The 57,671-nt window shown below is 59.5% G+C and carries 51 protein-coding genes, 1 pseudogene and 1 riboswitch (1 of these 53 only partly in view); of the genes and pseudogenes, 24 read left to right on the top strand and 28 right to left on the bottom strand.

All coding sequences use genetic code 11. From position 1 onward, the window contains the following. Positions 1–105: 105 nt before the first annotated feature. From L904_RS24785 to L904_RS24770, 4 genes are read right to left on the bottom strand one after another with little or no spacing between them, the layout of a single operon-like run. Complete coding sequence (locus L904_RS24785; RefSeq protein WP_031234556.1) at positions 106–879, bottom strand: rhomboid family intramembrane serine protease; 774 nt, start codon at positions 877–879, stop codon at positions 106–108. A 32-nt stretch (positions 880–911) separates the two neighbouring features. Next, positions 912–1,490, bottom strand: a complete 579-nt coding sequence (locus tag L904_RS24780; protein WP_020813416.1) for a cob(I)yrinic acid a,c-diamide adenosyltransferase — start codon at positions 1,488–1,490, stop codon at positions 912–914. A gap of 1 nt (position 1,491) precedes the next feature. Next, positions 1,492–1,689, bottom strand: a complete 198-nt coding sequence (locus L904_RS24775; RefSeq protein ID WP_003520830.1) for a twin transmembrane helix small protein — start codon at positions 1,687–1,689, stop codon at positions 1,492–1,494. Between the two features lie 16 nt (positions 1,690–1,705). Next, positions 1,706–2,539 (bottom strand): SDR family oxidoreductase, encoded by an 834-nt coding sequence (locus tag L904_RS24770; protein WP_035260158.1) that lies wholly within the window; start codon positions 2,537–2,539, stop codon positions 1,706–1,708. 179 nt (positions 2,540–2,718) lie between these two features. Here L904_RS24770 and L904_RS24765 point away from each other — a divergent pair, with 179 nt between their 5' ends. Further along, the gene (locus tag L904_RS24765; protein ID WP_031234557.1) at positions 2,719–3,636 is read left to right on the top strand and encodes a YihY/virulence factor BrkB family protein; all 918 of its coding nucleotides are present in this window, start codon (positions 2,719–2,721) and stop codon (positions 3,634–3,636) included. Here the strand turns inward: L904_RS24765 and gluQRS are convergent. Continuing rightward, positions 3,604–4,503, bottom strand: a complete 900-nt coding sequence (gene gluQRS, locus L904_RS24760; RefSeq protein ID WP_020813419.1) for a tRNA glutamyl-Q(34) synthetase GluQRS — start codon at positions 4,501–4,503, stop codon at positions 3,604–3,606. The genes L904_RS24765 and gluQRS overlap by 33 nt on opposite strands. 38 nt (positions 4,504–4,541) lie before the next feature. On the opposite strand from gluQRS, the gene L904_RS24755 reads away from it, so the two are divergent. Further along, on the top strand, positions 4,542–5,198 hold the full coding sequence (locus tag L904_RS24755; protein ID WP_020813420.1) for a DNA-3-methyladenine glycosylase: 657 nt from the start codon (positions 4,542–4,544) through the stop codon (positions 5,196–5,198). Between the two features lie 6 nt (positions 5,199–5,204). Here the strand turns inward: L904_RS24755 and L904_RS24750 are convergent, their stop codons facing one another. Then, the gene (locus tag L904_RS24750) at positions 5,205–6,623 is read right to left on the bottom strand and encodes a short-chain fatty acyl-CoA regulator family protein (RefSeq protein WP_020813421.1); all 1,419 of its coding nucleotides are present in this window, start codon (positions 6,621–6,623) and stop codon (positions 5,205–5,207) included. Positions 6,624–6,741: 118 nt separating this feature from the next. Here L904_RS24750 and L904_RS24745 point away from each other — a divergent pair, with 118 nt between their 5' ends. The 8 genes from L904_RS24745 (at position 6,742) to L904_RS24710 (ending at position 16,616) form a co-directional block, all read left to right on the top strand. Next, a complete protein-coding gene (locus L904_RS24745; RefSeq protein WP_020813422.1) occupies positions 6,742–8,274 on the top strand; it encodes an acyl-CoA carboxylase subunit beta in 1,533 nt (510 codons plus the stop codon). Positions 8,275–8,366: 92 nt separating this feature from the next. Then, the gene (gene yghU / locus L904_RS24740) at positions 8,367–9,263 is read left to right on the top strand and encodes a glutathione-dependent disulfide-bond oxidoreductase (RefSeq protein ID WP_020813423.1); all 897 of its coding nucleotides are present in this window, start codon (positions 8,367–8,369) and stop codon (positions 9,261–9,263) included. Positions 9,264–9,366: 103 nt separating this feature from the next. Next, on the top strand, positions 9,367–9,744 hold the full coding sequence (locus L904_RS24735) for a hypothetical protein (RefSeq protein WP_003520841.1): 378 nt from the start codon (positions 9,367–9,369) through the stop codon (positions 9,742–9,744). Between the two features lie 40 nt (positions 9,745–9,784). Next, positions 9,785–10,186: a hypothetical protein gene (locus L904_RS24730; RefSeq protein ID WP_020813424.1), complete on the top strand. Its 402-nt coding sequence runs from the start codon at positions 9,785–9,787 to the stop codon at positions 10,184–10,186. Positions 10,187–10,190: 4 nt separating this feature from the next. After that, entirely contained in the window at positions 10,191–12,194 is a 2,004-nt protein-coding gene (locus tag L904_RS24725; RefSeq protein WP_020813425.1) for an acetyl/propionyl/methylcrotonyl-CoA carboxylase subunit alpha, read from the top strand. A 133-nt stretch (positions 12,195–12,327) separates the two neighbouring features. Next, complete coding sequence (gene scpA / locus L904_RS24720; protein WP_020813426.1) at positions 12,328–14,469, top strand: methylmalonyl-CoA mutase; 2,142 nt, start codon at positions 12,328–12,330, stop codon at positions 14,467–14,469. Positions 14,470–14,482: 13 nt separating this feature from the next. Further along, entirely contained in the window at positions 14,483–14,899 is a 417-nt protein-coding gene (gene mce / locus L904_RS24715) for a methylmalonyl-CoA epimerase (RefSeq protein WP_020813427.1), read from the top strand. A 172-nt stretch (positions 14,900–15,071) separates the two neighbouring features. Further along, complete coding sequence (locus tag L904_RS24710; protein ID WP_020813428.1) at positions 15,072–16,616, top strand: glycerol-3-phosphate dehydrogenase; 1,545 nt, start codon at positions 15,072–15,074, stop codon at positions 16,614–16,616. Between the two features lie 19 nt (positions 16,617–16,635). Here the strand turns inward: L904_RS24710 and L904_RS24705 are convergent, their stop codons facing one another. Then, on the bottom strand, positions 16,636–17,868 hold the full coding sequence (locus L904_RS24705) for an ROK family transcriptional regulator (protein WP_020813429.1): 1,233 nt from the start codon (positions 17,866–17,868) through the stop codon (positions 16,636–16,638). Positions 17,869–18,110: 242 nt separating this feature from the next. On the opposite strand from L904_RS24705, the gene xylF reads away from it, so the two are divergent. From xylF to metE, 4 genes are all read left to right on the top strand, one after another. Further along, positions 18,111–19,151, top strand: a complete 1,041-nt coding sequence (gene xylF, locus L904_RS24700; protein WP_020813430.1) for a D-xylose ABC transporter substrate-binding protein — start codon at positions 18,111–18,113, stop codon at positions 19,149–19,151. 243 nt (positions 19,152–19,394) lie between these two features. After that, positions 19,395–20,708, top strand: coding sequence for a sugar ABC transporter permease (locus L904_RS24695; protein WP_020813431.1), 1,314 nt, complete (start codon positions 19,395–19,397; stop codon positions 20,706–20,708). A gap of 18 nt (positions 20,709–20,726) precedes the next feature. Then, positions 20,727–21,509 carry an ATP-binding cassette domain-containing protein gene (locus tag L904_RS24690; RefSeq protein WP_020813432.1) on the top strand — a complete coding sequence of 261 codons (783 nt, stop codon included), beginning with the start codon at positions 20,727–20,729 and terminating at the stop codon, positions 21,507–21,509. A gap of 61 nt (positions 21,510–21,570) precedes the next feature. Further along, positions 21,571–21,783, top strand: a riboswitch (cobalamin riboswitch). Between the two features lie 99 nt (positions 21,784–21,882). Beyond that, entirely contained in the window at positions 21,883–24,231 is a 2,349-nt protein-coding gene (gene metE / locus L904_RS24685; RefSeq protein ID WP_035260703.1) for a 5-methyltetrahydropteroyltriglutamate--homocysteine S-methyltransferase, read from the top strand. 192 nt (positions 24,232–24,423) lie between these two features. On the opposite strand, the gene L904_RS24680 is transcribed toward metE, so the two are convergent. From L904_RS24680 to L904_RS24650, 7 genes are all read right to left on the bottom strand, one after another. Beyond that, entirely contained in the window at positions 24,424–24,657 is a 234-nt protein-coding gene (locus L904_RS24680) for a hypothetical protein (protein ID WP_020811749.1), read from the bottom strand. Between the two features lie 94 nt (positions 24,658–24,751). After that, on the bottom strand, positions 24,752–25,189 hold the full coding sequence (locus tag L904_RS24675) for a helix-turn-helix domain-containing protein (RefSeq protein ID WP_003520859.1): 438 nt from the start codon (positions 25,187–25,189) through the stop codon (positions 24,752–24,754). 125 nt (positions 25,190–25,314) lie between these two features. Next, the gene (locus tag L904_RS24670) at positions 25,315–26,460 is read right to left on the bottom strand and encodes a hypothetical protein (RefSeq protein ID WP_020811750.1); all 1,146 of its coding nucleotides are present in this window, start codon (positions 26,458–26,460) and stop codon (positions 25,315–25,317) included. After that, positions 26,457–27,170 (bottom strand): TfuA-like protein, encoded by a 714-nt coding sequence (locus L904_RS24665; protein ID WP_020811751.1) that lies wholly within the window; start codon positions 27,168–27,170, stop codon positions 26,457–26,459. The genes L904_RS24670 and L904_RS24665 overlap by 4 nt, the downstream gene beginning before the upstream one ends. Continuing rightward, on the bottom strand, positions 27,167–28,363 hold the full coding sequence (locus L904_RS24660; RefSeq protein ID WP_031234173.1) for a YcaO-like family protein: 1,197 nt from the start codon (positions 28,361–28,363) through the stop codon (positions 27,167–27,169). Before L904_RS24660 ends, L904_RS24665 begins: the two co-directional genes overlap by 4 nt. A 37-nt stretch (positions 28,364–28,400) precedes the next feature. Continuing rightward, positions 28,401–28,829, bottom strand: coding sequence for a hypothetical protein (locus tag L904_RS24655; protein ID WP_003520863.1), 429 nt, complete (start codon positions 28,827–28,829; stop codon positions 28,401–28,403). A gap of 8 nt (positions 28,830–28,837) precedes the next feature. Then, complete coding sequence (locus L904_RS24650; RefSeq protein ID WP_035261384.1) at positions 28,838–30,790, bottom strand: BTAD domain-containing putative transcriptional regulator; 1,953 nt, start codon at positions 30,788–30,790, stop codon at positions 28,838–28,840. Between the two features lie 172 nt (positions 30,791–30,962). On the opposite strand from L904_RS24650, the gene L904_RS24645 reads away from it, so the two are divergent. Together L904_RS24645 and L904_RS24640 are read left to right on the top strand one after the other, a co-directional pair. Continuing rightward, the gene (locus L904_RS24645; RefSeq protein WP_035261386.1) at positions 30,963–31,454 is read left to right on the top strand and encodes a hypothetical protein; all 492 of its coding nucleotides are present in this window, start codon (positions 30,963–30,965) and stop codon (positions 31,452–31,454) included. Positions 31,455–31,601: 147 nt separating this feature from the next. Next, positions 31,602–31,925, top strand: a complete 324-nt coding sequence (locus tag L904_RS24640) for a hypothetical protein (protein WP_245285017.1) — start codon at positions 31,602–31,604, stop codon at positions 31,923–31,925. A 240-nt stretch (positions 31,926–32,165) separates the two neighbouring features. On the opposite strand, the gene L904_RS28540 is transcribed toward L904_RS24640, so the two are convergent. Continuing rightward, a complete protein-coding gene (locus L904_RS28540) occupies positions 32,166–32,300 on the bottom strand; it encodes a hypothetical protein (RefSeq protein ID WP_020811756.1) in 135 nt (44 codons plus the stop codon). A gap of 48 nt (positions 32,301–32,348) precedes the next feature. Between L904_RS28540 and L904_RS24635 the strand changes: the two genes are divergently transcribed. After that, positions 32,349–33,263, top strand: coding sequence for a TIM barrel protein (locus tag L904_RS24635; protein WP_020811757.1), 915 nt, complete (start codon positions 32,349–32,351; stop codon positions 33,261–33,263). A 78-nt stretch (positions 33,264–33,341) separates the two neighbouring features. Here L904_RS24635 and L904_RS24630 read toward each other — a convergent pair whose 3' ends face one another. Further along, positions 33,342–34,739 (bottom strand): family 16 glycosylhydrolase, encoded by a 1,398-nt coding sequence (locus L904_RS24630; protein ID WP_020811758.1) that lies wholly within the window; start codon positions 34,737–34,739, stop codon positions 33,342–33,344. 276 nt (positions 34,740–35,015) lie between these two features. Here L904_RS24630 and greA point away from each other — a divergent pair, with 276 nt between their 5' ends. Then, complete coding sequence (gene greA / locus L904_RS24625) at positions 35,016–35,498, top strand: transcription elongation factor GreA (RefSeq protein ID WP_020811759.1); 483 nt, start codon at positions 35,016–35,018, stop codon at positions 35,496–35,498. A 9-nt stretch (positions 35,499–35,507) separates the two neighbouring features. Here the strand turns inward: greA and L904_RS28250 are convergent, their stop codons facing one another. After that, positions 35,508–36,926 (bottom strand): O-antigen ligase family protein, encoded by a 1,419-nt coding sequence (locus tag L904_RS28250; RefSeq protein WP_031234176.1) that lies wholly within the window; start codon positions 36,924–36,926, stop codon positions 35,508–35,510. A gap of 130 nt (positions 36,927–37,056) precedes the next feature. Beyond that, positions 37,057–38,394, bottom strand: coding sequence for a hypothetical protein (locus L904_RS24615; RefSeq protein WP_020811761.1), 1,338 nt, complete (start codon positions 38,392–38,394; stop codon positions 37,057–37,059). 384 nt (positions 38,395–38,778) lie between these two features. On the opposite strand from L904_RS24615, the gene L904_RS24610 reads away from it, so the two are divergent. Together L904_RS24610 and L904_RS24605 are read left to right on the top strand one after the other, a co-directional pair. Further along, complete coding sequence (locus tag L904_RS24610; protein ID WP_020811762.1) at positions 38,779–39,927, top strand: glycosyltransferase family 4 protein; 1,149 nt, start codon at positions 38,779–38,781, stop codon at positions 39,925–39,927. A 55-nt stretch (positions 39,928–39,982) separates the two neighbouring features. Beyond that, positions 39,983–41,083: a glycosyltransferase family 1 protein gene (locus tag L904_RS24605; RefSeq protein ID WP_020811763.1), complete on the top strand. Its 1,101-nt coding sequence runs from the start codon at positions 39,983–39,985 to the stop codon at positions 41,081–41,083. A 21-nt stretch (positions 41,084–41,104) separates the two neighbouring features. On the opposite strand, the gene L904_RS24600 is transcribed toward L904_RS24605, so the two are convergent. From L904_RS24600 to L904_RS24570, 7 genes are all read right to left on the bottom strand, one after another. Next, the gene (locus L904_RS24600; protein WP_020811764.1) at positions 41,105–42,304 is read right to left on the bottom strand and encodes a glycosyltransferase family 4 protein; all 1,200 of its coding nucleotides are present in this window, start codon (positions 42,302–42,304) and stop codon (positions 41,105–41,107) included. Positions 42,305–42,360: 56 nt separating this feature from the next. Further along, the gene (locus tag L904_RS24595; RefSeq protein WP_020811765.1) at positions 42,361–43,932 is read right to left on the bottom strand and encodes an O-antigen ligase family protein; all 1,572 of its coding nucleotides are present in this window, start codon (positions 43,930–43,932) and stop codon (positions 42,361–42,363) included. A gap of 79 nt (positions 43,933–44,011) precedes the next feature. Then, complete coding sequence (locus tag L904_RS24590) at positions 44,012–44,689, bottom strand: hypothetical protein (RefSeq protein WP_020811766.1); 678 nt, start codon at positions 44,687–44,689, stop codon at positions 44,012–44,014. Beyond that, entirely contained in the window at positions 44,676–46,934 is a 2,259-nt protein-coding gene (locus L904_RS24585; protein ID WP_035264338.1) for a polysaccharide biosynthesis tyrosine autokinase, read from the bottom strand. The genes L904_RS24590 and L904_RS24585 overlap by 14 nt, the downstream gene beginning before the upstream one ends. A 130-nt stretch (positions 46,935–47,064) precedes the next feature. Further along, on the bottom strand, positions 47,065–47,916 hold the full coding sequence (locus L904_RS24580; RefSeq protein WP_020811768.1) for a hypothetical protein: 852 nt from the start codon (positions 47,914–47,916) through the stop codon (positions 47,065–47,067). 181 nt (positions 47,917–48,097) lie between these two features. Next, on the bottom strand, positions 48,098–49,210 hold the full coding sequence (locus L904_RS24575) for an acyltransferase (protein WP_031234179.1): 1,113 nt from the start codon (positions 49,208–49,210) through the stop codon (positions 48,098–48,100). A gap of 143 nt (positions 49,211–49,353) precedes the next feature. Beyond that, positions 49,354–50,682, bottom strand: a complete 1,329-nt coding sequence (locus tag L904_RS24570) for a hypothetical protein (protein WP_020811770.1) — start codon at positions 50,680–50,682, stop codon at positions 49,354–49,356. 494 nt (positions 50,683–51,176) lie between these two features. Here L904_RS24570 and L904_RS24565 point away from each other — a divergent pair, with 494 nt between their 5' ends. The 4 genes from L904_RS24565 to L904_RS24550 all read left to right on the top strand — a co-directional run bounded on the left by L904_RS24565 (position 51,177) and on the right by L904_RS24550 (position 56,596). After that, positions 51,177–52,412 carry a glycosyltransferase family 4 protein gene (locus L904_RS24565; protein WP_020811771.1) on the top strand — a complete coding sequence of 412 codons (1,236 nt, stop codon included), beginning with the start codon at positions 51,177–51,179 and terminating at the stop codon, positions 52,410–52,412. Positions 52,413–52,564: 152 nt separating this feature from the next. Continuing rightward, positions 52,565–54,043 (top strand): lipopolysaccharide biosynthesis protein, encoded by a 1,479-nt coding sequence (locus L904_RS24560; protein ID WP_020811772.1) that lies wholly within the window; start codon positions 52,565–52,567, stop codon positions 54,041–54,043. Next, positions 54,036–55,373, top strand: a complete 1,338-nt coding sequence (locus tag L904_RS24555) for a polysaccharide pyruvyl transferase family protein (protein ID WP_020811773.1) — start codon at positions 54,036–54,038, stop codon at positions 55,371–55,373. Before L904_RS24560 ends, L904_RS24555 begins: the two co-directional genes overlap by 8 nt. Continuing rightward, positions 55,370–56,596, top strand: coding sequence for a glycosyltransferase family 4 protein (locus L904_RS24550; RefSeq protein ID WP_035264340.1), 1,227 nt, complete (start codon positions 55,370–55,372; stop codon positions 56,594–56,596). The genes L904_RS24555 and L904_RS24550 overlap by 4 nt, the downstream gene beginning before the upstream one ends. Before the next feature lie 82 nt (positions 56,597–56,678). Here L904_RS24550 and L904_RS24545 read toward each other — a convergent pair whose 3' ends face one another. The 3 genes and pseudogenes from L904_RS24545 to L904_RS24535 form a co-directional block, all read right to left on the bottom strand. Further along, positions 56,679–57,002 carry a BrnA antitoxin family protein gene (locus L904_RS24545; RefSeq protein ID WP_020811774.1) on the bottom strand — a complete coding sequence of 108 codons (324 nt, stop codon included), beginning with the start codon at positions 57,000–57,002 and terminating at the stop codon, positions 56,679–56,681. Further along, positions 56,993–57,247, bottom strand: a complete 255-nt coding sequence (locus L904_RS24540) for a BrnT family toxin (protein WP_020811775.1) — start codon at positions 57,245–57,247, stop codon at positions 56,993–56,995. The genes L904_RS24545 and L904_RS24540 overlap by 10 nt, the downstream gene beginning before the upstream one ends. Before the next feature lie 63 nt (positions 57,248–57,310). Beyond that, positions 57,311–57,671, bottom strand: a pseudogene (locus L904_RS24535) (metallophosphoesterase family protein); it runs 430 nt beyond the window's last position.

The following is a 57,671-nucleotide window of genomic DNA, read 5'->3' as shown; positions in this document are numbered from 1 at the left end:
AGCATTTTTCCCGCAATTACAACGGAGCAATCTTCATTATCACATGCACGTAAGGCATATCTTACGTTGACGTTCACGTAAATACTCTATCTCTTTCGCAAGAGCTCATCTGCTCCCGTCATAGCCCCGTTCGATTTGCGACAACCCCGCCGTTTGCGACGGATTCTTGAACTGTGCCGCCCTCGGCGGAACAATGGTGCGATCAAACAGGGGAACGCCCCGCCTGCGCATGAAAATCACCATGATTGCGCCAGCCATGATGCCACCCACATGCGCGCCCCAGGAAACGTTTTCCTCTAGCCCGAGCGCCAGCATCAGGAACTGTTGGCCGATCCACAGCGCCAGCGGAATGAAGGCGGGCAAAGGAAGCGGAATGCGCATGAGAACCAGCACCCAGACGCGAACCCTGGGATGCAGCAGGAAATAGGCCGCGACGACGCCGGAAACCGCACCCGAAGCGCCGATCAGCGGCCCCTCCGAGGTGGGGGCGACGAAACCGTGAAACAGCGCGCCGGCGATGGCGCAGGCGATGTAGAAAATCAGGAAACGGAAATGGCCGAGCGCATCCTCGACATTGTCGCCGAAGACCCAGAGAAACAGCATGTTGCCGGCCAGATGCCAGAAATCCAGATGCAGGAAAGCATAGGTAACGACGGTCAGGTCATCGGGCACGACTTGCAGGGCGGGTTCCAGATAGGCGTAGTCGAACACCACTGCCGGAATGAAACCGAGGCCGAGGGCTGCGGCATTGGCCTCAGTATCGCTGGCCAGCACCCCGGTAAACAGCCAGACCAGCACATTGACCACGATCAGGCCGATGGTGACATATTGCAGCCGGATATGCTTGAGGGAATTCGCATCGTGCAGCGGTATGAACATCGAACGCCCTTTGGTTGCGTCATTGAAACGCTTTAGCGGTTCTTGCCGGGAACCCACAATATATCGGCCTTGCCGGCATCATTGGCGAAGCGGGCGGCGACGAACAGGAAGTCGGACAGGCGATTGGCATATTTCAGCGCCGCCGGGCTGACGATCTCATTCTCAGTGACGGAAAGTTCCACCATCAGTCTCTCCGCGCGCCGGCAGACGGTGCGCGCCATATGCAGGCTGGCCGCCGCAGCACTGCCGCCCGGCAGCACGAAAGAGGTCAGCGGTTCAAGGGCGGCATTGAGATCGTCGATTTCGTTTTCCAGCCGCGTGACCTGGCTTTCGACGATGCGCAGCGGCTCGTAGGAAAGCGGTTCGCCGCTATCCGGCGTGGCGAGATCGGCGCCGAGATCGAAAAGATCGTTCTGGATGCGGAAAAGCATGGCATCCAGCTTTTCCATCCCACCCGTATGAAGCCGTGCGACGCCGATGGCCGAATTGGTCTCGTCCACCGTGCCATAGGCCTCGACGCGAAGATCGTGCTTCAGGCGGCGCGGGCCGGAAACCAGCGCCGTGGTGCCCTTGTCGCCGGTACGGGTATAGATCTTGTTCAGCTTCACCATGTCAGCGGCCACCGCCGGTGAGCCAGAGGGTGAACATGATCAGCACAATCGCCACAGCCTGCAAAAGCAGGCGAAGCTGCATCAGCTTGTTGGAGCGGTTGGCGTCCTGTCCCTTCAGCATGTTGAAGAGGCCGCGTATCAGCACGATGACGACGAGGCCCATGACGATAAGGGCCAGAACGGTTGTGAAGCCGGACATGCGGTATTACTCCTCCTCAATCGAATCTGCGCAGCAGACGATAGAAAAGTCCGGCAGGCAAGAGCCGTTTCAGCACAAGCCCCTGTTTGGCCGGCACGGTAACGGGATAATGCGGTTTCGGCCTTTTGGCCGTCAGGGCATGTTTCAACACGGCATAAACGGCGTCCGGGCCGAGCTTGTGGCGGTTGACGGGGCCGGAACCATCCATGCGCGCCAGCTGGCGTTTATATTCCGCCGCATGGGCGGAATTTTCGAGATCGATGTGCTCGTTGATATGGGCAAGCGCCGTTGCGGTGAATTTGGAGGTGATCGGCCCCGGTTCGATCAGGCTGACATGGATGCCGCTGCCCTGAAGCTCCATGCGCAGCGTGACGCCCAACCCCTCGAGGGCGAATTTCGATGCGGTGTAAGCGCCGCGATAGCGATAGGGAACGAGACCGAGAATGGAGGAGCAATGCACGATGCGGCCGGCGCCTCGGCTGCGCATGAAGGGAATGACCCGCCGTGTCAGATCGTGCCAGCCGAAGACATTGGTTTCGAACTGTGCCCGCAGCGCTTCGACAGGCAAATCCTCCACCGCGCCCGGCTGGCCATAGGCGCCGTTGTTGAAAAGCGCATCGATGCGGCCGCCGGTCCGGGCTGCGACAGTGTCCACCAGCGCGGCAATCGTCTCCGGCTTGGTATAGTCCATGATCAGGGTCTCGATGCCCTGGTTTTCGAGTGCGGCCATGTCGGCGATGCGCCGCACGGTGGCGAAAACCCGCCAGCCGTCCCGGTGGAGCGCGCCGGCGCAATGGGCGCCGATGCCCGAGGAACATCCGGTGATGATGATGACGGGTTTTTCAGACATTTGCCGCTCCGGGAAACCGACTGTTGCTCTGGCCCGATTGCCCGGCCCGTTAAAATCCTATCGCGCGAAATCCGTGTCCTTCTGGAACCGAAAGGCCAGCTTGCGCGCTGTACAAAGCGAAGCTGATTTCCCATATTCGGCTCGAAGTTACAAATGAAATGCCGATGAATGGAGGTGACATGGTTGCCGCAGTGCGCCTGGCAGGCAAGGTTGCCTTCGATGCCTATTCCCATTTCGCCGAGGATGACGGCTGGGCGATGGCGAGCCATATGGCGCTGTCGATCCTGCTGGCCCTGTTTCCGTTCCTGATCTTCGGTACGGCCCTCGCCGGCTTTCTGGGGGCGGACCAGTTTTCCGAAACGGCGGTGCATCTGATTTTCGACACCTGGCCGGAGGCGATTGCCGGGCCGCTGGCGGCGCAGGTGCAGCAGGTGCTGACCATTCCGCGCGGCGGGCTGCTGACGATTTCGGTGCTGGCGGCCGCCTATTTTGCGTCCAATGGTGTCGAGGCGCTGCGCATTTCATTGAACCGCGCCTATCGTGTCACCGAAACGCGCTGGTGGTATGTCACCCGCCTGCTCAGCCTGCTTTATGTGCTGATCGCCGTCGTGGTCTTTGCCGGCATCAGTATCGTGCTTGTTGCGGTGCCGGTCGCCATGTCCTTTGCGGAGGAGAAGTTTCCGTGGCTGACAGATGTTCTGAACACCGTCTCCAGCCTCGGTCTTTATGGCACCATCGTCGTGCTGACGGCGGGGCTGGTGGCGGCGCATCTGTGGCTTCCGGCCGGCAAGCGCCGCATCTGGGATGTCTGGCCGGGCATTCTCTTGACGATGATCTTCTGGGTCATCGGTGCGGCGATCTTCGCCTATTATCTCTCCACCTTCGCCAATTATGCCGCCACCTATGCCGGTCTCGCCTCGGTGATGGTGGTTCTGGTGTTTCTTTATATGGTGGGCGTCATCTTCATGCTAGGAGCTGAGGTGAATGCCGCGCTGATGAAATACAAGGTCCGGCAGATCATCCGCCGCAATATCGGCGGCGGCAGCGTGCGTCGCGAGCAGGTTCTAGAGGAGCCCGACAAGCCGGCGGATATCTGAGGGTGCAGCACCTTCCGAACGAAGGGCGGAAAGCCCGGTGCTGCCTTCGCTTTTCGAGAGCTTGCGCCCGTCCGCGCCCAAGATCAGCCGGTGATGATGATAGGCCGGCTGCGGCAGGTCCAGCAGGTGTTGCAACAGCCGGTGAATGGCGGTGGCGTGATAGAGATCCATGCCGCGCACCACATGGGTTGTGCCCTGCAGCGCATCGTCCACCACAACGGAAAGATGATAGCTCGAAGGCGCGTCGGAACGCGACAGCACCACATCGCCCCAAAGCGCGGGCAGGGCCTCGATCTGCCCCGTCTCGCCGTCGCCGCTCTCCTGCCAGAACAGGGGGTTGCCGATGGCGCGGATCGCCTTTTCCATGTCGAGCCGCCAGGCGTGCGGACGGCCGGAGGCGAGCAGCGCATCCCGTTCCACCCTTGGCCTCTCCCGGTCTATGGCCGGGTAAAGCGGCGCGCCATCGGGATCGCGGGGCCACAACCCTCCCTCCGCCTCGAAAGTACGAACGATTGCCTTGGTTTTTCCACGGCTCAGAAAGGCAGGGTAAGCAAGTCCTGCCTCGATCAGCCTGTCCAGCGCCACGCGATACTCCTCGAAATGTTCCGATTGCCGCCGCACCGGTTTCTTCCAGTCGAGACCCAGCCAGCCAAGGTCATCATAGATTGCCTGTTCCAGCTCCGGGGTGCAGCGTGTCTGGTCGATATCCTCGATGCGCAGCAGAAAGCGGCCGTCATTGTCTCGCGCCATATCATGGTTCAGGAAGGCGGAAAGCGCGTGGCCGAGATGCAGCAGGCCATTGGGGCTCGGTGCGAAACGGTAAACCGGTTTTTGACGGAGAGGCGAAGGCATGGTTTCTTCTGCCATGTTTTAAAGCGCCTCGCCAGCGGCTGGCGGCATATGGAATGACGGACATGAAAATCATTACCGGGATGGATGACATCAGCGAAGGGCTGGAGCATCTCGCCCACCTCGATCCGGCTCTCGGCCTCGTCATCGAAAAAGCCGGCCCGCTGGAACTGCGCATTCATGAGCCCGGCTTTTCCGGCCTTGCCCATATCGTCGTCTCGCAGATGGTGTCGCGCGCCAGCGCCAATGCCATATGGGCGCGTATCCTTGCCGGCACCGGCGGCGCGGTCACGGCGGAAAATTATCTCGGCGCACCGGCGGAATTGCGCGCCACTTTCGGCCTTTCGCGCGCCAAGGCGACGACGCTGGAAGGGCTGGCGCGTGCCGTCACGGAAGGGCAGATCGATCTTGACGGCGTGGTGCGCAAGGAGGGGCGTGCAGCCCTGTCCGAGCTGGTTGCGCTTCGCGGTATCGGCCCGTGGACGGCGGAGGTCTATCTGATGTTCTGCGGCGGGCACCCGGATATTTTTCCGGTCGGCGATGTGGCGCTGAGATCGGCGGTGGCTCATGCGCTTGCCCTGGAGGTGAGGCCGGAGGCGAAGTGGCTGGCGGAGCGCGCGGCGCTCTGGTCGCCATGGCGCTCCGTGGCCGCGCGGCTTTTCTGGGGCTACTACGCTAACATCATGCGGCGCGCCATGGTGCCGCTGCCCTGAGCGGGGTTAAAAATCGGCGATACTGTAGGGCAGCGCTCCGCGCGAAAGATGATCGAAATGCAGCTTGCGTTTCAGCGGCGGCACGGCGCGTTGCACGCAATCCACCCTCTCACAGACCCGACAGGAAATGCCGATCGGTTTGAAGGAGGCCGCATTGCCGAGATCGAGCGTATCGGCATAAACGAAATTCTGCGCATGGGAAATTTCGCAGCCGAGCGCGATGGCATAACGCGGTCTCTCCGTGTTGAACCCGGCACCGGCCTTTTCGATCTGCGTGGCGATGGAAAGGTAGCGTACGCCGTCAGGCGTTTCGGCGAGCTGCCGCACGATCCTGTCGGAACTTTCGAAGGCCTGATGGATATTCCACAGCGGACAGGCCGCGCCGAAACGGGCAAATTGCAGCCGCGTGGCGCTGTGGCGTTTGGTGATGTTGCCGGCGCGGTCGATCTTGGCGAAAAAGATCGGCACGCCTTTTATGCCCGGCCGTTGCAGGGTACTGAGACGATGGGCCACCTGCTCAAGGCTCGCGCCGAAACGAACGGCGAGAAGCTCGAGATCGTGGCGCAGTTCCTGCGCCGCCCGGTGAAAGCGGCCATAGGGCAGGATGAGGGCTGCGGCGAAATAATTGTGCAGCCCGATACGACAGATTTCCGCGGCTTCCGCATTGCGGAAACCGGCGCCGGCCAGCACCCTGTCCACCGTTGCACCGGCGTGAAGCTGGGCGATCTGCAATGCAAGCTGAAAACAGCGGGTCGGCGCGGCCATGTAGGAACTGAGGGCGAGGGTCTTGCCGGCAGGATCGAAGTGCCGGATCAGACCGCCCGCCGCCTCGGTTCGGGTGATATGGATGCCGTAACGGCTCTTCAGATGCGCCGCCAGAATGCCATAGGTCTCGCCGCCTTCTATCTCCAGTTCTTCCGCCAGCTCCTCGGCCAGAAGATCGATCTCGGCGACGTAATTGTCGACGAAGTGGAAGAAATCGCGCACCTCCTCATAGGGGGTTCTTTCCACCTGCGCGGTGCCACGGCCCAGCCGGTCATCCAGCTGCACCAGCTGCTCGCTGTTCTGGCGATAGGCCTGATGGGCGCGCAGCAGCGCATGGGCAAAACCCGGCGCGTTCTGCGCGATCAGCTTCAACTCCTGAAGTCCCGGCTCGTAATTCAGGAACAGCGGGTCTTTCAGCGCCTCGCGCACGGCGGAAACCAGCCGGTCGCTTTCACCGGTCGCCAGTTCCGCCATGTCGAGCTGGAATTTTTCCACCAGCGTCACCAGAACGCTGGCCGAAACCGGACGCTGATTATTCTCGATCTGGTTAAGGTAGCTCGCGGAAATGCCAAGCCGCTCAGCAAATTGCGCCTGCGTGGCGCGGGCGTTTTCGCGAAGGCCACGAACCTTGCGGCCGATGAAGAGTTTTTCCGTCGCCATGTTGCAACTTTGCAAAATTAAACATTGCAAATATTTATGGCACGCATACGCGCACGATCAAGGCTTCTTGGCGAATGTTTTCTGGGCTATTGATCGTGGCACAACGCATGGAGGAAACATGCCCGGCATTCTGGAGCAATTGGAAACGCGGCGCGCTGAGGCGCGGCTGGGCGGCGGCGTCAAGCGCATCGAGGCGCAGCATGGCAAGGGCAAGCTGACGGCGCGCGAGCGTATCGACGTGCTCCTGGATGAAGGTTCTTTCGAAGAGTATGACATGTACGTCACCCACCGGGCGGTGGATTTCGGCATGGCGGAGCAGAAGGTGGCGGGTGACGGTGTCGTCACCGGATGGGGCACCATCAATGGCCGACAGGTCTATGTGTTTTCGCAGGATTTCACCGTGCTCGGGGGGTCGCTCTCGGAAACCCATGCCCAGAAGATCTGCAAGATCATGGATATGGCGGTGCGCAACGGCGCGCCGGTGATTGGCCTCAACGATTCTGGCGGCGCGCGCATTCAGGAGGGCGTGGCCTCGCTCGGCGGTTATGCCGATGTGTTCAAGCGCAATGTCGTCGCCTCCGGCGTCGTGCCGCAGATATCGGTCATCATGGGGCCCTGTGCGGGCGGTGCCGTCTATTCGCCGGCCATGACCGATTTCATCTTCATGGTGCGCGATACCTCCTACATGTTCGTGACCGGGCCGGATGTGGTCAAAACCGTGACCAACGAAATCGTTACGGCTGAGGAACTGGGCGGAGCCTCCACCCACACGAAAAAATCCTCCGTCGCCGACGGCGCTTATGAAAACGACATCGAGACGCTGGAACATGTGCGGCTGCTGTTCGATTTCCTGCCGCTCAACAACCGCGAAAAGCCGCCGGTGCGCCCGTTCCACGACGATCCGGCGCGGCTGGAAGCACGTCTCGATACGCTGATCCCCGACAGTTCCAACAAGCCCTATGACATGAAGGAACTGATCCACGCGCTGGCCGACGAAGGCGATTTCTTCGAGTTGCAGGAGGCTTTCGCCCGCAACATCATCACCGGCTTCATCCGTCTCGAAGGCCAGACGGTGGGCGTCGTCGCCAACCAGCCGATGGTGCTGGCCGGCTGCCTCGATATCGACAGTTCGCGCAAGGCGGCGCGTTTCGTGCGCTTCTGCGATGCCTTCAACATTCCGCTGCTGACGCTGGTGGATGTGCCGGGTTTCCTGCCGGGAACCGCACAGGAATATGGCGGCGTCATCAAGCACGGCGCGAAACTTCTCTTCGCCTATTCGGAAGCGACGGTGCCGATGGTGACGCTGATCACCCGCAAGGCCTATGGCGGCGCTTACGACGTGATGGCCTCGAAACATATCGGCGCGGATGTGAATTACGCCTGGCCGACGGCGGAAATCGCCGTGATGGGCGCGAAGGGTGCGGCGGAAATTCTCTATCGTTCCGAGCTTTCCGATCCGGAAAAGATCGCCGCGCGCACGAAGGAATATGAAGAGCGTTTCGCCAATCCCTTTGTGGCGGCGGAACGCGGGTTTATCGATGAGGTCATCATGCCGCATTCCTCGCGCCGTCGCATCGCCCGCGCCTTCGCGTCGCTGCGTAACAAGAGCGTGGAAACCCGCTGGAAGAAACACGACACTATTCCGCTCTGAGACTGGAAAAATGCTTCGGCCACCTTACTATATGTTTGTTCAGGCGCCCGGATGTCCGGATGTCCTCCCGAAACGCACAAGGACACATTTTCATGGCCGAAAATTCCTCCGCAGATAATTTCCCCGCCGGATATGAGGTGCCCAAGGTCTGGACCTGGGACAAGGGCAATGGCGGCCAATTCGCCAATATCAACCGCCCGATTGCCGGCCCCACTCATGAAAAGGAACTGCCGGTCGGCAAGCACCCGTTGCAGCTTTATTCGCTGGCGACGCCGAATGGCCAGAAGGTCACCATCATGCTGGAAGAATTGCTGGCCGCCGGCCACAAGGGCGCAGACTATGATGCTTGGCTGATCAAGATCGGTGAAGGCGACCAGTTCGGTTCCGGTTTTGTCGGCGTCAATCCGAATTCCAAGATCCCGGCGCTGATGGATCACTCGACGCCTGAGCCGACACGCGTTTTCGAAAGCGGCTCGATCCTCGTTTATCTCGCGGAAAAATTTGGCGCCTTCCTGCCGAAAGAGGGCAATGCGCGCGCGCAGGCGCTGAACTGGTTGTTCTGGCAGATGGGCTCCGCCCCCTTCCTCGGCGGCGGTTTCGGCCATTTTTATGCCTATGCGCCGGTGAAGATCAAATACGCCATCGACCGCTACGCCATGGAAGTCAAACGCCAGCTCGACGTGCTGGACCGGCATCTGGCTGAGAACCGCTATCTCGCCGGTTCGGAATATACGATCGCCGACATGGCCGTCTGGCCGTGGTATGGCAAGATCGCGCTCGGTCAGGCCTATGGCGATGCCGGTGCTTTCCTTGAGGCGGACGGCTATAAGAACGTCATGCGCTGGACGCTCGAAATCGGCGAACGCCCGGCGGTCAAGCGTGGCGTGATCGTCAACAAGACCTCGGGCGACCCGTCCGAGCAACTGCATGAACGCCACGATGCCTCCGACTTCGAGACGAAGACGCAGGACAAGGTCGGCAAGGCGTAAGGAAAGATTAGAGCGCCAAAAGCGCTCTAACTATTTGAATTGGCGCATTTCCGGACGTAAAAGCAAGGCAGCTTTTACTGGAAATGTTCTGGAAGGACAAAAGATGGCGAACCTGCCCGAAATGACCAAACACAAGGGATTTCCCTCCGGCATGCCGAGCACGGGTGTCCAGTTCACCATCCGCCGCGCCAACCCCAAAGGGGTAACGCCTATCAAGATGATACCCCGCCGGGCGCGCAACGACACCAAGGAGCATCGCATCGATGCCGCCTTCCTGCACTCGCTCTGGCATCATTTCGGTGCCGAGCCCTTCGAGCGCGGCAATCTCGACGCCGCCCGCCTCAACCTGCTCTTCGGCCGCGAGGTCGTGCCGGCGGAGAAGAATTTCGATCCGCTTTCCTATCAGGCGATGCTGGTGATTGACGAGCGCGTTGCGCGGCAGAACTTCCCGGAATCCTTCGAGAATTTCTTCGAGATTTGAGGGCAGGCGGCGACATTTTTCCTGAGGGGGGAGGAGGAGCATGATTGTCGACATACTCCATATGGACCTGCAATGGCTGCGACGCTGGCTGAGGCAACGCCGCGGTGGCAACGCAGGCAGGGCATCCGGCAGTCGTGATCCGAAGCCAAAGATGACGCCGGAAGCCGCCCGGCTCGATCATCGGCAAATGTTGCGTTTCATGGCGCTCAATGCGGCGGTCGGCGTGCTGATCGGCGTCTGCGTCGGTGCAGCGCTGATCTTTCTCGACATTGGCGGTTTGGGCGCGCGCATCGGCCGCGCCGCAAATCCGGTCGTGCCCGTGCTGCTGGTCGTCATGCCCATTGCATCCCTGTTCGGCGCGGCCGCCACTGCCTCGGCGATCCTGATGATGCCCTATGAAAAGAAATTCCGCGACGATGATGACGATGCGAGGGGAGAATAACCGCATGATCAAGAAAATCCTCATCGCCAATCGCGGCGAGATCGCCTGCCGGGTCATCAAGACGGCGAAGAAGATGGGCATCGCCACTGTCGCGGTCTATTCGGATGCGGATGCCAATGCGCTGCATGTGAGACAAGCGGATGAGGCCGTTCATATCGGCCCGGCCCCCTCATCGCAGTCCTATATCGTCATCGACAAGATTCTTGAGGCAATCGCGAAGACCGGGGCGGATGCCGTGCATCCGGGTTACGGTTTTCTCTCCGAAAATGCCGCCTTCGCCGCGGCGCTGGAAAAGGCGGGCGTGACCTTTATTGGTCCGCCGGTCGGTGCCATCAAGGCGATGGGTGACAAGATCACTTCCAAGAAGCTCGCGGCAGAAGCGGGTGTTTCCACCGTGCCCGGTCATATGGGCCTGATTACCGATGCCGACGAGGCGGTGAAGATCGCGGCCGAAATCGGCTATCCGGTGATGATCAAGGCATCCGCTGGCGGTGGCGGCAAGGGCATGCGCATCGCTTGGAACGACACCGAGGCACGCGAGGGTTTCCAGTCCTCGAAGAACGAGGCGAAGTCCTCCTTCGGCGACGACCGGATATTCATCGAAAAATTCGTCACCCAGCCGCGCCACATTGAAATTCAGGTGCTGGGCGACAAGCACGGCAACACACTTTATCTGGGTGAACGCGAATGCTCGATCCAGCGCCGTAACCAGAAGGTCATCGAGGAAGCCCCATCGCCCTTTCTGGACGAAGCGACCCGCAAAGCCATGGGCGAGCAAGCCGTGGCGCTGGCGAGAGCGGTCGGTTACCATTCGGCCGGCACGGTGGAATTCATCGTCGATGGCGAGAGGAATTTCTACTTTCTGGAAATGAACACCCGCCTGCAGGTGGAGCATCCGGTCACGGAACTCATCACCGGCATCGATCTGGTCGAACAGATGATCCGTGTGGCATCAGGAGAAAAGCTCTCCTTCGGGCAGGCGGACGTGAAGCTGAACGGCTGGGCGATTGAAAGCCGGCTTTATGCAGAAGATCCCTATCGCAACTTCCTGCCCTCCATCGGCCGGCTGACGCGATATCGCCCGCCGCAGGAAGGTGCGCAGGAGAACGGAACGGTTATCCGCAACGATACCGGCGTCTTCGAAGGCGGCGAGATTTCGATGTATTACGATCCGATGATCGCCAAGCTGTGCGCTCTGGGCAAGGATCGTGAAACCGCCATCGACGCCATGGGGCAGGCGCTGGATCGTTTCGAGGTGGAGGGTATCGGCCATAATCTGCCCTTCCTGTCGGCCGTCATGCAGCATGAGCGTTTCCGCGCCGGTCGCCTGACGACGGGCTTTATCGCGGAAGAATTTCCGGAAGGATTTTCCGGCGTGGAACCGGATGAGGCCACGGCGCGCCAGCTTTCCGCCATCGCCGCCATCATCCATCAGCGGCTGCAGAGCCGCGCGGTCGAAATTTCCGGCACCATCGGCAATCACCGCCGCATCGTCGGTCAGGACTGGGTGGTGTCGTTTGGCGCATCCCGTCACAGGGTCAGCGTTGAAACCGGCACGGATGGTACGGCGGTCCGTTTTGAAGACGGCGCGGCGCTCAGCGTCGATACCGGCTGGCTTCCCGGCCAGAGCCTCGGCCTGTTCACGGTCGCGGGTGAGGTTATCGCCGCCAAGGTCGATCTAGCAGGTGCTGCGATCCGCCTGCGCTGGTGCGGCATGGATATTCGTGCCCATGTGCGCAGCCCGCGTGTGGCGGAACTGGCGCTGCTGATGCCGGAAAAACTGCCGCCGGATACATCGAAACTGCTGCTTTGCCCGATGCCGGGCGTCATCACCGGTATTTCGGTGGGTGAGGGCGATGAGGTGGAGGCCGGGCAGGCGCTGGCGACGGTGGAGGCCATGAAGATGGAAAACATTCTGCGCGCGGAAAAACGCGGCCGCGTTGCCAGAGTGGCGGCAAAACCGGGCGACAGCCTCGCGGTGGATGAAGTGATCCTCGAATTCGAGTGATGGCCGCTGCCGTTTTTCCGGAACGCATGTGGGTCGGAGCGGTTTACGGGGTCGGACCTGCGGGCGGATCGTTCGATTTTCGTCACGATCACCGGCCACAGTGCTAAAATGAAATGCAGAAGGGGAGAGATGCATGTCGGGTGAAAAAACGGTGCGGGATTGGCTGCAGCTTGCAGAGAAAGAGCTGAAGCGTTCACCGGAAACGCTCGTCTGGCACACGCCTGAAGGCATCGAGGTCAAGCCGCTCTATACCGCTGACGATCTGCAGAAGATTTCCCATCTGGACAGCCTGCCGGGCTTTTCGCCTTTCACGCGCGGCCCGCGTGCGACCATGTATGCCGGCCGGCCCTGGACGATCCGCCAATATGCCGGTTTTTCCACGGCCGAAGCCTCGAACGCCTTTTACCGCAAGGCGCTCGCCGCCGGCCAGCAGGGTGTTTCGGTTGCCTTCGATCTCGCCACCCATCGCGGTTATGACAGCGATCATCCGCGTGTGGAGGGCGATGTCGGTAAGGCGGGCGTGGCGATCGACAGCGTCGAGGACATGAAAATCCTGTTCGATGGCATTCCGCTCGAAAAAGTCTCGGTGTCCATGACCATGAACGGCGCGGTCATTCCGGTGCTCGCCAGTTTCATCGTTGCGGGGGAAGAACAGGGTGTGCCCCGCGCCGCCCTTTCCGGCACCATTCAGAACGATATCCTCAAGGAGTTCATGGTCCGCAATACCTATATCTATCCGCCGGAACCCTCGATGCGGATCATTGCCGATATCATCGAATATACGGCGAAGGAGATGCCGAAATTCAACTCCATCTCCATATCCGGCTATCACATGCAGGAAGCGGGCGCGACGCTCGTGCAGGAGCTGGCCTTCACGCTGGCGGATGGTCGCGAATATGTGCGGGCGGCGCTGGCCAAGGGGCTGAATGTCGATGATTTCGCCGGGCGCCTGTCGTTCTTTTTCGCCATCGGCATGAATTTCTTCATGGAGGCTGCCAAGCTGCGCGCCGCGCGCCTGCTCTGGTCGCGCATCATGGAGGAGTTCAAGCCGCAGAAGGCGTCGTCGCTGATGCTACGTACCCATTGCCAGACGTCCGGCGTCTCGCTGCAGGAGCAGGATCCCTATAACAACATCGTCCGCACCGCCTTTGAAGCCATGTCCGCCGTGCTCGGCGGCACGCAGTCGCTGCACACCAATTCCTTCGATGAGGCGATTGCGCTGCCGACGGAGTTCTCCGCCCGCATCGCCCGCAATACCCAGCTCATCCTGCAGCATGAAACCGGCGTCACGAAGGTTGTCGACCCGCTGGCTGGCTCTTATTATGTCGAAAGCCTGACCGATGAGCTGGCTGAGAAGGCCTGGGCGCTGATCGAGGAGGTGGAGGCGCTGGGCGGCATGACAAAAGCCGTGGCCGAAGGCCTGCCGAAACGATTGATCGAGGAGGCGGCGACACGCCGCCAGGCGGCGGTGGACAAGGGCGAGGAGGTCATCGTCGGCGTCAACCGTTACCGTCTCGAAAATGAAGAGGATATCGATGTTCTCGATATCGATAACGCCGCCGTGCGGGCCGCGCAAATCCGCCGCATCGAAGAAACGCGCCGCCGCCGCGATGGCAAGGACGTGACCGCCGCTTTGGCAGCGCTTTCCGAGATCGCCCGCAGCGGCAAGGGCAATATTCTCGAAGCCGCGGTTGTTGCCGCCCGCGCCCGCGCCACGGTGGGAGAGATTTCCGATGCGCTGCGTGCGGCCTTCGGCGACCATGCCGCCGTGCCGGAGGTGGTGAGCGATATTTACGGCGAGGCCTATAAGGACGAGCCGGAACTTGCCACGCTTGCCGCCCGGCTTTCCGGTGTGGCTGAGAGGATCGGCACCAAGCCGCGCATCATGGTCGCCAAGCTCGGGCAGGACGGGCATGATCGCGGCGCGAAGGTCATCGCCTCCGCCTTTGGCGATATCGGTTTCGATGTGCTGGCCGGGCCCCTGTTTCAGACACCCGTTGAAGCGGCCGATCTCGCCGTCCAGAACAGGGTGCATGTGGTCGGCATGTCGTCGCTCGCCGCCGGCCACAAGACGCTGGCGCCGCAGCTGGTCGAGGCGCTGAAACAGAAGGGCGCGGAAGATATCATCGTCGTCGTTGGCGGCGTCATTCCGCGTCAGGATTACCAGTTCCTGCTCGACCATGGCGTTTCGGCGATCTTCGGACCCGGCACCAATGTCATGGATGCCGCCAACAAGGTGCTCGACCTGCTCGAAGGCGTCAGGCGCAACGCGTGAGGGGAAGACGGCCATGTTCGGAAGATTGAATCACGTCGCCATCGCGGTGCCCGATCTTAATGCCGCAATTGCCCGCTACAGGCTGTTGGGCGCAGATGTCTCGGAACCGCAATCCCTGCCGGAACACGGCGTGACGGTGGTTTTTATTCAGGCTGACAATACCAAGATCGAGCTTCTTTATCCGCTCGGCGAAAATTCGCCGATTGCCGCTTTTCTAGAAAGAAATCCGGGCGGCGGCACGCATCATCTCTGCTTTGAAGTGCCTGATATTGTCGCGGCGCGTGACGATCTCGTCAAAAAGGGCGTTCGAATTCTGGGTGATGGCGAGCCGAAGATCGGCGCGCATGGCAATCCCGTTCTTTTCCTGCATCCGAAGGATATGGGCGGTGTGCTCTATGAGCTTGAGCAGGTTTCCCAGACATACGGCTGAAACACAGACCCCGTAAGAGGCTGGCCATACGGTGAACGGCGCACAGCGGCCGTTCGCCTTTGCCGGAACGTGTTTCGTTTGTTTTCTTTTGACATTCGTTTTGTTTTCGTTTTTATGGCAATTGTCTTTCAACGATGGGGACGCGATCCCCCGACGCTGTCGTGGAGGCTCTATGTCCGGCGAGAATATTTTCGATCTTTTTGTCATCGGTGGCGGCATCAATGGCTGCGGCATTGCCCGCGATGCCGTGGGCAGGGGCTATTCCGTGGCGCTTGCGGAAAAGGGTGATTTCGCTTCCGGCACGTCTTCCGCCGCCACCAAGCTCATCCATGGCGGCCTGCGTTATCTCGAACATTACGAGTTTCGTCTGGTGCGCGAAGCTCTGATGGAGCGTGAAATCCTCTGGGCCATGGCGCCGCATGTCATCTGGCCCATGCGTTTCGTCCTGCCCATCCAGAAAGGCGGCGTGCGCCCGGCCTGGATGGTCCGGCTCGGCCTGTTTCTTTATGACAATCTCGGCGGCCGCAAGCTTCTGCCGGCGACCCGCACGCTCGATCTTCGCAAGGACCCGGCGGGCAAGCCGTTGAAGCCGACATTTGCCAGAGCTTTCGAATATTCCGATGGCTGGGTGGATGATGCCCGTTTCGTGGTCCTCAACGCGCGCGACGCGGCCAATCGCGGCGCGACGATCATGAACCGCACACGCGTCGTTTCCGCACGGCGCGAAGGCGGGTTGTGGCACATCGAGACGCTGGATGAAAAAACCGGACAGGTGGCCACGCACAAGGCGCGCATGCTGGTGAATGCCGCCGGCCCCTGGGTGGATACCGTGCTTTCAGGCGTTTTCGGCCGCAAGGATGTTCATAATGTCCGGCTCGTACAGGGCAGCCATATCATCGTGCGCAAGAAGTTTTCCGACCCGCGCGCCTATTTCTTCCAGAACCCTGATAACCGCATCATCTTCGCCATTCCCTATGAACGGGATTTTACGCTGATCGGCACCACGGACCGCGATTACAAGGGCGATCCGGCCAGCGTTCGCATCTCCGGGGAGGAGATTTCCTATCTCTGCAACGCGGCCAGCGACTATTTCAGCGAACCGGTCCGGCCGGAAGATATCGTCTGGACCTATTCCGGCGTGCGCCCGCTATTTGATGACGGCGCTTCGAAAGCGCAGGAAGCGACGCGCGATTATGTGCTGAAAGTGGAAGAGGGGGAAGGCGAAGCGCCGCTCCTCAATATTTTCGGCGGCAAGCTCACCACCTATCGGCGGCTGGCGGAACATGCGCTGGAAAAGATCGGTGCAGCGATTGGTGAAAAGGGCAAGCCGTGGACGGCGGGCTCCCACCTGCCGGGCGGTGATTTCGGCGCTGAGAGATATGAGACGCAGGTGCGGGCGCTCGTCTCCCTTTATCCCTTCCTTGACGGACGCCATGCCGAGCGACTTGTCAGAAACTACGGCACCAAGGCGGCGGAACTGTTGGGCAGCGCCACCGATGTCTCCGGCCTCGGCCGGCATTTCGGCGGCACGCTTTATGAATGCGAGGTGCGCTGGCTGGTTGAGCACGAATGGGCCTGCGCGGCCGAGGATATTCTCTGGCGGCGCACGAAACAGGGCCTGCGCCTGAACAAGGACGAGGCCGCCGGTCTCGACGAGTTCGTGGCTGCGCTGATGGGTGGCGGACAAAAGGCCGAAGTCGTGGCGGAGCGGGCCTGAAAATCCGCCGGTTGCCCCGTCAGATCCCGGAACTCTTCACCGGTCTCTCCGGGCCGTCGGCGCTCAGGATATAGTCGTCTGCCGCTGAAAGCGCGTGCTCCATATGCCCTTCGAACACCAGTTCCGGCTCGTTGGGCGCTATGGCGATTTTCGGCATGCCGCCGAAACGCACCGCCTGCGACTGCGCCAGACCGTCGCGCAGGCCGCTTTCCAGAAGATCGAAATAGCGGGTGCCGGGGCCGGTGATGAAGACCGGCATGTGGCCATGCAGGCTGAATAGGCGCGAAAGACCGTTGCCGAGAGCAAGCCCGGCGGTGCGGAAGGCAAAACGCGCCATGCGGGCGCCGGTGCGGGCCGAGGCGGCGATCTTGTCCACCTCGGCGATCGGCACGAATTTCGCCGGTTCCGCCTGCGGCGGGGCTTCGAAAGCAGAACGCAGGATGGCGTAAAACCCGCAATAGGCCTCGATACAGCCTTTGGTGCCGCAACGGCACAGCGCGCCGTCGGCCAGATGCAGCATATGGCCGAAATTGGGAGCGCTGACCTCGATTGCGCCGCCCGTCGAGCGGGCGATGCCAAGGCCGATGCTGTGGCCGAGCGACAGGGTGACGAGGGCTTCCGGCGCAGGGTTTTCTTTTGCCTGCTCCCGCATCCAGATGGCTTTTGCGGCCAGCAGCGTCTCGTTGTTCAGCGTCACGCGAATGCGGCCGTCCCCGGAAACGAGCCGCTGGAAATCGATCCTTTCGTCACCGAGAACCGGCGACCAGACAAGTGTTGCCGCGGCCGCATCCACCAGCCCCTTGCTGCTGATCGAGACCTGGAGAATATCGTGCCGGTCGATGCGCGAGCGATCGGCAAGTCTTGCGAGGCCGGCGAGGATCGCGCCGCCGAATGTGCCTTTCTCAGCCGCAATCCTCTGTTCGGTGAAGCGGTCCACCAGCTTGCCGGCATAATCGACCAGCGAATATTGCACGCTGTCGGAAGAGATGATGACGATGGCGACATGGCAGAAAGCGCCGCGCGGGCCGAAGAGAATGCGCGGCCGGCCACGGCCGGCGGTGGCTAGCTGCTCTTTCCGCAGAATGAGACCGGCCCGCTCAAGCTCGGTTGTGATGGCGGAGACGGTTGCGGAGGCAAGCCCGGTGAAGGACGACATGTCGGTATGGGAAAGGCTGCCGTGCAGGCGCAGCGCCGCCATCACCGACAGGCTGTTTTTCTGGCGCACCAGTTCCGTACTTGCAATGGCGGACATGGGCTGGGGCATGCTCCCTGAACGGCCTTTTTCCTGTCGTGCTGATCCACTCTGATGGCGCATGCCAGAGCGAAGATCAAGGCACCCGGATGCTGCCCGCAGCCGTTGTTGACAGCATGGGGAATCTCTGACATTAATTTTCTCGACTGTCGAGAAAATTGTGAAACCACAGAGACCGACAGCTTTTTCCGGGCGTTTTTCCTGCATGGAGGTGCAGGCTTCGCCCTTACCGGGAGGACATCATGAATTCTTTTGCCAAGCTTTTGGCGGGTACAGCCGTACTCGTTTCCCTGCACACTGCCGCCATGGCCGCTGATCTCGTCGTCGGCGTTTCCTGGTCGAATTTCCAGGAAGAACGCTGGAAAACGGATGAGGCAGCCATCAAGGCGGCGCTCGATAAGGCCGGCGCGAAATACATTTCCGCCGATGCGCAATCATCCGCCGCAAAGCAGCTGACCGACGTGGAATCGCTGATATCGCAGGGCGCCAACGCGCTGATCATTCTGGCGCAGGACAGCGACGCGATTGGCCCGGCCGTTGAAAAGGCCGTTGCCGAGGGCATTCCGGTCGTGGGTTACGACCGTCTGATCGAAAACCAGAACGCCTTCTACATCACCTTCGATAACAAGGAAGTCGGCCGTCTGCAGGCTGCCGAAGTCTTCAAGGTGAAGCCCGAAGGCAATTACGTCTTCATCAAGGGCTCTTCTTCCGATCCGAATGCGGACTTCCTGTTCGCCGGTCAGCAGGAAGTGCTGAAGGCGGCCATTGACGGCGGCAAGATCAAGAATGTCGGCGAAGCCTATACTGATGGCTGGAAGCCGGAAAATGCCCAGAAGAACATGGAACAGTTCCTGACCAAGAATAACAACAAGGTCGATGCGGTCGTCGCCTCGAATGACGGCACGGCCGGCGGTGCAATCGCCGCTCTCGCCGCGCAGGGCATGGCCGGTTCGGTTCCCGTCTCCGGTCAGGATGCCGATTTCGCCGCGCTGAACCGCGTCGCGCTCGGCACGCAGACGGTGTCGGTCTGGAAGGACAGCCGTGAACTCGGCAAGGAAGCGGCCGGCATCGCGCTGGAACTGGCCGGCGGCAAGAAAATGACGGAGATCAAGGGTGTCACGGCCTTTGATGGCGGCCCGAAGAAGGTCACGATGCAGTCGGTCTTCCTGAAGCCGATCGCCATCACCAAGGACAATCTGAACGTCGTCATCGATGCCGGCTGGATCAAGAAGGAAACGGCCTGCCAGGGTGTGAAGGCCGGAACCGTCAAAGCCTGCGATTGATCGAATAGGTCCCGGTTCGGGCGCTGCGCCATGGTTCATGGCGCGGCGCCTTTTAGAGCATTTCCAGGAAAAGTAGGCCCCGGTTTTCCGTTCGGAAATGCGCAAAACAAACAGTTAGAGCATTTCCAGGAAAAGTGGAGCCCGGTTTTCCGTCCGGAAATGCGCCAGAACAAAGATTTGGAGCGTTTTCGCGTTTCAGGGAAAAGCGAAAACGCTCTAAGATGTGAGGAGCACCGGCAGTTCATGGCCGATATGACCCAGTCCAATACTACAGCGTCGCAAAAGACGGAAAAAACAGGCTCGATAGCCCGTTTCATAAACGCCACCGAGCTGGATACCCGCCTGCTCGGCATGGTCGGCGCGCTTCTTCTGATCTGGATCGGATTTCATATCCTGTCCGGCGGGCTGTTCCTGACGCCGCGAAACCTCTGGAACCTCTCCGTGCAGACCGCGTCCGTGGCCGTCATGGCGACCGGCATGGTGCTCGTCATCGTTACCCGCAATATCGACCTGTCGGTCGGGTCGATCCTCGGTTTTTCCGGCATGATCATGGGTGTCATGCAGGCGGAAATCCTGCCGCAAATCCTCGGCTTCGAACATTGGGCGACATGGATCGTCACGCTTATGGTCGGCATTCTCGTCGGCGGCGCCATCGGCATGTTGCAGGGCTCCATCATCGCCTTCCTCAACGTGCCGTCCTTCATTGTCACGCTCGGCGGTCTGCTGGTCTGGCGCGGCGGCACATGGTTCATCACCAGCGGCCGCACCGTGGCGCCGATGGATTCAACCTTCCGCCTGATGGGCGGCGGCACCAGCGGTTCGATTGGTGCGACATGGAGCTGGATCGCCGCCGTCATCGCCTGCGTCGCCATCATCGCGGCCATCCTGAACTCTCGCCATCAGCGCCGCCGTTTCGGCTTTCCGTTGCGGCCCGTCTGGGCGGAATATTTTCTGGCCGCGCTCGGCTGCCTTGTCGTCATCGGTTTCGTGGCGGTGGTCAACAGCTATCCATGGCCGGTCAACATCGCCCGCAACTATGCCGATGCCAATGGCATCGCCTGGCCTGAAGGCGGTCTGTTCATTTCGCATGGCATCGCCATTCCGGTGCTGATGGCGCTCGCCGTGGGTGCGGTCATGACCTTCATCGCCACACGGCTGCGCTTCGGACGTTATGTCTTCGCCATCGGCGGCAATCCGGAAGCGGCCGAACTCGCCGGCATCAAGACCCGCTGGGTGACGGTGAAAATCTTCACGCTGATGGGCGTTCTGTGCGCCATCGCCGCAGCCATCTCCACCGCCCGCCTCAATGCGGCCACCAATGCCCAGGGCGAGCTGGACGAGCTTTACACCATCGCGGCGGCCGTCATCGGCGGCACTTCGCTTGCCGGTGGTGTCGGAACCATAGCGGGCGCGATGCTCGGTGCGCTCGTCATGCAGTCGCTGCAATCCGGCATGGTGCTGGTGGGCATCGATACGCCCTTCCAGCGCATCGTCGTCGGTGTGGTCCTGGTCGTCGCCGTCTGGCTCGACACCATCTACCGCGCCCGCGCCAAGTAAGAACCGAGGAGAACTCCTATGACGGACCAAGTCACGCCCCTCGTGGAAATGCGCAATATTTCCATTTCCTTCGGCGGCATCCATGCGGTGGAAAACGCCTCTGTCGATCTTTTCCCCGGTGAGGTGGTCGCCCTTCTCGGCCACAACGGCGCGGGCAAATCGACCCTTATCAAAATCCTCTCCGGCGCATACCGGCGCGATGGCGGCGATATTCTCATCAACGGCGAGGATGCCGATATCCGTAATCCCCGCGACGCCAAGAAATACGGTATCGAGACCATCTACCAGACACTGGCCGTGGCCGACAATGTCGATGCGGCCGCCAATCTTTATCTCGGCCGCGAGCTGAAGACGAAATGGGGCACGCTTGACGATGTCGCCATGGAAGCCTCAGCCCGCGAGGTGATGGGGCGTCTCAACCCCAATTTCCGGCGGTTCAAGGAGCCGGTGAAGGCGCTTTCGGGCGGCCAGCGGCAGTCTGTCGCCATTGCCCGCGCCATTCTGTTCGATGCCCGCATCCTCATCATGGACGAGCCGACGGCAGCACTCGGGCCGCAGGAAACGGCGCAGGTGGGCGATCTCGTCAAGGAGCTGAAACGGCAGGGCATCGGCATCTTCCTCATCAGCCACGATATTCACGATGTCTTCGATCTGGCCGACAGGGTCTTCGTGATGAAGAACGGCAAGGTGGTGGGCCATGCCCGCACGCAGGATGTCTCCAAGGACGAGGTGCTTGGCATGATCATTCTGGGCAAGGTGCCGGCCGGTGCGGTGCCGGGGCCGGGTGCAGTCGCGCTCTGAACTCAGTGAAATAAAGATATAAAGATTTCTTTATGTCTATTGACATCGTGACGTCCGTGGTGAGAAATGCGGGTGTCATGGTTCTCCGGGCTTGTTTGTTCGATCCTGGAGCTAAGAGGGAATCCGGTGAGCCGACGATCGGCAAGACCGGAGCTGCCCCCGCAACTGTAAGCGGCGAGCCTTTGTCCAACACGTCACTGGAGTAAACCCCGGGAAGACGGACAAAGGCGACGACCCGTAAGCCAGGAGACCTGCCAGGACAAAATAACGTCCACGGGCGGGGTGTCCCGGTGGTTGCTGCAATGGTCCGGCACAGGCCGGGCCTGCACGCGTCCGCTTTACCCATGCCCCCACAACCAAATGGGGTATGACAATGCCAGACAAGACCATTCCAGTCGCATCGCTCGGTTTTCCGAGGATCGGACGCCATCGTGAACTGAAGTTCGCGCTTGAAGGCTTCTGGTCCAGCAAGATTTCCGAGACGGAACTGCTCGAAACCGCAGCCCGGCTGCGCGCCGAAAACTGGGCGCTTCAGCGTGAGAAGGGGATTACCCATATCCCGTCCAACGATTTCTCCCTCTACGATCACGTTCTCGATACGGCCGTGATGGTGGGCGCCATTCCATCCCTCTATGGATGGGCGGGTGGGGATGTTTCCCTCTCCACCTATTTCGCCATGGCGCGCGGCAGCCAGAGCGAAGGCCATGCAGGCTGCGGCCATGTGCATGAAGGACATTCGCATCATGGTCAGGGCGTTCCGGCGCTGGAAATGACCAAATGGTTCGATACCAACTATCATTACATGGTGCCGGAGGTTTCAGAGGATCAGCATTTCGAACTCACCTCGCAAAAGCCGGTTGACCACTTCCTTGAGGCGAAGGCGCTCGGCATCCATACGCGTCCGGTCATTCTTGGTCCGGTCACGCTCCTGAAGCTCGCCAAGGCGCGCGAGGCAGCCTTCAAGCCGCTTGATCTGCTGGCGCGGTTGCTGCCCGTTTATGAAGAGCTGCTGTGCCGCCTGCATGCGGCCGGTGCGGACTGGGTGCAGATCGACGAGCCGGTCGCCGTGCTGGACCTTTCCGAGGGGGAGCGCCATGCGCTGGCTGTGACCTACCAGGCTTTGTCGAAGGCCGTGCCGGATTTGAAGATCCTGCTCGCCACCTATTTCGGTGGGCTTGAGGACAATCTCGAAGCCATCGCGGCGCTGCCGGTCGCCGGCCTTCATGTCGATCTGGTGCGGGCACCCGCTGCGTTGGAGGCGGTGTTGAAGGCGCTGCCGGAAAATCGCGTTCTGTCGCTGGGCGTCATCGATGGCCGCAACATCTGGCGTGCTGATCTCGCCGCAATCGTCACCCGATTGGAACCCATCATCGCGTCACGCGGTGCGGCGGCGTTTCAGATCGCGCCCTCCTGCTCGCTGCTGCATGTCCCGGTCGATCTCGAACTGGAAACCGGCCTCGATGCCGATCTGAAAAGCTGGCTTTCCTTCGCCACCCAGAAGCTCGGCGAACTTGCCATGCTTGGCAGGGCTCTCGGTGAGGGCAAGGCTGCTGTCGCGACGGAACTGGAGGCTGCCTCCAAGGCCGTTGCCGCGCGTGCATCCTCGCCGAAGGTAACGGACGCCGCCGTGCAGAAGCGTATCGCGACGATTGGCGAGGCCGACAGGAAGCGGGTGAGCCCGTTTGCCGAGCGGCAGAAAGTGCAATCGCAGGCCATTGCGCTGCCGCTTTTCCCGACGACGACCATCGGCTCCTTCCCGCAGACGCCGGAGGTGCGCAAGGCCAGATCGGCGCATTCCAAGGGCGCGCTGACCGATGCGCAATATGAAAAATTCCTGCAGAAGGAAACCGAAGCGACCATTCGCTGGCAGGAGGAAATCGGTCTCGACGTTCTCGTCCACGGCGAGTTCGAGCGCAATGACATGGTGCAATATTTCGGCGAACAGCTTTCCGGTTTCGCCTTCACCCAGCACGCATGGGTGCAGAGTTACGGCTCGCGTTATGTGCGTCCGCCCATTATTTTCGGCGACGTGTCGCGTCCGAAAGCGATGACGGTTCGCTGGTGGGAATATTCCCAGTCGCTCACCGACAAACCCGTCAAGGGCATGCTGACCGGGCCGGTGACGATCCTCAACTGGTCCTTCGTGCGTGACGATATCGCCAGAAGCCTGACATGCCGCCAGATCGCGCTCGCCATCCGCGACGAGGTCAATGATCTCGAAGCGGCCGGTGCGCAGATGATCCAGATCGATGAGGCTGCTCTTCGTGAAGGACTGCCGCTTCGGCACCGGGACTGGCAGGACTATCTCGGCTGGGCGGTGGAATGCTTCCGCATTTGCTCCAGCGGCGTGGGCGACCGCACACAGGTTCACACCCATATGTGCTATTCCGAATTCAACCAGATCATCGATGCCATTGCTGCCATGGACGCCGACGTGATCTCCATCGAGACCTCGCGTTCGAAGATGGAATTGCTGGATGCGTTTCGGACCTACAAATACCCGAACCAGATCGGTCCCGGCGTTTACGACATCCATTCCCCGCGTGTGCCGGCGGTCGGAGAAATGGTCGATCTTCTGGCGCTGGCGCGAGAGCGGCTTGACGACCGGCAGCTCTGGATCAATCCGGATTGCGGCCTGAAGACGCGTAAATGGGAAGAGGTCAGGCCGGCACTGGTCAACATGGTTGCTGCCGCTGCCGAGCTTCGCCGCGCGGTGCTCTGATATGAATGGAGGCCCGGCGAGAACCGGGCCTCCATCATGGCTTCCGCCGGGAAAATGTGGGGGAGGGCATATGAATGCCTCTCCGGAAGGATGGAGCCAGCCGGACAGGCAGAGGGAACGTTTCCGGGCCTACGACTGGAGATCGGTGTGGAAACGCTCAATCCCTGCGGATTTACGCCGTTGCGAAAGCGCTCAATGCAGATCGGCCTGAGCGAAGGCGCCGACATTCAGCTCTGCGCTTACCGGCGGCAGACCCTGCTGATTGATGTCCTGGGCCAGCGACAACAATGCCATTTCCAGGAAATAGGTCGACATGCCCAGTTCCAGAGATTTCGAGCGCTGGCAAAGATAGGAAACCATCCGCCCGAGCGCCAGAATCTCGTCTGCATTGTCCTGTTCAAGTATAGCTGTGGTAGACGCCGCCATGATTCCCTCTCGACAGTCGACAGTATGAAAACGCGATAATGTTGCGTTGTTCATTTTCGACCACATCGAGCGTCACGCGAGCGTCACACCTGCGTCAATCGTCGTTTTTGTCCGCTGGCGCGGCGGCATTTTCCGCCGCTTCAGTGGCGGCGAGCGATGTCACGAGAGCGACGATGCTTCTGCGCACGGCGGCGCTCTTGATGCGCGAAAAGGCCTGGTTGAGCGAAAAGCCTTCATTCGAGGCCACGAAGGTCTGCATGGCATTGATCGTGCCAAGGGCCGGATTGGCCGGGTCGCCATCGGGCGTGGCATTGGCGAACAGGGAGCTGACCTCAACGCCGAGAATCGACGCAATGGCCTGCAGACGGGACGCGCCGACACGATTGGCGCCCTTTTCATACTTCTGGACCTGCTGGAAGGTGATGCCCAATCGCCCGGCCAGCGCACTCTGGCTCATGCCGAGCGACTTGCGGCGCATTCTGATTTGTGCGCCGACATGGACGTCGATCGGGCTGGGTAGTTTGGCGTGCATTACAAATTCCTCCGGTTGAGGTTATTAAATCCGATGATTATCAATTAATATTGTTGAAGGTATACATTCAACACATTTCCACGGGTATTATGACGCTTTATTGACGAAATTGCACGATTTTTCGTTCATAATCGCGTGTCCGGGCCGCGATTTATTATTTTTGTTGCACAACGCAACGCACCGTTGCGGCTGGAAAGATGGCTCCATCCGGCCACGCCGATGGCCTGAAAGCCGATTCTGTCCCAAATTTCTCGGTTCATTGCATCGAATTCCTCAAGCGACTCGGTATCGCCGAAATGCGGAACCCAGACGAATGGCCGTTTCTGACCGGAACGTATGACATTTTCAAGAAGGACATTGTTGTAAAGTCTGGGCAGGCATTTGTTGGTGTCGATGGCCGGCGAAAGCGGGATGGGATTTCGTTCTATCGCAAAGCCCTGCCGTGCGAGCCAAAGTGCCGAGGCGTCCAGTTTTCGTTTCAGCTCGGTTGCGGCGCGGGCATTGCATCCGCCATGCGCGACAGGGTCGGCAACGAGCAATAGCGGCCGGCCGCTGCTTCTCAGACCGGTGACGGAAACGAACTGGTCAACGTGGAAGCCGCATTGGTGCATTTTTTCGCCGGCCATTTCAGCCTCGCAGGTCTCCGTCGTGGAAAAATCGAAGGAGACCGGGACTTTGCCGAGATCTTCCGGCCGATATCCGAAACTGAAGATGTTTCTGCCGTCGAGAGCCTGAATTTTTCGCCACCGCTGCGAAGGGATGGCCGCATTCCTTCCGATCCCCCTGTCATCCTGCAGGCTGGAATGGCCGACCAGCCGAAAATCCGGGCCGACAAGCTGGTTGCCCCCTGCCAAGGCGACATCCGAATGCATGCTTGTCGCTCCCAGATATTCGGCCAGGCTGACGCCGATGGCCTTCTCCGCCACCAGGACGAATTCCGCCGCAGCATCAACCGCACGCACATGGAGCATGTCCTGTATCCATGGATGCGAAACGCTGTCGTTTCCGGCAAGGGGTATCAGCTCGGTGCTGCAAGTGGCTGGCAGACTGCCGAGCCAGTCTCGTGCTGACTCGAGACTGGCTCGATCGATCAGGATAGTGGCGGTGATATCCGCAGGCAGGGCCGAGAGCAGATTTCCGATTGGAATGAGCGGTGAAACAGTGTCAGCCGCCCTGTTTTCTGCAAAAAAAGAGGCGGGAAGCGTGAGCGCAATCGTGCGGATCAGCCCGCCGCAATCGGGCATCAGAGGCAAGGGCTGGATGGCGCTCAAGACGCTTCGTCCCCTGCCGCCCGCCTTGCCGCCAATTGCTGGAAAAACATCGTATTCTGAAGCTTCCATGATGGCGGCGGTGGGGATGGAAACGTTTCGCCCGTGAGCATTGCCAGAAGCCTGGCCGCATCGTTTCTTTTGACGGAAACCGCATTGGCCGCGAGCAGATTTGCCGTCGCGGAACCGAGGCCGGCTTCCGCGGCGATAGCGCGCCATGTCCTGCGGGTAAAATGCAGATTGTTGGCTGCGCGTGTGAGCGCGTCATATTCCTCTGGAGCGACCGTATCGCGGCAGGCGGCAAACGTCGCCTCGGCATCGACCAGCGCGACTGTCAGCGGGCGGTAATCGAGCGCGCCGGGTGCATGGCTCACCGCCACATCGGCGTCGGAAAAACGCCGCCCGTCGCGATAGGCTTCGAAAATCTCGCCGATGCCTATCATGCCGAAGGGGGCGCATTCCGCCGCCCTGAGCGCGCCCATGCTGGCGGCGCCGAAAACGGTGACACCACTCGCCAGTGCAAACAGGAGTTCCTTGTGCCAGACGGCGGCGCAATCGCCGTAAAGCCCGTCGATCAGCCCGATTGTTCCGACGCCTTGCCGGACCGCATCGAAAATATCACCGCAGGCGGCCGGACCGCGAAGATCGAGACCAGATATATGCTCGGCTGCGATGCCGTGGATGGACGGGCCTGCAAAAACCACCGGCTTCATCCGAGGCCTCCGACGGTCAGCAGGTGATCGAGGGTGCGCTGCGAGATATGTTGCAGGCCGCCGCCGGCCGGAGCAAGGCCGCTTGCCAGAACCCGCACCACATGCAGGCCGGATACCTCCGTTTCCAGCGGAAAGACATAGATATCCTCGATGCCGCCGGCGAACAGGTGTGTCGCAAGCTGACGCCATGGCGGCGAAGACGCGTCATGTATAAAATCGAGATTGGCCGGCACCCTTTCCATCGGCTGCACGCCGGGGGCCGAAGACCCGGCCGCAACCATATCCCGCTGGTAGCGGAGAGGAGAAAGATCGTCCCTCGCACCGCTGATATCGGTCAATCGTGACTGGATCGCCTCTAGCAAGGCTGCAATCGCAGCGCCATGGATATCGGGCCGGCAGGCAGCGCCCGCGGCGCTGCGGGTGGCTGGCCCGTCCTGCGCCTGCAGCGACCGGGGCAGGCTTGCCATCACCACCGGCACGCCAAGCCCATTCGTCATGTCGAAGAAGGACGGCGGCAGGCCGATATCCGAAAGGTGCTGAACAAGACCATCGAAGGAAGGATCGACGCCCGCTGGAATGAGGACCGGTCGCGGTGCGATGGCGCGCGTCTCGAAAGTATCGACGAGAAAGCAGGCATCGTTTTCAATGAGTTCGAGCAGGGCATGGAGGACCGCATGGTCATGGTCGAACCCCGCCGCGAGCCCTTGGGAACTCATGCGGAAGGCCTGCCGGTCCCATGGGAAATCCACCCGGAAATCCATGCCGACAAGTTCGTAAGGTGCAAAAACCTCCCCCTGCCGGCGAATGGATGTACCCTTCACCCAGGCGCGTTCTTTTCGCGGATCGAGCGCGTTGCAATCGACCCTGCCGACGGTTTCGAAGGGAATGAGAGGAACCCGTTTGTCCCGCATCTCCTGAACGGAGCTGAAGGCGGCGATATGTTTGCGGGTTTCTTCGGCAACCGCGCCTTCGATCGCCTCCATGATCGCCGATAGCCGGGCCTGTTCCGCGACAAGCCCCTTACCCTGCGAGACCGACAGCCCGCGCGAATTGGGCCGGGCCGCGAACCAGACGGGAATGCCGATAATATCGAGGCCGGTCACGTCGCCGACACGGGTAATCCCGAACCGCCGAAGCAGTCCGGGATCGAAGAACGAAGCGTCGACATGCCTTGAAGCCGCTGTCGCTGATATGGGAGCATCGGCGCCGGTCAAGGCTGCGAGACCGCGATCAGGGCGCCGTGTTGCTGTCGTCGGCAAGGATGGCGTCGAACAGCTCGCCGGTGACGGAGCCGGCCGGGCCGACCGCCTTCAGAGCCGCTTCGATCGGCGCCTGTACCATGCGGTTGAAATCCCAGCCGGCGTCGTTCACTTCGCCGATGAAGGCGAAATCGGCTTCGGAAACCACCGCGCCGCCGGAGACGAGGGCTTCGATGCCCTGGATCTGAACCTGGTCCAGTTCCGCTTCCGGCTGGCCGTTCTGGCGAACGAGCATGGACTTTGCGGCGGCTGCCACGCGGGCATAACCATCCACGCCGGGATGGCTGGCTTCATAGGCGGCAATCGTCTCATGCGACACGGACGCAACCCTGAGCGGCGCCGTGCGAATGAAGAGAACGCCGAAACCCTTTTTTCCGACAATGAAGAAATGCGAGGACATAGTATCTCCTATTTGATCCCAGCTAATCGAAGTGCGTGATAGAATTTTTCATTCGCTATCGGGTCCCGGTCTGGAGACAGGCTGCTGATCTCCCTCGCCGTCATACCCGGATAGTTTTCCTGAAGCCTGTTGCCGGTTTCCCGGGCGGAGGCCAGATCGCCATGCAGCGCGTGGCTTGCGGTAAGGACGCGCAGCGCAGGCTCGTCATTTTCCATCCGCCCGCACAGTTCCACCGCCGTGCCGTAATCCTCGCGCTTGAACGCGATGCTGGCGCCGGCCCACCAGTAGATGTCGGGCGCCAGCGGATTGAGGTCGATGGCCTGCTGAAACTTCTCCCAGGCGACTTCCGCATCGCCGAAATGAGCGAGCGCATCGGCATGCTGGAGCAGGAGGTCGGCCGAATTGGGCGCCAGCGCCTCCGCCTCGAAGAATTTTTCCGCGGAGATGTCGAAGTCCCGCTGGTAGAGCGCCACCACCGCGCACATCCAGTGGCCGACACCAAGGGCGGGGTCGATCTCGACGGAAGAATCGGCCTCCGCCTTGGCGCGGTGCAGGAGATGGGGGTCGTTGCCGCCCAGCATCAGCCATTCCAGTTGCAGGCTCTGTGCCACGCGGGCGCGGGCAACCGCCATGCTGTGGTCGAGATCGACGGCCTTGCGGAACATCGAACGGGCTCTTCTGAGAAGCGGCAGATCGCATTTGCCGCGCAGAAGCTGCTGGCCCTCCAGCAATTGCCGGTAGGCCTCGCCGCTGTGGTTGCGGTCGGGCTCCACCTGAAGCCGTTCGATTTCGCGGGCAAGCGCCGCCGCCACCTGTTTGGAGAGCAGCCGGAAGGCGGCGTGAATATGCCGCTCGGTCAGGACCGCTTCCAGTGACCAGACGATTTCACCGCTCGCATCCTCGATCAGCGCAACCGACATGCGGGTTTCGTCGAACACGGTCGAAATGATGCGGTAATCCGCCCGCAGCATGGCGTAGCCGTCATCGGCCCGGTCATGCGCCAGCGCAAAGGTGCTGTGCGGCGAAAGGACGGTGAAGGTTCGGTATCGGACAAGGCTGTTGGCGACATCCTCGACGAAGGCATGCATGACCGGCGAGACCCGCTGCCCGTCGACCCGTGCCGGGCGGACGAATGCGACACGCGGTTTTGCCATTGATTTTCGGCGACTGCCTTCTTCGGGCTCGGCGGGGGCCGTTATCGTGGCGGCCAGACTTTGTATTCTTCGCCTTAGCGCCACGGTTTCCGCTTCCGGCGAACGACCCTCCTGGCGAAGCTGCTCCATCAGAAGCTGGTACATGCCCTCGCAGGCGCTGATATTTCCAACCCGCGCATAGGCCGCCATGGCGGCGCGATAGGTTTCTTCGCGCTCCGGTTCGATCTTGCAGGCGCATTCGGCAAGTCTGGCGATGTCGTTCGAGCTGGCGCGGCCGAACCGCGTCAATTCCTCCAGAAGCTGGGTGTAGCTCGAAAAGAACAGGTCCCTGAGACGGCGGCGCTCCGAAAGCAGCCAGAGATAAAGATGGTCCTGCCCGGCCTCCAGCCCCTCCAGCAACTCGCCGCCGAATTCGAGCAGCGCATTGAGCCGCCGCATCGGGTCTTCCGCCCTTGCGCCGGCAAGGAAGATGGCAAGGTCGGTGCGCTGCGCCAGCTTGCCGGCCTTCAAGTCGTTTCCTTCGGTCAGAAGGATGGCATCGTCCTCATTGGGCAGTTTCTGCAGGCGGAGAATGAGCTGCCGCAAATTGCCGAGAGCCCTTTTCTGCTCGACATTTTCCCACAAAAGCGATGCGGCATGCTGGCGGGAAAGGGACTGGTTCGGCGCAAGGATGAGGGCGGCGGTAAGGGCGAAGCCCTTGGACGGAAAAAATGCCTCCCGCACCGCGTCACAGCGCGGGGTGCCAAAAAGCCGGATCGGTATCAGTTCAGCGTTCCCAGCCACTTTCGTCCCCTCATGAACCATCATCTAACAACGTGTCCGGGAAATTGAAAGTCATCATAGCGTTCCATTTGACGCTGGTGTGACGCGGCCTGCCTATTGTCGCAGACAGAAGCATGAATGACGGGTGGAAAACAGCGGACATGCGACGGGCAGGCATCGGGAATTTTCGACAGTGATAGCGTTTAACGGAAGCTACATGGCCTTCGAGCCGCGTATCGAGCCTTACCAGCGTGCCGACGATGTCGGATATGCGGTCAGTGAATTCATGTGGTTCAAGGGCCGTCCGTTCTATCCGGTCTCGGCGCTGGTCCATGCGAAGGTCGCGCATGCCAGGCTGTCGGCGGAAAAGGGCGACGACGAGGACGAGGATAATCTCGATATTCTCTTTCGTATGCCGCTGGTAGCGGGCGGGCACTTTTTCGAGATCGTGCTGCGTTCGAATGAAGGGACGTCCTACGGCGGCTGGGTTTGGGGAGAAGAACTGGAAATCCTGAATGAATTCGTCAACGGCTATCGCGTTCTGGCGGGGAAGTTCGACGACAGGCTCATCCGGTTCGAATATTCCAGGCGGTTTCAGCGTTACCGGACGATCGAGCCGCTGCCGGTGGAAAAATCCGTCTTCCTGATCCAGCGGGAGGCAAAACCTTATGCGGGCAAGCGTGGTCTGCCGGGAGTTCCGGTGGCCTGATCGCGGGAGGCGCCCTTTGGGACAACGGGCGGAAGGCATGGATGCGCGTATTGCGGCATGTCCGGTAAAGCGAAGCTTTATCGGAAGTCACCCGGGAATATTTTTATTTTTATTGTGTGGAACATTATGATGCCCAATAGAGGTAAAGTGCGTAACAGGGGGATGTCATCGCAGCTTGTGGCGGTGAATTGCGTTTCCGGCGACGATACGCTTTCCGATGCGGAGAGCGTTGAGGACGAGCCGCGCCCGCTTCTGCGCAGCGACAGGCTCTACGTTGTCGGCGAGCCCGTTTCCCAGACATTGCCCGCATCCGCCGTCGGCGATGATCGAGCCGGAAAAGAGGCGCCGGGCAGGACCGAAATCCGAAATAGGGTTGTCGATGCCGATATCAGGGCCGCAAAATGGGCTTGGGCGATATTGGCGATCGCGCATTGCTGGCTGATCTATTTCATGGTGCACAATCTCGGTTAGCACCTCCCGCCGGAAGACATCCGGTTTCAACCCGCTGGCGCGCAAGCCCTTCGCCGCAATTTGTGGCCATTTCGCCGTTTGAGCGGACCCGAGTGTCCGCAACCTGACATTCCGACAGCCTCCCGCACACTTCTTCATTATGCCGTCGCCTGTTCAGCCACGAAGGCCCACTCTCCCTGCTGTTTGCCTGCGGAAATGTCATAAAGCTGTAAATGAAGAAACTTAATTGAGTGATCGGTTTCAACGGAAACGGATCACCATGTCCCGGTCGCTTTTTACCGACACGGCGGCCTCGGACTTTCTTACGACATCGCATCGCCCGGGATAGACGACGTCGATATCGGCCGCCCGGACCTGCTTGAAGTGGCGTCGCATGTGCGGCGTCCGAACTCCCATGACCTTTCTAGCTCTGGAGATGACGAAGTGAGCAATCTTATAGGTACCGGCTTCAACGCCGGCTCGGATGATGGCGAACTGGCCACCCTCGAAAACGATCTGCGCGCGCTTGCCGAAATTGGCTGCGATACCGTGGAAATCGCCGCAACAAGCCTCGACATGATCGCCGGCGGCCGGATCATCGAAGAGCGCGCCGACCGTTTCGTGTCGCTCGCAAAGCAGTTCGACTTCCGCTACACCGTACACGGTCTCGTCTCTTCGAATTTCATGGATCCGGTGACATGCCGTTACCAGATCGATGCGGCCAAGGCGCTTGCCGTTCTATGCGAGCGTATCGGCGCGGGCATTCTCGTCCAGCATAGCGGCGCGCTGCGTGCCGACCAGATCGCCGAACGGACCGATGCCGACAGCCGCGAGCGGGAAGCGCTTTTCGAACTGGCGGAGTTCTGCCGGCCCTATGGCGTGCGCATCGCCCTTGAGAATATCTTCTCCACCGAACCCGGCCAATATCGCCAGACGCCGGCCGAAGTGGCAGCGACCGTGAAGGCTGTCGGTCACGACAATCTCGTTGCGCTGATCGACTTCAGCCATGCCTATCTCGAATCCACCTATCGTGGCCTCGATTTCCGCGATGAACTTCGCGCCATGGCGCCGGTTGCCGGCCATCTGCATGTGCACGATTCCTTCGGCCGCCCGCAGGGCTTCTATCAGCCCTATTTCCCGCAGGAAAACACGGCGCTCGGCATCGGCGATCTGCACATGCCGCTCGGCTGGGGCGATATTGACTGGCAGGATATCTTCTCGGAACTTTCCTTCCTGCCCGATACCGTGCTGATGATGGAAATCGGTCGCCGTTATCGCGCCGAGCAACCGGCAAGCCTCGAAACGGCGCGGCATCTGATTTCGCTAAATAGCGCCCGCACCCAGCTCGCGGCCGAGTGATTGGCCTGAACGAGGCGTAAGCCGACGGGTTGATGTTTGAAACACCGGCAGTCCCGATGCGACTGCCGGTGTTTTAATTCATGCTGCCCAGTCGGAGAGCGAATACGCCCTGATATAATCGATCATCATCTGCGAGCCGTCGCTGAAATCAGCGTCCGATGGCGTCCCTGCCGTGCCGCCGACGGCAAGGTTGACGACCATATACATGGGGTCATGCATATCGTCAGGCGTATCCGTCTGCGCCACGGCGACATCGTCGAAATACCAGGTTATGTGCTCGGCATCCCACAACAGGCCGTAAGTGTGGAACCCTTCGGTGCTCGGCACGCTGACATTGTTGATGACCGAGGTCTGTTCACCGGTGGCGTTGGAATGGGCGGACATGATGAGCGTATTGGGGTTCTGACCGCGCATTTCGATGACATCGAGTTCCGGCGGCCAGGAGCCGTCTTCGGGCAGAAGCCAGAAGGCAGGCCAGGCGCCCCGGTCGGTCGGCATATCGGCGCGGATTTCGAAATAACCATAGGTCTGGCTGAAGGAGGAATAGGTGTTAAGCATCCCCGAGGTATAATCATAACCCTCGACCTCGTCGGCAATCGACTGCGGGGTCTCCTCGGCGGTAATGGTCAGGACACCGTTTTCGACGCTGAAAGGGTTGACCTCCGACGTGCCGGCATAGGCCGGGTTGATGTACCATTGCGCCTCGCCATTCGTCGTCAGCGAGCTTCCCTTTTCCGGCGCCCACCAATATTTGGCGTCCCAGGTGCCCTGATCGCCGCTGCGCAGCGACAGCGTATCGAATTCATCGGCAAAGGTCTGGGTGAGGGACGATCGGTCGAGACTGAGTTCGAACTGGTCGGCCTGAAGGTCGTCTATGGTCGTTCCAGCAAGAACGATGGCCTCGCCATTCGAAAAATTGAGCCACAGGTCGCTGCCTTGCTGCGTGGCGCTGCCGACAAGCTGATCGAAAGATGTGATGCCGTAACCATTGAGCCGGATCGTGTCATTGGCGCTGAAATCCGTGATGAGATCGGTGCCGTTTCCGCTCGTGAAAACAAAGGTATCGGCCCCGCCGCCACCGATCAGCACGTCGTTGCCGGCCCCACCATCGATGGTCTGGCTGCCCGACCCGCCGGTGATGATATTGTCGAGCGAATTGCCGAAGGCATAACGCCCGTCACCCGTTACCCGCAAATTCTCGAAATTGTCGGGCAGGGTGTAACTCATCCAGGTATCGATGGTATCGATACCTTCCCCGGCATTTTCGGCGGCGCGATTGATGCTGGAATAGAGATAATAAATATCGTCGCCCGTGCCGCCCGCCATGGTCACGTTGACGGAACTGTCGCCCCACATGGAATCATTGCCTGCGGTGCCGGTGAGCAGCGGGCCGGAACCCGTGGCGGAGAAAAATCCCGTGGAACTGCCGCTGTAATAGAGTGTGTCTCCAAGCGCATTCACTACTGTCCGGGCCATGAACCGTCTCCTGTCCGTTAGCGTTGCTGTCTCACTCCTCCTGCTGCACACCCTAACAGGGCAAAAAGCCTCCTGTTAGGCCGAAATATGAGGGGTATGTTCCGTTGCGGTTGCATTCAGCTGTTGAACGGGCGCGTTGTCATGACCCGCTTCCGCCTGTTACATATTCGTTTTTGAACCGGCCCAGCGCGGTCTTGCGGTGCCCCTGCGGGCGATGGCAGGATTGGGGCGGATCGCAGATATGTCGCGGGGCATATCGGGAATGGAGTGTCAGGATTGAGCGTAGCCTTTACCAAGGAAGACAGTGCGGAAACCGCAGCCGAAACCGTTCTGCCGGATCGGGTAATCTCGCGTCATCCCAATCTGGTAACGCAGTCCGGGCTGAAGGCGCTGGAAGAGCAGTTGCGTCTGGCGCGCGAAGCCTGTGAGGCGGCCAATGCCATTGAAGACATCAATGAAAGGCGACGCATTTCCGCCAGCCCGCTACGCGATCTGCGATATTTTTCCGAGCGGGTCCGTACCGCGCAATTGATGCCTGATCCGCCAGCGGATGGCGTCGTCGCCTTCGGCAGCCTGGTGACGTTCAGCCGCGATGACGGGCGAACGCAACGGTTCCGGATCGTCGGCGAAGATGAGGCCGATCCCGCTGCGGGAACGATGTCCTATGTTTCCCCGGTTGCAAGGGTGCTGATGGGAAAAGCGGCCGGCGATCTCGTCAGTTTGGGCGGGAGGGAGATCGAGATCCTCGACGTCGCCTGAAGCGTTCGGTCAGAACATAGGCGGACTTAGACCCGGCCTGTTTCCGATGAGGCTTCCTTCTTCCCGGTTGCGCGCATTGTCTGCCGTGCCCAGCATCCGTATCATCGTGTTTTTCAGGAAAAGCCTGAAGTCCAGATCAATGGCGGCATAGGCAAGCGCAAGTCCCACATGGGCCATGAAGACGGGGTTGAAATTCAGCTCTTCAAATTGATAGCCGATAATGACGCCGATTGCCGAATAGGCGAAAAAGCCGATTTTGCGTTTCCGGAAAATTGCATAAAAAAGCGCGAAGGCGCTCATGATGCAAAATCCCAACCCGGAAGCATAGGCGGTGGCCATAAAACCATTATGTGGCGTGCCGATCCTCGATATCTGCGCAAGTTCTTCATATCGTGCGGTAAATCCTATGCCCAAAGGATGCTGGAACATGACCTGAAAACCGCCGGTGATCGTCTCCCACCGCTCATGCAAGTTGTTGCTGCTATTGCTGTCCTCGAGAAAACGTTTCGAAAAGGCCTGCTCCGCAAAATCGAAAGCGCCGAGCGGCAAAACGGCGGCGATGACGAGGGCGCACAAGGCAAAACCGAAATAGGTGCTGAGCAACATTTTGATCGAAAAATTCCGGACGTAGAAATAGAGCCCGATGGCGAGGACGGCAAACACCCCCGAGCGGTTAAGCGTAAGGGTAAAGCTCGCAAGATATACAAGTAGAAACACGGCAAACAGCGCGGGGCGTTTGTGGCGTTCGGCGACATAGGCCGCCGCTGCTCCGGCCAGCGCGAAGGCCGGTCCAGCCGTGTTACCCACGGGCCAGATGCCGCCTGCCTTTTCGACGCGCAAAAGCAGCGGGGTTATCTCACCTTTCGCCGCAAGCTCCAGCACGCCCGCCTCATCGAACATGAAGGACAATCCGAGGGAGGCGAGCTGGTCATGGATGACGATGTCCAGGAAAAGCAGGATCGTCACCGCTATGAAGCCCGCAAATATGCCCCAGCAGAACAGTTCGAGCAGGTTTTCCTTGAACAGCAGATAGGCAAAGAACAGAAAATAGACCGCATAAAAATAGGTCATCGCCGTTGTATAAAATTCGCCATCGCCGCGCGCGTCGGCAAAGAGCGTCGTGAGGATAAACAGCACCGTCAGCGGGAGAAGATAAAACAGGATGATCGACGGCGTCAGGCAGCGAATGTAAAGCAGCGCGATGACGGGCAGCGTCATCAGCACCAGCATGTCGGTAATATTGAGGAAACGCAGGCCAATATTGCTGGTCGCCACATTGCATTGAATGAAGAAACCAATGGCGAAAACGAATATCGCGAGAAAGATGCCGGGAATATTGATTATTTTTGAAGGGTAAAGCGGCATTGCCAAAACAAAACCCGGTATAGCGGGCTGGCGCAATGCCGCATGATTTGCTGGTCTTTTCATCCGCGGTTTCTATCTTTTGTGGGCGGATTTCGACTGTCCACAGGACAGCGCTACCGCGCGGCAATCAATATAATATGGCGACCACTATTGGGCTCGATGATGTCGCCGCGCAAGATATTTTATCGTTTCGTCACGAGATCAGATTGCCTCTCGGTAAATCCCCTTCGACGGCGATGACGCGCTGAATGTGAACCGGTTCATTCGAGGTGGGCGCGCTGGTCCCGAATGCCGGAAGGATTCGCAGATAGAAATTATACCCCGCCGGGTTGATATCGGGGTCTATGGCGACCCCGTTGGCTATCGCCCACATCCAACCGCTATTGCCGGCGATGTTGGCACCTCCGAATTGCAGGGCGGAACAAGCGATTGTCCGGACTGAGCCGCCGCTTTTCGTAACCAGCGTTATGTAGGGCAGACGCTGCTTCTCGTTGTTCTTGTAAAGCACAGCGAAAGAAACGGTCCTGCCTATCATCGCTATGGCTTCCGCATTGCGGAAATTGCGCGTAAGCCCGGCGATCTGGCTGCCATTTGGAGAGAGGGCGAGGCTGCTTGCGAAGGACGGGGAGAAGATGATGTCGGTGGCTTTGGTGGCGGAGCCTGGTGAAGTCATTCCCCAGCCCGTCGGAACGGAACCAGTCCAATCGGAGAAATCGCCATTGCCGATGAGATTGGCGGCAGGCAGCTTTGGCCAGCAAGGTGTCTGGAAGTTGTTATCGCCTGCCGATCCTAGATAGGAATCGAACAGGGTCCGGGCAATCAGCCGGGAGCCCGCATCGTTCGGGTGAACATTGTCCCGATAAAGCGCGGCGTCCTTGCCCTTCGCCAGAAATGCGGCATGCGTATCCACCAGCGTGAGGTTCGGATGGGATCGGGCCAGGTCGAGGATCGCCTGATAGACCTTGTCGTAACCCGTCCCATCCCGCCACGGGTTCTGGGTGGTGATGAGTTGTGGAGCATTTGGCCACTGCCATTCGGTCATTCCCAGCGGTCCGAGCAGGGTGGATCGTCCGGAGCTCAAAATGCCGCCGGGCGCTTCGAAGGTCTGCATATTGTGGCCATGATGCATGATGCAGAGATCGGGGCGGGTAATCTTCAGCGCTGCTGCGCGCTGTTCCGCAAGCATGTAACCCGCCATACCGCCGGGCAACGTCGCAAGATAGAGCGTCAGCGTCGCCCCCTTGCCGGCACGCAGCGTGACTGGGGCGGCATAGGTTTTTGGCCCGGTGGCGGCGCTCGTCTCCCATTCCGCCCAACGGTATAACACAACAGTCGTATCGTGAAGATCGCCGAGCATCATCGCAAATTGCTGAAATGGTCCGGCTTCGGCATGGGCGGTGCTGTCGCCGTTCACGAAGATCGTGGCATTCTGGCCGGCCGCCAGACGGGCCCGCAGGGGCGAGAACGCGGTCAGGGAAAAACCGATGCCACCCATGTTTCGGGGACGTATGCCGAGCGTCAAACCGATCATGCGGCCACCTCTTCCGTTCGCGCCGTATATATGCATATGTTGTGTTCGGGCGGTGTCATCGTTCGTTCTCCTGGTCTGGCTTCAGAATAATTCCGCCACGAGGACCGGGGAAAAAATGCCGGGAGCGAAACAGAAAACAGCGCATGAAAACGAGCGTCATGAATTTTTCTTTGATCTCGCTTGAAGCGTAAAAATAGAATACTATTCTAATTATTATTGTTGAATTTTATTGCGAATAAAGGTTTTGATGCTGGTGTTTTTATCTAGCGATATGCGTTTCCACGCAGCTTTCAGGCAGGTCCGTTCTTTCCGCCGGCCTGCTCGTCATGCCCGCAATTATAGACAGATGCGTCGTGGGTCCTCTCATCCGGCAGGGGAGATGTCATGACATCCGCTCTTTTCGTCAGCCATACCGGAGAGAAGGGCGGCGCCGAACTTTTTCTGACGGACCTCGTCAAGGCGGGCCCACACTCCTGGCGCGCCTGTTTTCTCAGTGGCGGAGCGGCCGCAGATGATCTCATTGATGCAGGGCGGGCTCCGATCATGCTGTCCGCTGGAGAAAAAATGCTGTCGATCCGCCGCAATGCGTCCTTCGGCGCCCTGTTGCGCGGAGCGGCTGACGTGATGGCGGTCGCCTGGCAATTGAGCCGGGAGGCGAGGCGCTATGATGTGATCTGCGCCAATTCGCAAAAAGCGCTTTTCGTCTGTGCCTTGGCCGCGAAGCTCAGCCGCCGGCCGCTCGTCTGGATTTTACACGATATCGTCACCGATCCGGCTTTCAGCGCCACCAACCGCCGTGCCTCGCTGGCATTTGCGCGCCTTTTCGCCAGGCTGGTGGCTGTCAATTCCGAAGAGACGGGCCGGGCTTTCATCGAGGCCGGCGGTGAGGCGGATAAGGTTCGCATCGTTTACAATGGCTTCGACCCTGCGAAAGCAAGGCTATACGAGCCCGGCACGGCCGCGCGGCTGCGTGCGGAACTGGGCTTTGGTCCGCAACCGCTTGTCGGCCTTTTTGGCCGGCTGAGCGAATGGAAGGGACAGCATGTGTTTCTGGACGCGATTGCGGCGATGGAGGGCGTGCAGGCGGTCATCGTCGGCGGTGCGCTTTTCGGGCAGGAGGCCTATGAGGCGCGCATCCGCGAACAGGCATCCCGTCTCGGTCTCGACGGTCGCGTCCGTTTCCTCGGTTTCCGCCCGGATGTGCCGGAACTGATGGCGGCGATGGATGTGGTTGCTCATACCTCGATTGTTGCCGAGCCCTTCGGCCGGGTGGTGGTGGAGGCCATGATGTGCGGGCGTCCGGTTGTCGCCACGCGCGGCGGCGGTGTTACCGAAATCATCCGTGACGGTGAAACCGGCCTTCTCGTGCCGCCGGGAGATGCATCGGCGCTGGCGGCGGCGATCGGCTGTGTCCTGTCGCAACCGGCCGTGGCGGAAAGGCTGGCGCAAAAGGGGCGGGAGGATGTGAGCCAACGTTTCTCGCTGGAGGAAACCTGCCGCTCCGTTTCCGCGCTGCTGACGGAGGCGGCGTGAGGTTTCGCCCGGCGATCGACAGGAACAGGCAATGCCGGCAGGCGGAAGGGCCAGGATGCGCATTCTCGTAAACATGCCGAGCCAATATGGCGGCAAGGCCTCCGGTGTGGCCCGCGTGACCTTCAGCCTGCTGGAGCGGTTGCTGGAACAGACGACCGACGATTATGTTTTGCGTTCTCCCTGGACGCGGGCGCAACTGCCTGAAAACCTGCGCGACAGCCGGTTGCAGCTCATCGAGACTCCACGGCCACGCGTCATGGTTTTCGATGTGGTGCGTCAGGCCGCGATGCTGCCCGCGCTCTGCCGCCGGCATGGCATCGATGTGCTGTTTAATACCGATCCTTTCGGAAGTCCCCTCGGCGGCAAACGGCGTCTCACCCTTGTTCATGATCTTTATTTCAAAACCATTCCCGAACAGATCGGCTGGCGGGCGACCCTGACGACCGATTTCATCTTCAAGCTGATGATGGCCGGTTCGGATCAAGTCATCTGCGTATCCGAAGCGACGCGGAAGGATCTTGGACGTTTCTATCCAGCCGCTGCCGATAAGAGCCTTACCATTTATTCCGACAGCACGCTGAATGTCGATCCCGGGGCTTTCGACACGGTGCCGCCTGTTCCCGGACGCTACATACTGGCGGTTGGAAACGCGACGTCCAATAAGAATTTCGCTCTCCTGGGCAAAGCCTTTGCCATACTCGGTAAAAAATGGCCGGATTTGCGCATCGTGCATGTTGGCCGCGACGAGGCGGAGGAAATCGCCGGCACGCTGGACGATCCCGAGCTGCAGGCCCGGCTGATCCGGCTTTCCGGCATAGATGACCGGCAACTGGCCGAACTTTACCGTCACGCAGCCTGCCTTTGCGTCCCCTCCACCTATGAAGGCTTCTGCCTGCCGGTGCTGGAAGCGCAGCAGCTGGGATGCCCGGTGGTCTGTTCCAATCGTTCGGCAACACCGGAGATTGCCGGCGAAGGCGCACTGACTTTCGATCCGGAGGATGCTCAAAGCCTTGTCGACACGCTTGAGCGACTTTTGGACAATCCGGAACTGGCAGAAAATCTCCGCAAGGCGGGTTATGAAAACCGCAAATTATATTCGTGGCGGAAGGCGGCGGAGAGCTACGCGCGGCTTTTCAAGCAAGGAGCCGCAGCCTGAGGAGGGACGCTGTCGTCACGGTCATGCGGTTTTGCAAACATCCGCATAGAGCTTTTCATAGGCCGCAATGACCCCTTCAGGCTCAACGCCCTGGCGAATTCTCTCCCGGGTTTCAGGTGTTTCCGCAAGCATGGCGGGATTGCGCATCGCCTCTGCCATGCGTGCGGCCAGTTCGGCGGCATTGCCCGGGGCGAACAGGCGTTCCGGCCTGTCCGCGCCGATCTGTTCGGCAACACCCGCAAGATTTGCGCCGATGACGGGTACGCCGCGCAGAATGGCTTCAGCAACTGTGCGGCCGAAGGCCTCCGGCCATAAGGGCGGTACGATGAGGCAATCTATGCCGGCGAAGAAACGATCGGCCTCCACATAACCCGGAAATTCGACCGGCAGGCCGGCTGCCCTTTGCTGATAGGTCTCGATGCCATCAGGCGCGCGGCCTGCCATGACCGCCCGCCAGCCCTGCGGCGGCAAAAGCCGCAACGCTTCGATCAGCAAGTCAGCCCCTTTCGCTGCTTCGATGCGGCCCAGATAGCCGAAAACCAGCGGCTCGCCGGGCGTGCGGGCAGTGCGCGGTTCTGGCGAATCTGGCGGTGAGATGGCGTTCCAGATCACCGTGCGGCGGTTTTCGGAAACATGGGTGAAAAACCCGGCCCGCACGTGGCGTTCGACGATATCGCGACCGACGCCGGCGACAGCATCGACCGCGCATTGGCAACGCCGGTGGAGATAGGAAAAGGCACGGCATTTTTTGCTGCTGCCATCGCAGATATGCCCATCATGAAACAGGGAGCCATTGGTGCACATGCTCGTGAAATCATGCAGCGAATGAACCAGCGGAACGCCGCGCTTGCGGATCATCGGCCAGATCAGCGGCGTCAGTTCCGATAGCGAATGGGTATTGACCACGTCCGGTCGGAAATCATCGATCACACGCGCAAGCCGGCGAACGAGGCGCGGATCCAGTTGCACGGCGATCTTATAATATTTTCGCTTCCATTCCGGTTGTTGCCCCCAGTCGCCGATAAAGAACGGCGTGGTATGCCCGAGGCGGTGAATGGTGAAACCATCGCGTTGTTGCGCTGTCTGCTCTTCACGCGAGATGGCGGCCACTGCGACCGTGTGCCCCTTATCCGCAAGTCCACGCGCAAGGTCTTCCACGAATATTTCCGCACCGCCCACCCGATCCGGAGAAAACAGCGAGGTTATCTGCAATATCCGCATGCTTAAATTCCTGCGCCTTTAAGATCACGAAACCTGTTTTGCATCCGCGAGATCCGTTATTGCAGACGAAGCGGCGTTTGTACTGTCTGGCCTGAATGGCCTGGCGCCGGCATTGCAGCGTCTTCCGGAAATTGTCTCCGCCGTTTGCGACCCTTCCGCTCCATTCCGGGCGGGTTCAGGCAAAGCGTGACGACCGGGGCGAGGAAAACGGCATAGGCCATGGCAAAGCCCGGAATCTGCAGCGAAAAATCAAGTGTCGAATGCAGCAGGACGAGCAGCAGCGCGGCAAGGCCGAGATGAGAGGCATAACGATAGTTTCTGCGTTTCAATGCCCCGCGAATGAAAATCACCAGTTGGATGAGCACAAAAAAAGCGAGATAAAACGGGAAGGCCGCACCGAGTGTCAGCAGCCCTTCGGCGTAGACATTGTGGGCATGGGTGACGACGGCGTCCACCCCGCACCGCGCCACATGATATGGCGCATAGATTTCCGTAAAGCTTGCAAGGCCCGACCCCTGCGGCCAATTGTCGGCGATGGCGCGCGCGATACCCGGCATATAACAAAAGCGCATGTCATCTTCCAAACGCGTTTCCATGCGAAGCGCCACCCGGTTGGCGAAAAGCGCGAAGAGGGCGATAGCGATTGCGATCAGGAGCGCGGCACGACGTCTCGTCCCGCGCTGCCTGCGCCGGCTGGAGGCCCCATTGCGGCCGGTTCTGGCGGGGGAGTTGAACACAATCAGCAGGATCAGGACAATCAGCGCTGCGAGGCTTGAGCCAATGCCGGCGCGCGATCCCGTCAGCATCAATGCGATGAAACAAAAGCCCGCGAGGACGCCGAGAAAAGCGGCTCTGCGGATGAGCTGTTTCTGCTCCGCCGGCACGGTGAGGCGATTTGCCACGAGCGCCTTTACTCTCGCCCAATCCGGAGCGAGGAGGCTTTTGTGCAATAATGCGGCGAGCGTGAGAAGGATGAGACCGAAGAAGGTCGCGGCGGTATTGCGGTTGACAAAAAGGCCCGTAAGGCTGCCGAGATAGAAACGCTTCTGGATGAAGCCGAGAGCTTCGGGGAAAAGCGCGAATTGCACGATGGAAAACAGCGCAAGCCAGCCACCGGCAATTGCGAACCATCGCAGCGTCTTTGCCGCACGCTCGTCGCTATCGAAAAGTACGAGGCCGGTCATGAAGGCGCCGAAGGGCAGGGCGGCGCTCAAGAGGCCGAGCCGGTCATCCGCAGGTGTCAGTGAGATTGTGGCGGCTGGCGCAGTCTGCATGAACATGGCGGCGGTGGACCATGCCGGATTGGCGCGCGCGATGCCGGGTATGGAGGATGCCTGCAACAGCACCTGAACGATGAGCGCTCCCAATAAAAGGCAGGCTGCCGCGAATACCTTGCCTGCACCGGCCTTCGGAGGTCCGAACAGGAGGATTGCTGGCACCAGCAGGAGATAGATCGCGGCCGTGACGACGATGCGACTTTCGATTTCCGTTGCGCCCCTATTGAGAAGCGCCAGCAGAAATATTGCCCAGAATGCGACTATTGCGACCGGCCGGACATAGTCCCGAACCGCCACCAGTGGGGGCTGCGAGGAGGAGAGCGGTTCTGATCGGGCATCGGTGAGCGACATATCTTTGGGCTTTGTCGGAATTGTTTGTGATGGCTATGCCGCGAATATGGACGAGGCTCAGCCGTTTCATCGTTTCAGATCATGACAGCGGCGCGGAGCGTTTTGTGTCTGCCGGCGGTGGCTTTGGGCAGACTTCCGCCAGGGTCCATCGCAGGATTTCTCCCTGCCTGCCGCAGACGACGGCCGTATCCGCCTCGCGGGCCGCCTCGGCCTCGGGCAAGGTGTTCTTCGGAAACTGCTGCCACATCACGAAACGCCCACGGATCAGATTGGCATCGGCAGGCCCATAGAGCTGGGAGAAGTTCATCAGCACGGCGACTTCCATGGGCGAGGCGTTGCGCAGCGAGCGAACCATGGCAAGACGCAGCCAGACATCGCCATTTGCGGGAAAACAAGAGAGCGAATGGCGAATAAAGGTCTCGGCGAAACCGAGACGCGCCGCGCCGGAATCGGATGTCGGATCGATGCCATTTGCATCGAGATCGGCCAGAACGAGCCTCAGTCCGGCTTTGACGATATCCGAACGGCAGATTTTTTCGCTAACGATGGGCTGAAGTTCAGGGACCGTTTCCGCAAGGAGATCTGGCGCGAGGCCATTATTGTCGTCGGCGATCCGCGCCAATGCGACAATATCGGAAAAACGCCGGCTTTGCGAAAAGGCCTGCGCCGCGACGGACAGGACGAAGATGGAAATGACGAGGACCGGTACGACCGCGAGGATTTTCCGCAGGCGCATCACGCCGTCACGCCTGGTCATGGTAATATCGTGTATAGCGCGAATGATAATATTCGCTCGAACCATAGGCGCGATAAAGCTTCAGCTTTTCGGTGTCCACCTTGTTGAGGACGACGCCGAGACACTTCTTGCGGATATGAACCTCATTCTCCACCGTGTTCCGCACTGCCCTGCGGGCGGTTTTGCCCCATTCGGTGACGAAGATAAAACCGTCGATCCGCCCCGCCATGGCGCGGGCATCGACCACCGGCCCGAGCGGGGGCAGGTCGACGATGATATAGTCGAAAGCATTGCTCGCTTCGGCCAGCAGCTTGTGCATCTGCGCCGAGGTCAGCAGTTCCGAGGAATGAGGGACACGCTGTTTGACCACCGTGGGCAGGAAAGCGAGCCGCGTCTTTTCGTCACGAAGCAGCACATCCTGCACGCTGCGGCCTTCCAACAATACTTCGAGCAGGCCCTCGCTCGCGTGACGCGCCATGGCGCGCGTGGCGCCGGGATTGCGAATATCGGCATCCAGCAACAGGACCCGCGCACCCTGCCCGGCAAGCAACTGCGCCAGGTTGATGGAAATCGTGGATTTCCCTTCACTCGGCAAGGCCGAGACGACACCGACAATCCGCGCTCCGCTTTTGGCGGGAATACCGAGATCGATGGCAAGCCTGGTGCTGCGCAGGGTTTCGGCGAAGGAGGAGAGCGGATGGTCGACCGCGTAGCGCGCGACGCTGGTGGGGCGCGTCAGGGCCGGATGGCCGCCTTCCTGATCTTCTATTACGGCCTTGTTCTGGATGAGCGGGGTATTGCCGAGGAACTCCAGCCCGAGAACGTCACGAACCTGTTCCCCGGTGCGGAAAAACCGGTCGCGGAATTCGCGGAACATGGCGATACCGCCACCCGCCGCGGCACCCATGATCATGAACAGGGCCAAAATGATGGGCTTGTTCGGCTTGCTCGGAATTCTGGGCGGCATCGCCTTGGAAATCACGCGCGCTTCCGTTACGGGGAAGGATTGCTGCTGCATCGCTTCCTGATATCGCTGCAGGAAGGTCTGGTACATGTTCTTGTAGGTTTCGGCCTCGCGCTGTAGTTCGCGCAGCTGAACCTGTGTCTCGCTGGCGGAGTTGCTGATGTCGGTCGCCTTGGCGACACTTTCGGCGAGCGATTTTTCCCTTGCTTCGGAGACTTCCAGATCGCTTTTGTAACTTTGCGCGATGCGGCTGATTTCCTGGAACATCAACCGTCGGTATTCCTGCATTTCATTGCGCAGACGCACCGCCTGAATGTGGTTGCTGCTGAGCCTGCTGGTAATTTCCGCCTCAGTCTTGGAGGCTTCGAGATATTTTTTGCGCAGATCGTTGGCGACCGAGCTGTCGAGAATATCGGTAACCACCGCATCGACATCGTCGGTGGCGAGAATATGTTCAATGCGTTGCACCCGCGCCCGTGCCCTGGCGGTTTCCGACTGCGCCAAAATCAGCGCGCTGTTGGATTCCGCCAGCTGCTGATCGGAGAGCAGGCTGTTATTGCCGGTCGAGATCAGATTATGTTCGGCGCGAAACTTCTGCACGGCCAGATCGGTTTCGAGCGCCCGCTGGCGCAGCTCGGCAATACGGTCGGACAACCAGTCGCTGGCCCGCCGCGTCGCCTCGTATTTGGAATTCAGCTTATCCAGCAGATAGGCCGAGGCCACGGCATTGACGATCTGCGCGGCGAGAACCGGCGATGTCGAATTATAGGTGAGTTCCAGCGCGTAGGTCCGGCCGATGCGCTTGACGCTGAGGCCGTTGAGCAGCTGGTCCGACAGCGATCTCTTCAGGGTTCCATCGTCAACCACCGCCTCTTTTTTCTTCGCTGGCGAGAACCATTGCGAAACATTGACGAGTGAGCGGATGGTGCCGAATATCGAGCTTAGAAGCGATGCACGCGTTGCCCTGAATTCCTGATTTTCCGTAAGATTGAGACTATCGACAACGGCAAGCCCGATGGTTTCCGATTGCAGCACCTCGACCTGGCTGAGAATGGAGGCCTCATCCTCTATGACGCCGCCGATCGTCGAAAGCTGTTCGACAATCTGGCTGTTGTTGCGGTCGATCAACAGCGTCGCCGTCGCCGAATAGATCGGAACGGCCGTTGCGGCAAAGGCGAGGCCGATTGCCCCGGCGACTGCGACGGCGGCAAGCACGATGCGCCACTGCCGGCGGATCATCGCAAGAACGGCGTCGATATCGATAAATTCGGCCGTCAGCCCGTTTTTATCGTAGTCAGCCATCGTCAGGGGATCGTGCCTTTGTAACAACTGTCAGCCTCGCTCTTTTCGGCGGGCGCAGGGCCCGCCAAGTCACGGTTGCATCACAGAACTGGCGGCAGCCTTCCTCACGGGAAAGGCGACAAAGCCAAACTCAAACGGGACTTGTGCTCGTCGTCGTGCTGGTGCTGCCGGTTGAAAGCGATCTGCCGCGGCCAGCCGGCGGGCTTCCGCCACCCGCCTGTGCGGTGCCGCCTGCGGCACCTGCTGTTCCCGAACCGCCGACGCTGTTGGCGCTTGCCGGCGAGGAACCGGCGCCGCCGATCGGCGAGGCCGCCGCTGCGGCAGCCGCGGGGGCAGCCGGACCGGCAGCCGTTCCTTCGATATTTTCGCTAAAGGCGATCAGGAGATCGGCGGGTACGTTGGCGCCCTTTGTCTGCAACTGGATGGCGGCTGCGAGTATCGTATTGCCGTTCCTCATCGCGGTCGCGTGGGCAAGCGCCAAGCCTTCGCCGACGACTTCGGAAAAGTCCTTGTTGCCGACCTTCTGGGCCAGTGCGACGATGGTTGGCAACTGGCCGGAGTCACTCAGGATAAGGCCGGAAAGCTGTTCGGAGAACTGTGCCGCGCTGGTGGAAACGGCGATGATCGGAAACCCGCTCGTCACTTTTCCGGTTACGTCGGCCGTTGCCGCATCCGTGCTGGACGCGATGGTGACCAGATCCCTGATCGTCCCCTGCGTCGGAGACTGCTTGAACAGTTCCGCTGCGGCAATCGAAACCGTGTCCGGATTGGTGGTGTTGACGCGGTTCAGAAATGCAGCGGTGGTTTCATCGGCGGCCTTGACGGGTGCGCCTGTTGCGGCGCTCTCAGTAGAGGGCGCCTGCTGCGGTGCGGCCGGCGGTGCGGTTTCCACGTTCTGTGCGTTGGCGACAGCGGAAAAGAGACCCATGCTGGCAATAAACATCGCACCAACGAGCATCGAGCCGTTACGAATGCGGGGCATCCAACTCTCCAAATCTTTTAAAATACGACTTTAAATACATCCAATGCCGGGCAAGGTTACCCAACATCTAAAATTTCTTTTTAAATCGCACAGCCCAAGCAAAGGATCAAGCGCTAAAATAAACCTGCGGCGGAAACCCTCAGCTATTGTTAACGGCTGCCATTGCCTTTCTCCGGTTTGTTCATGACACGGCGACTTTCCGTGGCGATGTTATCAGCCGGTCACGCAGCCAGATATTGGCCGGCGTTTCGACAAAAACGTGGAAGGTGTGGGCTATGGCGACGGTGCTGACGACGATGACGAGATAAACGAGGTTGCTCCATTCGGGCGGGAACGTGACGCCGCCGAGCGCAATTTTGAAGCCCCGGAAGATAAACGGGTGCAGCAGGTAAAGCGCATAGGATGAATCTCCGAGTTTTGCCAGCGGCTGTGCGAAACGGGGGAGGGAGATGTTTCTGGTCAAGGTCGCCGCTGCCATCAGCAGAATCGCGCCGCCGCCGAAAACCAGCAGACGCGAAAACGAGTAACAGCCCGGATCGCACTGGAATCCTATCCTGTTCAGATCGGTTAGCATCCAGAGCGCCAGGCCGCACAGGGCCGTTGCGAGCCCGAGCAGGGGCGGCAGGCGAACGCCTCGCAGGAAGAGGACCGCCAGGAACATGCCCGCGACGAATTCGAGAATGATCGGCTGGAACCAGAAGCTGAATGGCAGGCCGAGATCGAAGGCGGAGCCGATCATGACGGCGGCAAACAGCACGCCGGCTGTCGTGAATACCGCGCGCTCCAGCGGCAGGAAGATGAACGCTGCGAAAACGATATAAAAGAACATCTCGTAATTCAGCGTCCAGCCGAGATCGATCAGCGGAAACGGATAGGCGTCGCCATAACCCATGCTGTCATAGGGAATAAACAGGTAGGAGGTCAGAATCGACTGTAACGGCGGAAAGGCCTTCGCACTGATAAGGGTCACGCTGGCGGCCATGGCGAGCCGCAGGGTCAGCACAAACCAGTAAAGCGGAACGATGCGGAGAAACCGGCGCAGCAGAAACGCCGAACGACCGCCTGTCGCTGCGAAATAGGGCCGGGACGCATAAACGATGACGAAGCCGGAAATGACGAAAAACAGGTCGACACCGCCGCCCAGCCGCAGCAGATGCAATGGGAAAAGCGTGAATGGCCAGTTCACGTCCGCGTGCAGCGCAACAATCATGGTTGCCGCAACGGCGCGCATCACCTGAAGAACATCAAGACGCTGCGCCCCGGCAGCGGGCGCTTCTTTAAAGTTTTTCATCATCGTCAATCTATAAGAATAAAGATATATTTAGTATTATATTGCGCCGCTTTTGCGGGGCGGAAGTCCAGTATTCAAGCAGGCTATCATGCAATAACGCGACGCGATACACACAATTTTGCGATGCGGCATTTCCTGCGCGCCATTCAGAAAACTTCCAGAACCGTAAGCTGGTCGCTGACCGAAAGCCGGTATTGTCCGCTTTCCTGCGTGATTGTCTGCTGGCTAACGGAGCCGTCATCGCGGAAACGGTGTGCGATAACGTGACTATGCTGGCCGGCCACCGAAAATGTCGCAACCCGTTCGGCGGGCGGGTTTTCGATGCGGGCCGGCCATTGCCAGCCGGAAATTCCAAGCCAGACAGGCACGAGCAAAGCACCGTCCGGTCTCACCAGATGCAGCGACAACCTTTGGGAATCGGCGGTGAGGAAATCGAGCTGTCGTTCCTCCGGTCCGGTTTGCCGTTCTGCCTTGCAGAGAGAAAGAAGGGCGCGAACGGCCTCGTAAGCCGGGGTGCGGCTCAGATCGTGGCGCAGGAGGCCGAAGGAGGATTCCGGGTTTGTCTCATCGGCGGCGAAGCTTGAAACCATTTCATAGATATAGGACCGGCGGATACCGCTGATGAAGCACCAGAGCAGCATGCGCGGCATATAGCGCGCCTTGATGCCTTCGGTGACGGGGAAATGAAATGTCTTGGTTTGCAGCGAGGTATGGTAGCCCATTTCCGTGGCGAGCACCGGTCTGCCGGCCGCTATATGCGCCGAAGCGGCGACGGATTTCGAGAGTGCCCCCGGACCGGTCGTTTCGGGATGCTCCATCCCGGCGTAAGCGTGGATATTGCCGTAATCGCAGGCGTTTTTCAGGTCCAGCGCCAGCGCTGTGTTCGACAGGACATAACTTGGCGCCGCAACTGGCACCGCACTCAGGCGCGGAACCGAACGGATGGTGTCGTGCAGCGCCGCCTGATGCTCCGCCGAAATGCGCGGAGCATTTTGCGGATCCTTCGTCAGGTTCGGTTCATTGCTGCCCTCGAAAACATCGATACCCGCGTCGCACCAGTCGTAGAAATCCGCCAGCCTGTCGAGCGGCGTGGAAACGTAAGGGTTGAGATTGTCGTAACAGATGACGGTGAGGCGAACGCCCGCCGCCACGATCCGGCGCAGCCGCCGAAAGACGGGGCTGTCGCGACTATCTCTCGCGGTGATCAGCCCGTCATCGCGCAGATGCCGGACGCCCAGTGCTTCGAGTTCGGGCACGATCCGCTCGAACTGTTCGGGATAGATGCCCGTGGGACGGGTGAAGTGACCGCACACCCCTACGCTGTCCAGAAAGGCTTCGGTACTGGCTGAAGCAACCGTCTGCGCCCGTGCGGGAATGGCTTGCAAACCGGAGGCGGCGACCAATGCAAGCGGCGCGGCTGAAAGCAGGTTGCGCCGTGTCAGGCTGCCCATGGCGATCGGCGTTTTTCCATTCATCTGCGCCTCCTGGTGTGTCCGGAGAAAATATAATCCAGACGTCATCACATGGACGTCGCCGTTTAAATGGCGATGATGCCTCTCAACACGTCGAGATCAGAATGTCCTGGAAGTTTTCGGCATCTACGATCGCCCTGAAATCCATGTGTTTGAAATAAAACAGATATTATCAACTCGAATATGATCATCAGCTGCAACGCAACCGATTTCTCCCGATTGCCTGCACTTTAAAGTGGCTAAACCGTAACACGAGACCGGTTCTTTTCGCAACACCGCATGGCTTTTGCCGCGCCGCGAAAAAAATCACTTGAAATAGCGTCGATTCCCGTGCTTTTTGAAAAGTAGATTTTGGTAATTCATATTTTCAAACATTAGTTCTGCTCCGGCTCTTTTATTTTTGCAGATGTCTCACTGGTCTCCTGGAATGAGGGGAGACGAACGAGCCCGGGATGGACGCCATAGATTTTCGATGAAGGAAAACAGAGCGTATCCGCATGAGAATTCTCCATCTTAGCAGCCTTTATCCGCCGCATATCGTTGGTGGATGCGAACGCTCGGTCGAACATCTCGCCGAGGAACTCGTTTCCATGGGACATACGGTCGGCGCCGCCTGTATCGAGCGGCAGGCCGAACCGAAAACCATGCGCAACGGCGTCTCCGTCTACCGCATGTTCCATAATAACGATTTCTGGCTCGAGGACTGGCCGCAATATTCGCCGCAGCAGCGGCGCATGCAGAAGCTCAAGCAGCAGTGGAATTTCGACGTCGAAAAGCAGTTCGAAGCCGTTCTCGACGATTTCAAGCCTGACGTTCTCAACACCCACTCGCTTCTGGATGTGACGACGCTGGTGTGGCGGGCGGCGCATAAGCGCGGCATTCCGATCGTTCACACGATCTGCGAATATGATCTCCTGTGCGGCAACGCCGCCATGTTCAAGGGCGGCAAGCCCTGCGAGCACATCCATCTCGGTTGTCAGGCGGTGAATTTCACCAAGAAATTCACCCAGCGTTATATCGGCGCTGTCGCAAGCGTCGGCACGGAAATCCTCAAGACGCATGTCAATCATGGGCTTTTCCACCACATTCCGGAAAGCCTGCGCCGCGTCATCTTTTATTCCTGCACGGTTCCCGAGGGCGATCCCGTCGCCCGCCGGCAGATCGACCGCACTGGCCGACCGCTGACCTTCGGTTATATCGGCCGTATCAATACGGAAAAAGGCGTCGGCAACATGGTCGATGCCTTCAAGGAAATCGGTCACGGCAACTGGCGCTGTCTGGTCGCCGGCCATGCGATGGACGATTCGATCGAACGTTTCACGGCTCAGGCCGGCGATCTGCCGATCGAATTTGTCGGCTGGGCGAAACCGAAGGAGTTTCTCGAAGAGATCGACGTGCTCATCGTTCCTTCCTTCTGGGCAGAGCCTTCGCCACGCACGATCTACGAAGCCTATGCCATGGGCGTGCCGGTCATCGGCGCAGCCTCCGGCGGCATTCCGGAGCTGATTGGCGAGACCAACCATGACTGGCTGTTTGAGCCAGGCAACGCCAGCGACCTTGCCGCCCGTATCCGCCGGGTGCTGACGCTCTCGCGCGAAGAATTGCCGACGGAGGCGGATTTCGGAAACATTGTCGAGGAATCCACCTCGCGTCGGGTCGGCGAAAATTATGTGAAACTCTATGAGGACGTCCTGACGCGCTACAGGCAAAGCCGAACCCTGCGTGCATCTTAACCGGCAACGGACCCGGTCTGTTGCTGCGGTTTTCTTCGAAGGAGAGAGCATATGGTGGGAAGCAATAAGGGCAGCCTCCGCTTTCACGGCCTGGGCGTCGAGGTCGCTGCGCATGTTGCGTCAACACGGCCGGCTTTACGGGTGGTGAATTGATGTCCGAAGCTACGTCGATAGGCAATGCTGCCCTGAAAGGCGTGTTCTGGTCCATCGTCCAGAACTGGGGCGGCAAGCTTTTCACCTCCATTCTCTTCATCGTTCTGGCCCGTTTCCTCAGTCCCACCGATTACGGCATGGTCGCCACCGCCGGGCTGGTGCTGATGCTGATCCAGATGGTGTCGGAGTTCGGATTCGCAGATGCGATCGTGCAGAAACGCAACCTGGAACCCGGCCACGTCAATCTGCCCTTTTATGCCTCGGTTGCGGTTGCAACGGTGCTGGCCATTGCCGTCTGCGTGTTCTCACCGGAACTGGAACGTTGGTTCGAGGTCGAAGGGCTGGCGCCGGTGATCGTGGCTATCTGCATATTGCTGCCGCTGAACACAGCCTCGATGTTTCAGGAGGTGAATTATCGCCGCGCACTGGCTTTCAAGCCGCTGGCGATCAGAACATTCATATCGAACATCGTCGGCGGCGGCGTGGCGATTGTTTTCGCGATCATGGGCATGGGCGTCTGGAGCCTCGTCGTGCAGACCTATGTCGCCACCATCGTCACACTGATCTGGCTCTGGCGAAAGCCGCACTGGCTGCCGGGCACCACTCTCAACCCCGGTACCTTCGTCGAACTGCTTCGCTTCGGTTCGTCGGCGCTCGGCCTTCGCATTGTCGATTTCGCGGCCACGCGCCTGATCGATTTCATGATCCTGGGGCGTTACGGGGTCGCGCTCTTTGGCCTCTACACCGTCGGCAGCCGCCTTTATCAACTTCTCATGCAATTGCTTCAGTCGGCACTTTATGACGTGTCGCTGACGGTGCTTTCGCGCGTCTCGCACGAGCGTGAACGCATGGCGGAACTTTACAAGCAGTTGATCGCAATATCCGCAATTGTCTCGACACCAGCCTTCGTGCTTTTTGCGGCATTGACGCCGGAGATTTGCCGCGTTTTGTTTGGGGCGCAGTGGCAAGGGGCAGATGAGATCGCGAGACCCCTGCTGCTTCTCGGTGCTTTACAATGTGTACAATTTCAAAACGGCCCGTTTCTCTCCGCACGCGGCAGCCCGAACAAGGTATTGATTGCCGGCGCCGTCAAATCGATTGCCACAATTCTGATGATTGTCTTCATACCGACAGACGGTATCGATGAACTCGTCATTGTTTACGTATTTGGCCAACTTGCTTCCACGCCCTTTACGTTCTTTTATGTTTCGCGCGAATTGGGCGTGTCGCTCCGAAGAATAATCTCTCTGCTTCTGCCGAGTTTTGCCACCAGCGGTCTCTGCTTTGTCATCGTTCAATGGATGCGCCCTGAAGTTTCCGTGCTGGGTTTAGGCGATTTCATGTCTGCAATACTGCTCGGATCTATTTTCGTCTTAACTTATTTTTTGCTCATAGCGCTGGTTGCCCGAACGCAGGCGCGGTCGGCTCTTCTTTTCGTCACGAGCAAGGTACTCCCACGGAAGGAAGTGAATGCGTAAGCTCATAAAAAAAATCATTCCCGCGCCGCTGCATCGTGAATGGGTGAAGTACAATGAACGCCGCAATCAGGATGTTACCATTCGTCACTTCTTTCACACGCTGCAGGAGCAAAAGCGACGTATAAAAAGACTACCCGGTGGGGATCATATAAATCGGGTTTTGATTGTCGCCTGCGATCCCTATTCCGTTTTTGGCTCTATCGGCGACGATGCCATGATCACCGCGACAGTTCAGCATGCTCGCGCAAGAAATCCTGATGTCGAAATCGATATATTGGTCGAGGGAACAGGTGCCGCGGACTTGGTTCGCCAGAGGGGATTTAATCCCGTCGATCTCTTTGGCGAAATTGATTTTTCCGGAGCACTTCTAAATCACTTTGAAGTGCGGCGATACGATTGCGTCGTGGTGGTTGGGGCGGATGTCATGGATGGATATTACCATCCGTTGGTCAGCGCAAAACTCTTGGCAAGTGCTGATTTGGCTGCGGTTGCCGGGATAAAAAATGTCATCCTCGGTTTCAGTTTCAATCAAGCGCCCCATCCCGCTCTGGCTATGTTTTATAGCGCCCTGCATCCTGACGTCTCGATTAATGTGCGCGATCCGGTTTCCCTCAGCCGCCTGCAATCTTTCGCCAGGACAAACGCGGTGCTGGTTGCCGATTCGGCGTTCAGCCTTGTTGCCTCAGAACCGGATGAAGATACCGTCTCCTGGATCAAACGGAAACGTGACGAGGGATACAGGGTGATGGGCTTCAACCTGCATCCCATGCTGTTCAAAAATGCTGACCGCAGCCAGGTCGATACCATCATCAAGCGTGGAGCTGAGGCATTGCACTTCGTGGCGGATGCACGACCCGTCTGCTGGTTGCTTATGCCGCATGATTACCGGGAGGGTTTCGGCGACCAACTTTGCCTTCAGGCGATTGCCGGGCAGGTTCCAGATTCGCTGGCAGATAGGGTTAGATATCTGAACGGCAAGTGGTCCGCGTCCGTTCTCAAGGGCATTGCAGCGCAACTGGATGGAATTGTCAGTGGGCGCATGCATCTCGCAATAGCAGGGCTGGGTAAAGGCGTTCCGGTCATATGTATCGCCTATCAGGGGAAATTCGAAGGGCTATACCAGCATTTCGCCCTATCTTCGTCGGAACTGCTCGCTCCCTCCGCCTTCTATAGCGATGACGGAATAAGGAATGCCTTGATGGAGTTCGTCGATAATGCTGATGACCTTCGCGAGCAGGTCAAGCGGAAATTGCCTGATGTTCTCAGCCTGTCAAAAAACAATTTTCAGATTTTCGAGTCCTTTCCAAAACAGAATCAATCGTTCTCATGAAAGTCGCTTTCGTCTCAGCCATTCCCGCCGTTCCTGCGTCCGAGGGTAATCGCAGCCGGATTCTCCAGCTGACGCGTGCCGTTCGCAGCCTGGGACATGAGGTGCATTTCGTCTATGTTGATACCCCGATTGCCGCCGATTTCGATCCGGTCGTGCATGAAGCGGAATTCGGTTCCGGACGCCTGCATTTCGTATCACGGCAGCGGAATCGTTTTAAAACACGGCTTATCGGGGATTTGGGTTTCGAAGCTGAAGTCATAGCGTTTCGAGCGATTCGAAAGGTCCACCGCCTTCTCGGTCACGACAGCGGTTTTCATAATCACCTCGACGAGTTCTATTATCCCGAAATTGGCCGGCAGGTTCGGGACCTTCAGCGCCGGCTTGGCATCGATGCCGTCATTGTCGAATATGCCTTTCATTCGCGGGCGTTCCTGGGGTTGTCGAAGGGTGTGCTGCGCATTCTCGATACCCATGATTCCTTCGCGGACCGACACAAGGCTTTCGTCAACACCGCGAACAAATATGGATACTGGTTCTCCGTTCCGCCGGCCGCGGAGAGCAGGGCTTTCCGCCGTGCGGATGTGGTGGTCGCCATTCAGGAGGAAGAGGAGCGGACGTTCAGGCAGCGGCTGGGGGCAGAGCCGCCGGTTGTTGCGACCGTCAGCCATATTCTCGATCTCGGTGGAAGAGTGGAAGACTTCACACCGAGCGACTTCTTGTTCCTCGGTTCCGGCAACGACGCCAACATCATTTCCCTGAAGGGGTTCGTGCAGAACGTCATGCCGCTGGTCAGGGCTGCCCAGCCGGATATTCGTCTGGTTCTGGCGGGCGGCATATGCGGCAAGATCGAAGACGGGGAAGGTATTCTCAAGCTCGGGCGCGTGGATAATTTGAAGGACGCCTTCGCGCGCGCGCCGCTCTCCATCAATCCCATAACGCTCGGAACAGGCATCAATATAAAACTGCTCGATGCCCTGGCTGCCGGTGTGCCGACGATCAGCACCCGCACAGGTGTGAGGGGACTTTCGGAGCGATACCGGCGCGGCGTGGTCATTGTGGAGGACAATGACCATCGGGCTTTCGCCGACGCGATCCTGCAGCTCGCTTCCAGCCGCGATCAGCGGCAGGAACTGGGAAACAGGGCGTTTGAGGACGCAATTGAATGGAATCGCCAGCAAATGGCGGTCCTCGATGATATTCTGAGCGGCAGGCAGGCTGGTTGAAACTAAACCCTCACGCCGCTATCGAGCCTTCTCTTGGTCGTGCGGTCTAACGCAGGCAGGGTGACTTTGGGCGTTCGAGTGGTCAGGGAAGACCGGATAGCTTTCTCAGGTCGCTATTGATGCGTGACTGCCAGCCCTTGCCCATGGCTTTGTAGTGCTCCACCAAATCAGGATCGAGACGGATCGTAACCGGCGTTTTCGGTGCATCCGCCTTTGGCCTGCCACGGCGCGCAATCTCCCGATCAATGCTCTTGGCAAGGTCAGGGAAAACCGCTCCGAACGGTTTGGCTTGCGCCATCTCTTTATCGGTGGCTTCGGGGGCGTCCGGATCGGACGCTATCATTTTCTGAATCTCCGCTTCTTCCTTATTGGTAAGCGGGCGTTTCGAAGAAAACTTTAAGGGCATGAGAGCCTCCTTTCCTTGGTGCTGGCTGGCCGCATGGAAATGACGGACAGGGCCTGCGAACCTAGCGGGCTGAACACCACCGCAATGATGATGCGACCCTGAAACTCACCTATAGCCATAAAGCGGTCTTCCTTGGCGGGAAGAACGATAGAGCTTGCAAAGAACTCTATCGTCAGATCGGCAAAATCGAGGCCATGCTTCTCGATATTCGTCAGCCGCTTCGTTTCGTCATAAGTGATTTTCATATTTTGTACGTACAATAAATTGGCGACATATACAAGATTTTTGTAAGTACAGAAATACCTGGGTTAGCCTATCAGGTGCAAACCCGCATCCGAAAGCCTGAGAACGGTAAGCCTGCCCGTGGTGAATGCACCCGTGTCGATGCCGATGCGTTGCGGGCCGGTTTCCGGCTCGGTTACCGGTGTGTGGCCGTGGATGACGACGAGGTCCAGCCCGGCCCCTTGCGACAGGAAGGGTTCCCGGATCCAGAGCATGTCCTCATCCGTCTGCGCCTCCAGCGGCAATCCCGGTCTCAAGCCGGCATGCACGAAAATATAGGGTCCTATCCGGGCGTAGATTGGCAGGCTGGATAAAAGCTGGCGGTGGGTCTGCGGAATTGCGCCGAGCAGGGCATCCCTGAATGGCTGCAGTCTCAGGCGGCCCTTT

Source organism: Agrobacterium sp. LY4, from assembly GCF_001526585.1.
GTDB lineage: Bacteria > Pseudomonadota > Alphaproteobacteria > Rhizobiales > Rhizobiaceae > Agrobacterium > Agrobacterium leguminum.
This window is presented reverse-complemented; position numbering and strand designations above follow the sequence as displayed.

Excerpts from the sequence above, each read along its gene's own strand:
- L904_RS24785 (WP_031234556.1), bottom strand. The coding sequence starts at position 879 with ATGTTCATACCGCTGCACGATGCGAATTCCCTCAAGCATATCCGGCTG.
- L904_RS24780 (WP_020813416.1), bottom strand. The coding sequence starts at position 1,490 with ATGGTGAAGCTGAACAAGATCTATACCCGTACCGGCGACAAGGGCACC.
- L904_RS24775 (WP_003520830.1), bottom strand. The coding sequence starts at position 1,689 with ATGTCCGGCTTCACAACCGTTCTGGCCCTTATCGTCATGGGCCTCGTC.
- L904_RS24770 (WP_035260158.1), bottom strand. The coding sequence starts at position 2,539 with ATGTCTGAAAAACCCGTCATCATCATCACCGGATGTTCCTCGGGCATC.
- L904_RS24765 (WP_031234557.1), top strand. The coding sequence starts at position 2,719 with ATGGTTGCCGCAGTGCGCCTGGCAGGCAAGGTTGCCTTCGATGCCTAT.
- gluQRS (WP_020813419.1), bottom strand. The coding sequence starts at position 4,503 with ATGGCAGAAGAAACCATGCCTTCGCCTCTCCGTCAAAAACCGGTTTAC.
- L904_RS24755 (WP_020813420.1), top strand. The coding sequence starts at position 4,542 with ATGACGGACATGAAAATCATTACCGGGATGGATGACATCAGCGAAGGG.
- L904_RS24750 (WP_020813421.1), bottom strand. The coding sequence starts at position 6,623 with ATGGCGACGGAAAAACTCTTCATCGGCCGCAAGGTTCGTGGCCTTCGC.
- L904_RS24745 (WP_020813422.1), top strand. The coding sequence starts at position 6,742 with ATGCCCGGCATTCTGGAGCAATTGGAAACGCGGCGCGCTGAGGCGCGG.
- yghU (WP_020813423.1), top strand. The coding sequence starts at position 8,367 with ATGGCCGAAAATTCCTCCGCAGATAATTTCCCCGCCGGATATGAGGTG.
- L904_RS24735 (WP_003520841.1), top strand. The coding sequence starts at position 9,367 with ATGGCGAACCTGCCCGAAATGACCAAACACAAGGGATTTCCCTCCGGC.
- L904_RS24730 (WP_020813424.1), top strand. The coding sequence starts at position 9,785 with ATGATTGTCGACATACTCCATATGGACCTGCAATGGCTGCGACGCTGG.
- L904_RS24725 (WP_020813425.1), top strand. The coding sequence starts at position 10,191 with ATGATCAAGAAAATCCTCATCGCCAATCGCGGCGAGATCGCCTGCCGG.
- scpA (WP_020813426.1), top strand. The coding sequence starts at position 12,328 with ATGTCGGGTGAAAAAACGGTGCGGGATTGGCTGCAGCTTGCAGAGAAA.
- mce (WP_020813427.1), top strand. The coding sequence starts at position 14,483 with ATGTTCGGAAGATTGAATCACGTCGCCATCGCGGTGCCCGATCTTAAT.
- L904_RS24710 (WP_020813428.1), top strand. The coding sequence starts at position 15,072 with ATGTCCGGCGAGAATATTTTCGATCTTTTTGTCATCGGTGGCGGCATC.
- L904_RS24705 (WP_020813429.1), bottom strand. The coding sequence starts at position 17,868 with ATGTCCGCCATTGCAAGTACGGAACTGGTGCGCCAGAAAAACAGCCTG.
- xylF (WP_020813430.1), top strand. The coding sequence starts at position 18,111 with ATGAATTCTTTTGCCAAGCTTTTGGCGGGTACAGCCGTACTCGTTTCC.
- L904_RS24695 (WP_020813431.1), top strand. The coding sequence starts at position 19,395 with ATGGCCGATATGACCCAGTCCAATACTACAGCGTCGCAAAAGACGGAA.
- L904_RS24690 (WP_020813432.1), top strand. The coding sequence starts at position 20,727 with ATGACGGACCAAGTCACGCCCCTCGTGGAAATGCGCAATATTTCCATT.
- metE (WP_035260703.1), top strand. The coding sequence starts at position 21,883 with ATGCCAGACAAGACCATTCCAGTCGCATCGCTCGGTTTTCCGAGGATC.
- L904_RS24680 (WP_020811749.1), bottom strand. The coding sequence starts at position 24,657 with ATGGCGGCGTCTACCACAGCTATACTTGAACAGGACAATGCAGACGAG.
- L904_RS24675 (WP_003520859.1), bottom strand. The coding sequence starts at position 25,189 with ATGCACGCCAAACTACCCAGCCCGATCGACGTCCATGTCGGCGCACAA.
- L904_RS24665 (WP_020811751.1), bottom strand. The coding sequence starts at position 27,170 with ATGAAGCCGGTGGTTTTTGCAGGCCCGTCCATCCACGGCATCGCAGCC.
- L904_RS24655 (WP_003520863.1), bottom strand. The coding sequence starts at position 28,829 with ATGTCCTCGCATTTCTTCATTGTCGGAAAAAAGGGTTTCGGCGTTCTC.
- L904_RS24650 (WP_035261384.1), bottom strand. The coding sequence starts at position 30,790 with ATGATGGTTCATGAGGGGACGAAAGTGGCTGGGAACGCTGAACTGATA.
- L904_RS24645 (WP_035261386.1), top strand. The coding sequence starts at position 30,963 with ATGGCCTTCGAGCCGCGTATCGAGCCTTACCAGCGTGCCGACGATGTC.
- L904_RS28540 (WP_020811756.1), bottom strand. The coding sequence starts at position 32,300 with ATGCGACGCCACTTCAAGCAGGTCCGGGCGGCCGATATCGACGTCGTC.
- L904_RS24630 (WP_020811758.1), bottom strand. The coding sequence starts at position 34,739 with ATGGCCCGGACAGTAGTGAATGCGCTTGGAGACACACTCTATTACAGC.
- L904_RS28250 (WP_031234176.1), bottom strand. The coding sequence starts at position 36,926 with ATGAAAAGACCAGCAAATCATGCGGCATTGCGCCAGCCCGCTATACCG.
- L904_RS24615 (WP_020811761.1), bottom strand. The coding sequence starts at position 38,394 with ATGATCGGTTTGACGCTCGGCATACGTCCCCGAAACATGGGTGGCATC.
- L904_RS24610 (WP_020811762.1), top strand. The coding sequence starts at position 38,779 with ATGACATCCGCTCTTTTCGTCAGCCATACCGGAGAGAAGGGCGGCGCC.
- L904_RS24605 (WP_020811763.1), top strand. The coding sequence starts at position 39,983 with ATGCGCATTCTCGTAAACATGCCGAGCCAATATGGCGGCAAGGCCTCC.
- L904_RS24600 (WP_020811764.1), bottom strand. The coding sequence starts at position 42,304 with ATGCGGATATTGCAGATAACCTCGCTGTTTTCTCCGGATCGGGTGGGC.
- L904_RS24595 (WP_020811765.1), bottom strand. The coding sequence starts at position 43,932 with ATGTCGCTCACCGATGCCCGATCAGAACCGCTCTCCTCCTCGCAGCCC.
- L904_RS24590 (WP_020811766.1), bottom strand. The coding sequence starts at position 44,689 with ATGACCAGGCGTGACGGCGTGATGCGCCTGCGGAAAATCCTCGCGGTC.
- L904_RS24585 (WP_035264338.1), bottom strand. The coding sequence starts at position 46,934 with ATGGCTGACTACGATAAAAACGGGCTGACGGCCGAATTTATCGATATC.
- L904_RS24580 (WP_020811768.1), bottom strand. The coding sequence starts at position 47,916 with ATGCCCCGCATTCGTAACGGCTCGATGCTCGTTGGTGCGATGTTTATT.
- L904_RS24575 (WP_031234179.1), bottom strand. The coding sequence starts at position 49,210 with ATGATGAAAAACTTTAAAGAAGCGCCCGCTGCCGGGGCGCAGCGTCTT.
- L904_RS24570 (WP_020811770.1), bottom strand. The coding sequence starts at position 50,682 with ATGAATGGAAAAACGCCGATCGCCATGGGCAGCCTGACACGGCGCAAC.
- L904_RS24565 (WP_020811771.1), top strand. The coding sequence starts at position 51,177 with ATGAGAATTCTCCATCTTAGCAGCCTTTATCCGCCGCATATCGTTGGT.
- L904_RS24560 (WP_020811772.1), top strand. The coding sequence starts at position 52,565 with ATGTCCGAAGCTACGTCGATAGGCAATGCTGCCCTGAAAGGCGTGTTC.
- L904_RS24555 (WP_020811773.1), top strand. The coding sequence starts at position 54,036 with ATGCGTAAGCTCATAAAAAAAATCATTCCCGCGCCGCTGCATCGTGAA.
- L904_RS24550 (WP_035264340.1), top strand. The coding sequence starts at position 55,370 with ATGAAAGTCGCTTTCGTCTCAGCCATTCCCGCCGTTCCTGCGTCCGAG.
- L904_RS24545 (WP_020811774.1), bottom strand. The coding sequence starts at position 57,002 with ATGCCCTTAAAGTTTTCTTCGAAACGCCCGCTTACCAATAAGGAAGAA.
- L904_RS24540 (WP_020811775.1), bottom strand. The coding sequence starts at position 57,247 with ATGAAAATCACTTATGACGAAACGAAGCGGCTGACGAATATCGAGAAG.